Below are 40,589 nucleotides of genomic sequence, written 5' to 3' on the forward strand. Positions count from 1 at the left end.
GGGCGAGAGGCCGTTCTGCTTCACGAACCTCAAGACCGACGAAGGGCTGGACCGCGTCATCGACTGGGTGCGGCGGGACGTCCTGATGCTCGACCTGGCGTCGTGACGGCGATTGTGCGGAGTCCGGCGGCTTCGCCGGATTTGGGGCCGTGCCCGTCCCCAGCCGCTCCCGACTCTCGCAAGCTCGAGTCGGGACCCTCGCGGCAGTGGGCCCCCCGCGGTGCCCGCCACGCCGCGGCCCCAAAATCCGGCCTCGCCGCCTCAGCGGTTAAGTCGCCGATGGGGGAGCTGGAACTCGTCGTCGAAAATCGGGACGGACGTTCTGTTGCCACGCATCAGTTCCATCGGGGGGCTTTGAGGGTTTTGCGGCCGCATTACTTGGATGGCAGCGGGCAGGTTTGTTATGTGCTCGTCAATCCTGGCGGTGCCTATCTGGGCGCTGACCTGTATGTGATTGACGTGGAGGTGGCCGATGAGGCTAAGCTGCTGCTCGCCACGCAGTCGGCCACCAAGATCTACCGGACTCCGGGATCCTTTGCCGAACAGCGGATGCGGCTGCGGCTCGGGGAGGGGGCCCGGCTGGAGCTCGCCCCGGATCAGGTGATCGCCTACCGGGAGGCCAGCTACCGGCAGAATACGCACGTGACGGTGCGGCCGTCGTCGAGCCTCATCATGGCCGAAATTGTGACCCCGGGGTGGTCGCCGGACGGGGCCTCGTTCCGGTACGAGGAGCTGCGGTTGCGGACCGAGATCCGGGTCGAGTCGGAGGCGTCCGTCGGGGAGGCGGGCGGGCTGCTGGCCCTGGACAACGTGCTCATCCGGCCGCCCCTGGGCGATGTGACGGGCCTGGCGTTCATGGAGGGCTTCAGCCATCTGGGGTCGCTGATCGTGGTGGACCCGCGGGTGGACCAAGCCCTTGCCGACGAACTCCACGAGATCACGGCCGGGCTCGGCGCCCATACCGGCATCTCGCTCACCGCCGCCGTGCTGGGAACGGCCGGGCTGGTGCTGAGGTCGCTCTCGAACAGCACGGAGGAACTGAGGTGTGTTCTGGGAGCCGCCACCGCCCTGCTGCGCAAGCGCTGGTACGGCCAGGATCCGCTGGATCTGAGGAAGTACTGATGGCCGGGACCCAGCAGAGGACTGCGCTCCGCCGGCTTCGGGCGCTGACCACCCGGCCGGCGGCCTGATCACAGCCGGCGCGCCCCCTCTGCCGGCAGGACGGCGAAGACATCGGGTGCCTGCAGCCCGCGGGCGGCGAAGCCGGCTTGGACCGCGGACCGGACCTGATCGGCGTCGTCCACTGGAACCAGGGCGATGGCGGAGCCGCCGAACCCGCCGCCGGTCATCCGGGCCCCGATGGCCCCGTTGGCGCGTGCGGTGTCAACGGCCAGGTTCAGTTCCGGGCAGGAGATTTCGAAGTCGTCCCGCATGGAGCGGTGGCTGGCGTCCAGCAGGTCTCCGATTGCCAGCGGCCCATGGGACGTGAGCCATTCCGCGGTCCGGGCGACCCGTTCGTTCTCGGTGACAATGTGCCGGACCCGGCGGAACGTCACGTCGTCGAGGACGCGCCCGGCCCGCGGCAGATCGGCGGCGTCAAGGTCGCGAAGGGCGCCGACGCCCAGGGCCCGGGCGCCGCGGACGCAGGAGGACCGGCGTTCGGCGTACCCGCCGGTGGCGTGGGCGTGCGAGACCTTGGTGTCGATCACCAGGCAGAGAAGCCCGGATTCCTCCAGGCCGAGCGGCACCGGGCGGGAGCTGAGGTCGCGGCAGTCCAGGTAGACCGCGCAGTCCCGGGTGCCGAGCATCGACGCGGACTGATCCATGATCCCGGTGGGGGCGCCGACGACGTTGTTTTCGGCCCGCCGCCCGATGTCCGCCAGTTCGGCCCGGCCCAGGCCCGCTCCGGTGAGGTCGGAGAGGGCCAACGCGACGGCGCATTCCAGGGCGGCGGAGGAGGACAGCCCGGCGCCGACCGGGACATCGGAGGTCACGTACAGGTCAAAGCCCGGCACCGTGATGCCGGCACGTTCCAGCTCCCACGCCACTCCGGCCGGGTACGCGGACCAGCCGGCCGCCTGGTCCGGGGCGAAGGCATCGAGATCGAATTCGACCGGGTCAGCGGCCGCGAACGCCGAGGCCAGCCGCACGGTGCGGTCCGCCCGGGCCGACACGGCCACGGTGGTGGTGCGGTTGATGGCGAACGGCAGGACAAGGCCGTCGTTGTAGTCCGTGTGCTCGCCGATCAGGTTGACCCGTCCCGGAGCCTGCCACACGCCGTCGGCGTCATGGCCGAAGTGGCCGGCAAAGGCGCGGGTCACCGCGTCCGCCAGGGCCGTTCCTGCGGTGTCGGTGGTGGTCATGCCGTTCCTTTCCTGGCGTCCCGGAGCCGGGCCGCAACCTCTTCGGGAGTCGTGTCGTTGATGAAGGCGCCCATGGCGGCCTCGGAGCCGGCCAGGAACTTGAGTTTGTCCGCGGCCCGCCGGGGGGAGGTGAGCTGCAGGTGCAGGTACCCGGACCGGCGCAGCACCGGGTCAAGGGGGGCCTGGTGCCAGGCGCTGATATACGGCGTCGGGCTGCCGTAGAGCCTGTCGAGGCGGCCCAGCAGGTCCGGATACAGGACGGCGAGCTCGTCACGCTCGGCGCCGGTCAGCGCGGCGAGGTCCGGAACCTGGCGGTGCGGGACCAGATGGATTTCCAGCGGCCAGCGCGCCGCGAACGGCACGTAGGCGCTGAAGAATTCGCCCTCGAGCACGATCCGGGCGCCGTCGGCACGTTCGCTCGCCAAAATCGCCCCGGTCAGGGTGGCCGTCCCGCCCGCCGCCTCATGGAACTGCCGGGCGGCCGCGGCCATCACCGCGGTCCTCGGCGTGACGTAGGGGTAGGCGTAGATCTGGCCGTGCGGATGGTGCAGTGTCACGCCGATGTCCTGGCCGCGGTTCTCGAAACAGAACACCTGCGCCACGCCGGGCAGCGCGCTCAGGGCCTCGGTGCGGTGCGCCCAGGCGTCGATCACGGTGCGCACCCGCCGGGTGCTGAGGGCGGCGAACGTCCCGGTGTGCTCGGGCGTGAAGGCTACGACCTCGCACCGGCCGCCGGCGGTCCCGCGGGTACCCCAGCCCGGCGCTGCCGGGGCGGCGGTGAGATCCGGGCCGAGTGAGGGGAAGCGGTTTTCAAACACGGCGACGTCGTAATCCGCCGGGATCTCCGAGGGCCGCGCGTCAGTGCTCGGGCACAGCGGGCACTCGTCCGCCGGCGGAAGATGCGTCCTGTGTTGCCGGTGCGCGGCGACCGCCACCCATTCCCCGGTCAGCGCGTCGTACCGGATTTCCCCGGACGGGCCGCGCTCCGGAAGGTCGCGGCGGTCCCTCGACGGGCGCTGCAGGGGATGGGAAGTGTCGTCGAAATACAGGAGTTCGCGCCCGTCGGCGAGTCGCGTACTGGTCACCGCGGACACCGACGCCGGGGCGTCGCTGCGGCTGATGATGCTGGTCATGGGGTTCCTTCGAAAGTGAGGGGACGTGCGGTGCCCGACCCGGAAGCAGGGGGCGGGACCGGACAGTCAGAGGGCCTGGACGTGGAGGAGCAGGGCGTGCTCCGGGTTCAGGACCGGCAGGGGCAGGCCGACGTGCTGCAGGAAGGCGCCGGTGGCAACGGCCCCGTCTTCCAGCCAGGCCGGCGGCCGGATCTGGGTAAAGGTGTGCGCGTAGTCGCCGTCGAGAAGGGTAGGCAGTTCGGCCCGGACGCGGTAGTTCCGCTTCGGGTCAAGGCCCGGCAGTGAGGCCAGTCCGGGAACCTCAGCCGGGGCGGAGGCCAGGGACACGGCGGCGAACAGGGCCTCGCCGGCGTCGTGCGCAACTACACCGTGGACGCTCAGGGTGGGCTCGGCGGTGTCAGCGTTGACGCGCTTGCCGGAGTGGAGCAGTGCGCGGTGGCGCTTGTAGAGCGCGATGGCGCGGCGCAGCGTGGCCCGTTCCTCGTCCGTGGCTGCGCGGATGTCCCACTCCATGCCGAAATGGCCAAAGAGGGCGGTGATGGCGCGGAAGGAGATGTCGTGGGTGCGGGCCGTGGTGTGCGAGGTGGTGGGGCCGATATGTGATCCGACGAGTTCGGGGGGGAGGACGGCCTGGGTCCAGCGCTGGATGGTCTGGCGCTCCAGGGCATCGTTGCAGTCCGAGGCCCACACCCGGTCGGTTCGCTGCAGGATGCCGAGATCCACGCGGGCCCCGCCGGAGGAGCAGCTTTCAATCTCCACGTCCGGGTGGGATGCCTTGAGCGCGTCGAAGAGACGGTACGCGGCCAGCGTCTGTTCGTGGACGGACGGCCGGCCGCCGCGGCCGTGCTCGGTGAGGTCGCGGTTCTGGTCCCATTTGAGGTAGGCGATGTTGTTCTCGCGCAACAGGGCATCGAGGCGGCCGTATATGTATTGCCAGGCCTCCGGGTTGGCGAGGTCCAGGACGTGCTGATGGCGCCAGGCGTGCGGAAGCCGGCCGCCGTCCTTGTGGGAAAGCAGCGACGGGCCCACGATCCAGTCCGGGTGCTCGCGCGCGACGTCGGAGTCCAGGTTGACCATCTCCGGCTCCACCCACAGCCCGAACTCCATGCCGTGGCCGGTGACCGCGTCGATCAGCGGAGTCAGGCCTTCGGGCCACAGGCCCTCGTCGACGTACCAGTCGCCAAGGCCCGCGTGATCGTCGCGGCGGCCGCGGAACCAGCCGTCATCGAGGACGAAGCGTTCCACGCCGAGCCCGGCGGCTGCTTCGGCGAGTTCGAGCAGCGGCTCGAGGCGGTGGTCGAAGTAGACGGCTTCCCAGGTGTTCAGCACCACCGGGCGGACCCGGCCGGAGGTGGTGTCCACATGCTGCGGCCGGGCACGGAACCAGTGGTAGAAGGCCTCGGTGATGCCGTCCAGGCCGCGGCCGGAGTAGGCGGCATAGAGCGACGGCGTCCGGTAGCTGCCGCCGGGGCGCAGCACCACTTCGGCGGAGCCGAGCAGTTCGGCGGCACCGAGCATGCGCCGGCCGTCCGCGAGGCTGTCGAGGTACTGCTCGTGGTTGCCGCTCCAGCCCAGGTGCGCGGCCCAGACCTGGCCTGTGCGGTTGGCGAAGCTGGCGGTCCCGGCTGCCACCAGCAGGGACGAGTCGTGGCCGGTCCGGCCGTGCCGGCCAGTGCGGACCCAGGTGCCCTGCTGGACGGCGTGCCGCTGCGGGTGGTTTTCGCGGCACCAGCGCCCGGTGAGGTCGAGCAGTTCCGTGGCGTCCCGCGGCACCGGCAGCACCGTGGCGAGTTCGTCGAGCTGGTATTCGGCCGTGCCGCTGTTGGTCAGCGTGTGAGCCAGCTCCAGGAGGCCGCCGGGGTGCAGGGTGAGTTCGGAACTGACCTCAAGTCCGGCCTCGGAGTCCCGGTGGATGATCACCACGGTGCGCCCGCCGTCCTGCATCTGGGCGGCAACGACCCGCAGGGCCGGCGAGAAGTCCAGGCCGGGGCCGCCGTCGGCGTTCCGGTGCCCGCGCAGGCCCGGCCGCCCGGCCCAGCCGGAGGAGGCCTGCGGGAGCAGTCCGGCGGTGACGGGGAGGTCGAGGGCGGAGTGCGGGACGGGCCCGCGGAGGATCGCCAGATCGGGGAGGTGTTCGCCGAGGTCGGCGCCCCAGTGGACGATCTCGGCCTCGCCGGTGTCGAAGGCCAGCAGGACGCTGGTGCCGGCAGAACGCAGGTGCACGGGGTGCATGGGGATTCGCTTTCGGTAGTGCGGAAGTCAGGTGCTGGTGCGCGGGATCCCGGGTTGAGGACCCCGCGCACCGGGCGCCGCCGTGGCGGGCGGCTGTGGCTTCAGGGGCTTACTTGTTGAACAGGCTTACTTGTTGAAAAGTGAGTTGACCTGCTCGTTGGCCTGCGAGAGGGAGCTGGCCGGCTGCTTGCCGGAGAGGACGGCGTCCATAGCCGGCTTCATGATGCCGTCCACCTTGGCCGCCTTGTCCGCGATCGGGAACAGGAACGTGGTTCCTTCCTTGACGTGGGTGGTGAAGGCGGAGACGTCGGTGCCCTTGGCCTTGAACGCTTCGGCTGCCTTCTCGGAGGAGCTGGTGAGAGCCGGGAACACGACGGCCTTGGAAGCTACGACGTCCTGGCAGGCGGTGGAAGCGAGGTATTCAACCCACTTGGTGGCTGCTGCGGGCTTCTTGGTGCCGGCCCAGATGGAGTCGGCCAGGCCGTTGAACATGCTTGCACGCTTGCCGTCCGGTCCTGTCGGGGTGGGTGCGAAGCCGGTCTGGATACCCTTGTATCCGATGTACTGGCCGATCAGCCAGTCGCCCGAGGTGTTGATGGCGGCCTTGCCGGCGCCGAAGTTGTCCGACATGCTGGCGCCTACCGTGGTTTCAAGCTTGGGCATGTAGCCCTTGTCCGCCAGGCCGGCCCACCAGGAAATGGTCTCCTGGAACTTGGGGTCGTCGTAGTTGAACTTGGTGCCCCAGGGGTTGTTGTCGGTGTGGGTCCAGCCGGTGGTGGCGCTGAGGAAGCTCCACTGCGTCTGGCCCTGGCCCGAGCCGGAGGACTCCAGGCCGAGGCCGTAGACGGCCACGTTGTTCTTGTCGAAGCCGGCCTCGTCGCCGCGCTTGCCGCGCTTGTCCACGGTCAGGTGGGCGATGGCTTTTTCGTAGCTGCCGCCGTCCTGCGGGTTCCAGTCCAGGGTAGCCATCTGCTCGGCGGTGAGACCGGCGGAGTCGGTCATGGCCTTGTTGTAGAAGAGGCCTACAGTGTCCCAGTCCTTGGGCAGCCCGTAGCGCTTCCCGTCCTGGCCGACCCAGAGCTCGGCCAGGCCCTTGGTGTAGCTGTCCAGCTTGATGCCGTCCTTGGCCACGGCGTCATCGAGGGCCAGGAGCTGCTTCTTCGCCGCGTACTCGGGGTACTTGGAGAGGTGGTCGGTGAAGACATCCGGCGCCGTGCCGGCAATGAAGCCGTTGGTCAGGGTGGTCCAGTAGTCGTCCCAGCCGCGCTGGGTGATCTTGACCTTGATATCCGGGTTGGCCTTGGTGAAATCGTCGGCGCACTGCTGGTAGGCCGGGAGCTGGTTGGCGTCCCACAGCCAGTAGTTGATCTCCCCCTTGGCTTCGGAGGATGCCGGGGCGGACCCGCCGCAGGCGGAGAGGGAGATGGCGATGGCTGCAGCGGCAGCGACGGCGCCGAGGGTCTTCTTCATGGTGGACCTTTCATGGAAGTGCTTCTTTGAGGGGAATATTTGTTAACGGGGCACTGCGGGTTGGGCCGGGGTTACTTGATGCCGGAGAAGCCGATGGAGTTGACCACCCGCTTGCCGAAGGCGATGAAGAGCAGGAGGACGGGCAGGGCCGCGATCAGGGTGGCGGCCATCAGGCCGGACCAGTCGGGGGCGCCCTGCGGGGACTGGGACTTGAAGACGCCCAGGCCCACGGTGAGGACGCGGACGCTTTCGTCCTGGCCCACCAGCAGCGGCCAGAAGTACTCGTTCCATTGGCCGATGAAGGTCAGCAGCGCAAGGGTGGCCAGGGGGGCCGCGGCGTTCGGGAGCACGATCTGGAAGAAGATCCGCACGTGCTTGGCGCCGTCGAGCATGGCGGCCTCTTCCACCTCGCGGGACATGGAGAGGAAGAACTGGCGCAGGAAGAAGATGGCGAAGGGGGTCATGAACAGGAACGGCAGGGCCAGGCCGGCGAAGGTATTGAGCAGGCCGAGGTTCTTGATCATCAGGAAGTTGGGCAGGGCTGTGAAGATCGGCGGGACCATCATGGTGGCCAGGAACAGGCCGAACACCACGTTCCGGCCCGGCCAGCGGAGCCGGGAGAAGGCGTAGGCGGCCATCGCGCTGAAGAAGACCTGCCCGGCGGTGGTGACGGTGGCGAAGATGACGGAGTTCCGCAGGTACAGCCAGAAGTTGATGGCGGCGCCGGAGCCTCCCTCGGCGATTGCTTCCTCGGGGCTCTGCAGCCCCAGGACCCGCTTGAAGGCGCCGAGGCTGAAATCGGCCGGCAGGAGGTTGCTGGCGTTCGAGGCCAGGGAGGCGTTGCTGGACAGTGCGGTGCGGAGCATCCAGAGGAACGGCGCGATCGTCACGGCGACGGCAATGGCGACGAGGGTCCAGGCGCCGACGCGGCGCCAGTTGACCGGCTTCCTGGGAGCGGGAGCGGAGGTGGCAGGCTTCTTGCGGGAAGGGGCGAGGGTAGTCATGGCTGGGGTTCCTTAGTCCAGATCCGATTCGTTGCCCTTGAGGAACTTCATCTGGACGAAGGCCACGAGAGCGAGAATGACGAAGAGAATGACGGACAGGGCCGAGGCGTAGCCGAAGTCGGATTCACCGAAGGCCTTCTGGTAGATGTACATCTGGATGACGCGGGAGGCATTGATCGGGCCGCCGCCCGTGGTCACTGCCACGGTGTCGAAGACCTGGAAGGAGCCGATGACGGTGACCACCAGGACCAACACCAGCACCGGGCGCAGGAGCGGCATCGTGATGCTCCAGAAGGTCCGGGTCGGGGAGGCGCCGTCGAGCGAGGCGACCTCGTACACGTGGTTGGGGATGGACTGCAGGCCGGCGAAGATCAGCAGGGCGGTGTAGCCCATGTGCCGCCAGACATTGACGCCGGCGATGGTGGGGATGGCCCATTGCTCGCTGCCGAAGAAGGCGATGCGCGGCAGGCCCAGCCAGTTGATGACCTCGTTGACGATTCCCAGCTGGTAGTCGAGCATCCAGAACCAGAGCAGCGCGACGATCACGTTCGCCACCAGGAAGGGCAGCAGCAGGGCGCCGCGGATTAGCGTGGACTTGGCGACGTTGTGCATCAGCAGGGCAAGTCCGAGCGCGATGACGGTCTGGAAGCCGATGTTCAGTGCCACGTACTGGACCGTCACGGCCATGGCGTTCCAGAAGAGATCGTCCGCGAAGATCGCGGTGTAGTTTTTGGTGCCGATCCAGGTGGGATCGCCCAAAACGCTGTACTCGGTGAAGCTGAGGTAGACGCCGCGGATGCTCGGCACCAGGTAGAAGGCAACGAAGCCGAGCAAGGCCGGGGCGATGAAGAAGAGGGCGACCCTCAGGTCGCTCCGGGGTCGGCGCCGGCGGCGGGGGGCAGCGTTGCCCGTTCCCGGGCCGGTCGCCTTGCGGGCCGGGGCGGCTCCGCGGGCAGTTGTGGTGGTCATTCGTGGTTCCTCCGCAGTTACGTGGATGCTGTGACGTGGATTACAACTGAGGCTAGAATCTACACGAGTAACTTTCCAATGCGCAACCGTTTCTTCCATGTTTCCGGCAGGAAACTTCCCGCTCATCATCTGCTATTGACTCGAGTAGAAACTGGTGTAAAACTTGCGTGCATGACTTTCTCACTAGGCATTGTCGGCGCCGGACAGTTCGCAGGCGCCTTCGCCAAACTCTTCGACGCCCATCCCGCGATTTCAGAAGTCCATGTCACGGACGTCCTGCCGGAACGGGCCGAGGCCCTCCGGGAGCGGCTCGGCCTGGCGGGGACCTATCCCAGCTTTGAGGCCATGCTCGACGGCGGCCTCGACGCCGTGGCGATCTTCACCCAGCGCTGGACGCACGGGCCGCTGGTGCTGCAGGCGCTCCGGGCGGGCAAGCATGTGTATTCGGCAGTGCCGATGGCCATCAGCGAGGACGAGATCGCCCGGATCATCGAGGCTGTCCGGGAGACGGGCCTGACCTACATGATGGGCGAGACAAGCTACTACAACCCCGCCACCGTCTATGCCCGCAAGCGCAAGGCTGAAGGCGCCTTTGGCCGCATCTTCTACGCCGAGGGCGACTACGTCCACGACATGGATCTCGGCTTCTACGAGGCCTACCAGTACAGCGGCGGGGAGGACTGGAAGCGCACCGCCAGCTACCCGCCCATGCTGTATCCGACTCACTCCACCGGCGGGGTACTGGGCGCAATCGGCGGCCATGCCGTCAGCGTCAGCTGCATTGGCGTCTCCGACGAGCGCGGCGACGGCGTGTTCGATAAGGATGTCAGCATGTTCGGCAACGACTTCTCCAATGCCACCGCGCTGTTCGAACTCTCAACCGGCGGGTCCATGCGCATCAACGAGATGCGCCGCGTCGGCTACCCCTCCCACCTGCGCGAAAGCCGCTTCCGGTACTTCGGCACGGACGCCAGCTTCGAGCAGCTGGCCACGGTCAGTGTGTGGCAGGACAAGGAGTCCGTGACCGACGTCAGCGCGGAACTGGCCACCGGGGCCACGCTGGCTGCCGACGATCCTTCGCTGGCCAGTGTCGCACCGGCACTGCGGGACGCCTTCAGCTCCGGAATGGCACCCGTGCATGACGCCGGCCGGCTTCCGGCCGAGTTCCGCGGACTTCACAACGGGCACGAGGGCAGCCACCACTTCCTGGTGGACGACTTTGCCACGGCCGTCGACACGGGAACGCTCCCGCCCGTCAACGCCTGGGAAGCCGCCCGCTACACGCTGCCGGGGATCGTGGCGCACGAGTCCGCCCTCCGCGGCGGGGAGCGGTTGCCCGTGCCGGACCACGGCGACGCCCCCGTCCTGCTGCCTGCGCAGGGAACCAACGAGGAAGGCTTAGCCGGGGAACTCCGGCGGTAGCATGGTCACTGTGCCACACTCGCCCGCCTCCGCCAGGCCCACGATCACCCGAAAAGACGTGGCCAGGCTGGCGGGCGTCAGCACCGCCGTCGTCAGCTATGTGGTGAACGGCGGCCCCAAGCGGGTCTCCCCGGTGACCGCTGCGAAAGTCCGCGAGGCCATCAGCGCCCTGGGGTACCGTCCGAACGCCGCGGCGAGGGCACTGAAACTTGGCTCCAGCGAGATGCTCGGCATGGTGGTCCCGGACACCACCAACCCCTTCTTCGCCACTTTGGCCCGCGCCGTGGAGGAAGCCGCGGCGGCGCGCGGCTATGCCCTGCTGCTGGCGAACTCGGGCGGATCGGCGGCCAATGAGCGGCGCCAGGTCAGGAACCTCGCGAGCCGCCGCGTTGACGGGGTCTTCCTCTCCAGCGTGCTGTTCGAACCCGACCTGACCGAGCTGGAGCATTCGGAGATCCCCGCCGTGCTGCTCAACCACAGCACCGAGGTGCCGGGCTTCAACTCGGTCGGCGTGGAGCTGCTGGAAGGCTCCCGGCGTGCCGTCGAGCACCTGGTGGGCCACGGCCACCGCAACATCGCACTGGTCATGGGCATGAACGCCGGCAATGATCTCGATGCCCGCGAGGTCGGGTGGCAGCAGGGGCTCGCGGAGGCCGGCCTCCCGGAAGGACCCATTCTGCGCTGTGACTTCGACCGGCAGGGCGGCTACCGGGCCGGGCAGCGGCTGCTCGCGGCCGCGGACCGACCCACCGCCGTGTTCGTCAGTTCCGACCTGCAGGCCGTCGGCCTGCTGCGCGCCGTGTCCGAGGCCGGGCTGCGGGTCCCCGAGGACCTGGCGGTCTTCTCCTTCGACGGCTCGGCTGAGGCGGAGTTCAGCTGGCCGCCGTTGAGCACGGTCGCGCAGCCCGTCCAGGCCATGGCCGAGGCCGCCGTCGAAGCGCTCATTGGCTTTGACGGCGTGTCTCCCACCCGGAACAGGATCTTCCCCGTGGAGCTGGTCCTGCGCGCGTCCTGCGGCTGCGCGCCGGTACCCGCCGCGCCGGTGCCTGCCGCGCCCGGGCCCGCCGCGCCGGTTGTGGCCGAGCCGGCCGGGTAGGGTCCCCGCCGGGCACGTCGTTGCGGTTCCGGGCGTCGTTCCCTGCGGGCGTCACACCAGGGGCCCTATGGACTATCGTTAGCGCTAACAGGAGCCGGGGGGGCGGGCGACCAGCGGGCGCCCCGTGCCCTCCTATCGTTCGATTTCACACTTTGATTCAGGCCGATGGACGGCATCGGAGCGAAAGGGGCCTCGCATGGGGAACAACAATGACCGGCGGCAGCCGCGGCTCGAAGACGTCGCAGCGCTGGCCAAGGTTTCCCACCAGACCGTCTCACGGGTGATCAACAACCACCCGAATGTCAGCGCGGGAACAAAGTCCCGGGTCGAGGCGGCGATTGCCGAACTCGGCTACCGGCGCAACACGGCCGCCCGGAGCCTGGTGACCCGGCGCACCCAGACCATCGGTGTCCTCGCCTCCGAGCTCGGGCAATACGGCCCGGCGAATACCCTGCTTGGGGTCCAGCAAGCCGCCAGGGAAGCAGGCTATTTCGTGAGCATTGCCGCGATCAAGGGGGCCGCGGCGAACGCCATTTGCGATGCGGTGCGGCACCTGACGGACCAGGGCGCGGACGGATTGATTGTGATCGTGCCGCACGACGGGACACTTCAGGTGCTCGAGGACCTGAACCTGGATCTCCCGGTAATCGTCGTCGGCGGAGCCGGAGAAGGGCGGTTGAGCGGCGCGATGGTCGACCAGAAGCTCGGTGCGCGGCTGGCCGTCGCCCATCTGATCAGCCTTGGCCACGAGCGGATCGGCCATGTCTCCGGACCGCTCGACTGGGTGGACGGCAAAGCCCGGGTTGACGGGTGGCGCGAGGAGTTGGCGGAAGCCGGCCTCTCCGACGAACTTCTGGTCGAGGGGGACTGGAGTGCGGACAGCGGCTACCGGATCGGGCAGCAGCTGGCAGAACAGCGCAGCGCCACCGCGGTGTTCGTCAGCAACGACCAGATGGCGCTCGGACTGCTGCGGGCGTTCGGCGAGAAGGCCATCCGGGTTCCGGAAGACGTCTCCGTGGTTGGCTTTGACGACCAGCCCGAATCCGCCTACTTCATGCCGCCGCTGACCACCGTGCGACAGGACTTCGAGGAACTCGGAAAGCGCTGCATGGACCTGATACGCGCCCAGGTCGAGGGCGATGCCGCCAGCGGCGCCCTGGTGGTCAAACCTGCGCTCGTGGTGCGCGCCAGCACCGCACCCCGCCCCCGTCGCTCCTAAGGGCCGAAGCCCTCCGTTCCGGCAATACGCGCCAGGCTTCTTGACAGCAAGTTTGTTAGCGCTAACAATAAGGGGGTTCGCAATGTTGCGGAACCTATTGGAGGATTTGATGGACTTCTCAGTGGACGGAACCGAAAACTTTGTCATAGGCGTGGACTACGGCACGCTTTCCGGGCGGGCCGTCGTCGTCCGGGTCCGGGACGGCAAGGAACTGGGCAGCGGGGTATTTGAATACCCGCATGCCGTGGTCACCGGCGAGCTTCCGAAGGACACGGCTGGCGTCGCCGGCATCCGGCTTCCGGGCGAATGGGCCCTGCAGGTGCCCAACGACTACCGCGACGTGCTCCGCCGGGCTGTGCCCGCGGCCGTCGCCGACGCCGGGATCGACCCAGCCGCCGTGGTGGGCATCGCCACCGACTTCACGGCCTGCACCATGGTCCCCGTCAAGGGCGACGGCACACCGCTGAACGAGCTTCCCGGATTCGCCAACCGCCCGCACGCCTACGTGAAGCTGTGGCGCCACCATGCCGCCCAGCCGCAGGCGGACCGCATCAACGCCCTGGCCTCGGAAATCGGCGAAAACTGGCTGCCGCGCTACGGCGGACTCATCTCCTCCGAATGGGAGTTCGCCAAGGGCCTGCAGTTGCTGGAGGAGGACCCGGAAAGCTATGCCGCGATGGACCGCTGGGTGGAAGCGGCTGACTGGATCGTCTGGCAGCTGTGCGGCAACTACGTCCGCAACGCCTGCACGGCCGGCTACAAAGGGATCTACCAGGACGGCCGCTACCCGTCCAAGGAATTCCTGTCCGCCCTGAACCCGGACTTCAAGGATTTTGTCAGCGCCAAGCTGGCGCACACCATCGGCCGGCTCGGCGATGCGGCCGGCTATCTGACGGCCGAGGCCGCCGCCTGGACCGGACTGCCGGAAGGCATCGCCGTCGCAGTGGGCAACGTGGACGCCCACGTCACGGCGCCCGCAGCGAAGGCAGTTGAGCCCGGGCAGCTGGTGGCCATCATGGGAACCTCCACCTGCCACGTTATGAACGGTGCCGAACTGCGGGAAGTCCCGGGCATGTGCGGCGTGGTGGACGGCGGAATCGTCGACGGACTGTGGGGCTACGAAGCTGGCCAAAGCGGTGTGGGGGACATCTTCGGCTGGTTCACGAACAACGGCGTCCCGCCCGAGTACCACCAGGCAGCGGAGGCGGCAGGCCTGGGCATCCACGAATACCTCACGGAACTGGCCTCGCGCCAAGCCATCGGCGAACACGGCCTCATTGCCCTGGACTGGCACTCCGGCAACCGTTCCGTGCTGGTGGACCACGAACTCTCCGGCGTCGTGGTGGGCCAGACCCTCGCCACCAGGCCCGAAGACACCTACCGGGCCTTGCTGGAAGCCACGGCCTTCGGCACTCGCACCATCGTGGACGCCTTCCGCGACTCGGGAGTGCCGGTCAGGGAATTCATCGTGGCCGGCGGCCTGCTGAAGAACAAGCTGCTCATGCAGATCTACGCGGATATCACCGGCTTGCCGCTCTCCACCATCGGCTCAACCCAGGGGCCCGCGCTGGGGTCGGCCATCCACGCCGCCGTGGCCGCAGGTGAATACGCGGATATCCGTGCCGCTGCGGCTGCCATGGGATCGGAGCCCGGCAGCATCTATATTCCCATCCCGGAAAATGTTGCCGCCTACGAAAAGCTCTTCCAGGAGTACCGCACGCTGCACGACTACTTCGGCCGCGGCAGCAACAGCGTGATGCACCGCCTCAAGGCGATCCAGCGTGCGGCCAGGCCCTCGTTTGCCGCCGCTGCTGGCGCTCCGCAGCAGAACGCCGTCCCCGCCGGCTCGGTCGCAGAGGAAGTGTCCGCATGAGCAACCTGCTGGAAAGCATCGCGGAGGTCCGTCGCGAGGTCTGCGAACTGCACGCCGAACTCACGCGCTACGAACTGGTGGTGTGGACGGCCGGCAACGTCTCCGCCCGCGTCCCCGGCCATGACCTGATGGTCATCAAGCCGTCCGGAGTCTCCTACGCGGACCTCACGCCCGAGAGCATGGTTGTCACGGACCTCTACGGCACGCCCGCGGAGGGCGACTGGAGCAACCCCGCGCTGTCACCGTCTTCGGACACCGCGGCGCACGCCTACGTTTACCGGCACATGCCGGAGGTCGGGGGAGTGGTGCACACGCATTCGACCTACGCCACGGCCTGGGCTGCACGGGGAGAGGAGATCCCCTGCGTGCTGACCATGATGGGTGACGAGTTCGGCGGGACGATCCCGGTGGGCCCGTTCGCGCTGATCGGGGACGACTCGATCGGCCGCGGCATCGTGGACACCCTGGCCCAATCCAGCTCGCCGGCCGTGCTGATGCAGAACCACGGGCCCTTCACCGTGGGCAAGGATGCCCGTTCGGCGGTCAAAGCCGCCGTCATGTGCGAGGAAGTGGCGCGGACCGTCCATATTTCCCGGCAACTCGGCGAACCCCTGCCGATCGACCCGGTCCAGATCGACTCGCTTTACGCCCGCTACCAGAACGTCTACGGCCGCTAGGCCCAAAACCGGGCCGCTAGGCCGCGAAGCCGTCGTCGCCCCCCACCATCCGCAGGAGAAAACATGTCCAACGCCAACAACACGTCCCTTGAGCAGTTCGAGGTCTGGTTCCTCACCGGCAGCCAGCACCTCTACGGCGAGGACGTCCTCAAGCAGGTCGCCGCCCAGTCCCAAGACATCGCTGACGCGCTGAACGCCTCCGCCGACGTCCCAGTGAAAATCGTCTGGAAGCCCGTGCTCACGGACTCGGACGCCATCCGCCGCACCGCCCTGGATGCCAACTCGGATGACGCCGTGATCGGCGTGACCGCGTGGATGCACACCTTCTCCCCGGCCAAGATGTGGATCCAGGGCCTGGACCTTCTCCGGAAGCCGCTCCTGCACTTGCACACCCAGGCCAACGTCGAACTGCCGTGGGCGGACATCGACTTCGACTTCATGAACCTGAACCAGGCCGCGCACGGCGACCGCGAGTTCGGCTACATCCAGTCCCGCCTCGGCATCCCGCGCAAAACCGTCGTCGGCCACGTGTCCAACCCCGAGGTGTCCCGCCAGGTCGGATCCTGGCAGCGCGCCTCGGCGGGTTGGGCGGCCGTCCGGACCCTCAAGCTGACCCGTTTCGGCGACAACATGCGCAATGTCGCCGTCACCGAAGGGGACAAGACCGAGGCCGAGTTGCGCTTCGGCGTCTCGGTCAACACTTGGTCCGTCAATGAACTCGCCGACGCCGTGCACGGCGCGGCAGAGTCCGACGTCGACTCCCTCGTCGCCGAATACGAGCGGCTCTACGAGGTGGCCCCCGAGCTCCGCGCCGGCGGCCCGCGCCACGAGTCGCTGCGCTACAGCGCCCGGATCGAGCTTGGGCTCCGCAGCTTCCTGGAGGCCAACGGCTCGGCCGCCTTCACCACGTCCTTCGAAGACCTCGGCGCACTGCGCCAGCTGCCGGGCATGGCCGTGCAGCGCCTCATGGCCGACGGTTACGGCTTCGGCGCCGAGGGCGACTGGAAGACTGCCATCCTGGTCCGGGCAGCCAAAGTCATGGGCGCCGGGCTCCCCGGCGGCGCCTCGCTCATGGAGGACTACACCTACCACCTCGTCCCGGGTCAGGAGAAAATCCTGGGCGCGCACATGCTGGAGGTCTGCCCGTCCCTGACTGCCGCGAAGCCGCGCGTGGAAATCCACCCGCTGGGCATCGGCGGCAAGGAAGATCCCGTCCGCCTGGTCTTCGACACCGATGCCGGCCCCGGCGTCGTGGTGGCGCTGTCCGACATGCGCGACCGCTTCCGCCTCGTGGCCAACGCCGTCGACGTCGTGGACCTTGAGCAGCCGCTGCCCAACCTGCCGGTGGCCCGTGCCCTCTGGTCGCCCAAGCCGGACTTTGCCACCTCCGCTGCTGCCTGGCTGACCGCCGGAGCCGCCCACCACACTGTGCTTTCCACCGCCGTCGGCATGGACGTCTTCGAGGACTTCGCCGAGATCGCCCAAACCGAGCTGTTGACCATTGACGATGGCACCACCATCAGGGGCTTCAAGAAGGAACTCGCCTGGAACGCCGCCTACTACAAGCTGGCCGGCGGTCTGTGACCGGGGACGAATACGGGCTCCGGCACGGGGAGTACACCGCCGTCGTCGCCGCCCGCGGTGCCGCGGTGCGGAAGCTGCAGTTCCGCGGGCGGGACCTGATCGTCCCGTTTCCGGCAGGCGGGCCCAACCCGGACTTCCGCGGCGTCATCGTGGCACCCTGGCCGAACCGGATTCCCGACGGGACGTACACCTTTGGCGGTGCGGACTACGAGCTCCCGGTCAACGAACCCGACCGGCAATGCGCCCTGCACGGCTTCACCCCGGAGCTGGAGTGGAGGCTGGAGTCCCGGACGGATTCCGCCGTGGAGCTCTCCTGCACCATCGGGCCGACGCCGGGCTACCCCTTCGCATTGTCGATCACCGCCAGCTACCGGCTGGCCAGCGGGGGCCTGCACACTGCCGTCACGGCAGCCAATGTGGGGCAGCGGTCCGCGCCCTACGGGGTCTGTCCCCACCCGTATCTGCTGGCCGGGCCGGCGCCGCTGGACCAATGGAGCCTGGAGGTGCCGGCGCGGACGTTCCTTGAGGTCACGCCGGACCGGCTGCTGCCGGTCGCCACCCGGTCCGTTGAAGGACACGGATATGACTTCCGCGCGGCCCGCGTCATCGGTTCTACCAAGATCGACCATGCCTTCACCGACATGGTGTTCGACGGCGACGGGGAGGCTCACGTCGTGGTCCTGGACCCGGGCGGGACCGGCGTCGGCATGGCCTGGGACCGCAGCTGCGCCTGGCTGCAGCTCTACACCGGGGATGCGGAACCGCCGCTGCCCGGCCGGCTCGGACTCGCCGTGGAACCCATGACGTGTCCGCCGGATGCCTTCAACACCGGCACGGACCTCGTGCGGCTCGAACCCGGAGACTCGCACCGCGTGGCCTGGCGCATCTTCGCCGCATGAGGGTCCGGCGGCGGTAAGAAGGAGATTGGCGCCGAATGTGCGTTGACTCACATGTTTCAAGAAGCTATCTTTGACCATATTGTTAGCGATAACAATCAGCCGCAGATCCCTTGACGGCTGAATCCCCGTTCCATTCAGACCTCCGCAATCCTCCCGCTGTTACCGCCCCGCAGGGGCACGATGACGTGCAGGACTGCGATCAGGAGCAACTTCGCGGACTATGGGTCCGCGGAAGGAGAAAATTGTGAAGATCAGGAAACTCCTGGGCGCCGTCGCGGTTGTCCTCGCTGTGACCGTAGGGGCCACAGGCTGCGGCAGCCGGGCCGGCACGGCCGCCCCGGCCGACAGCGCCGACGCCGCCGGTTCCCTCGTCGGGATCTCGATGCCGACGCAGACCTCGGAGCGGTGGATCGCCGACGGCAAGAACGTCTCGGAATCCTTGACGAAGCTCGGCTACAAAGCCGACCTGCAGTACGCCAATGATGACATCCCCACCCAGGTGTCCCAGATCGAGAACATGCTTACCAAGGGTGCCAAAGCCCTCATCGTCGCAGCCATCGACGGCACCACGCTGACCGATGTCCTCGCCAAGGCGAAGGAGCAGAACGTCAAGGTCATCGCGTACGACCGGCTCATCAACGGCACGCCGAACGTCGACTTCTACACCACCTTCGACAACTACACGGTGGGCGTCCAGCAGGCCACTTCGTTGCTGACCGGCCTGGGCCTTGTTGACGCCAGCGGCAAGAAGGTCGAAGGCAAGGGCCCGTTCAATGTGGAGCTCTTCGCCGGCAGCCCGGATGACAACAACGCCAACTTCTTCTGGACCGGCGCCATGGACACCCTCAAGCCGTACCTGGACGCCGGAACCCTGAAGGTGCCCAGCGGCCAGACCAAGTTTGAGCAGGCTGCCATCCTGCGCTGGCAGGCCCCCGTGGCCCAGAAGCGCATGGAGGACATCCTCACGGCCGCCTACAGTTCCGGCACCAAGCTCAATGGCGTCCTCTCCCCGTATGACGGCCTCTCCATCGGCATCATCTCGGCCCTGACGAGCACCGGCGGCTACGCCAAGGGAAGCCTGCCGATCGTCACCGGCCAGGACGCCGAAAAGGGTTCGGTGAAGTCCATCACCGCCGGCGAACAGTACTCCACGATCTTCAAGGACACCCGCCAGCTGGGAGCCCAGGCTGTGAAGATGGTCGACGGCCTCCTGAAGGGTCAGGAACCCGAGGTCAACGACACCAAGACCTACAACAACAAGGTCAAGGTCGTCCCTGCGTACCTGCTCAAGTCCGTCATCATCACGAACGAGAACTACAAGAAGGAACTCATCGACTCCGGTTACTACACCGCGGCCGACGTCAAGTAGCCACGTCGAAGGGTGGCGGGCCGCCGTCGAGTCCGGGCCGCCACCCTTTCCCGTAGACCCCTGCAGCCGCAGGACGTCTCAGGTACTACCAGTCAGTGAGAATTGGCGATGAACACACCCATTCTTCAAATGCGAGGAATCACCAAGACCTTCCCGGGCGTGAAGGCCCTCCAGGACGTCACCCTGCAGGTGAACCGCGGCGAAGTCCACGCCATCTGCGGTGAAAACGGCGCAGGGAAATCCACCCTGATGAAGGTCCTGTCCGGCGTCTACCCGCACAGCTCCTTCGACGGCGACATCCTCTTCGAAAACGAACCCTGCAACTTCTCCAGCATCAGCGACAGCGAGAAGCGCGGAATCGTGATCATCCACCAGGAGCTGGCACTTAGCCCTTACCTGTCCATCGCCGAGAACATCTACCTCGGCAATGAACAGGCCAACCGCGGCTGGGTGAACTGGCGCAAGACCAACCTGGAGGCCGCGAAACTCCTGGCCCGGGTGGGCCTGAGCGAAAACCCGGTCACCCCCGTCCAGCACATCAGCGTGGGCAAGCAGCAGCTCGTGGAAATCGCCAAGGCACTCTCGAAGGAGGTCAAGCTCCTTATCCTCGATGAACCGACGGCGGCCCTCAACGACGAGGACTCGAGCCACCTGCTGGACTTGATCCTGCACCTCAAGGGCCAGGGTGTCACCAGCATCATCATCAGCCACAAGCTCAACGAAATCCGCAAGGTTGCGGACGCCGTCACCATCATCCGCGACGGCAAGACGATCGAGACCCTCCGCCTGGGAGACGGCGAGATCACCCAGGAACGCATTATCCGCGGAATGGTGGGCCGGGACCTGGAAAGCCTGTATCCGGACCGGGAACCACGGATTGGCGAGGAAGTCCTGCGGATCGAGGACTGGTCCGTCCGTCACCCGCAGGACTACAGCCGGGTGGTGGTCAACAACGCCAGCCTCAACGTCCGCAAGGGGGAAGTGGTGGGGCTGGCCGGACTGATGGGTGCCGGCAGGACGGAGCTGGCCATGAGCGTCTTTGGACGGAGCTACGGCACCGCCACCTCGGGGAAGGTGTTCAAACACGGCACGGAAATCAACACTTCCACCGTCTCCGACGCCATCAAGCACGGCATCGCCTACGCCACTGAGGACCGCAAGCTCTACGGTTTGAACCTCATCGAGGACATCAAGCGGAACGTATCCATGGCGGCGCTGCGCAAGCTGGTCAAGGGCGGCTGGGTGGACAAGAACCAGGAAACCGTGGTGGCCAACGACTACCGGAAGAGCATGAATATCAAGGCCCCCTCGGTTGCCGCCGTCACGGGCAAGTTGTCCGGCGGCAACCAGCAGAAAGTGGTGCTGAGCAAGTGGATGTACTCCGATCCGGACGTGCTGATCCTCGACGAACCCACCCGCGGCATCGACGTCGGAGCGAAGTTTGAGATCTACACGATCATCGCGAAGCTGGCCGCGGAAGGAAAGGCGGTCATTGTGATCTCCTCCGAACTTCCCGAACTGCTGGGCATCTGCGACAGGATTTACACCCTGTCTGCCGGGCACATCACCGGCGAGGTCCCGATCGCCGAAGCATCACAGGAAACCCTCATGCACTACATGACCAAAGAGAAGGAATAGCGAACATGTCCGCCCTCCGAGAATCCCTGGGCTTCCTGACAAGCCGCCTCCGCCAGGTTGGCATCTTTGTCGCCCTGATCCTGATCGTCCTGCTGTTCCAGATCCTGACGGACGGGATCCTGCTGGAGCCGCAGAACGTCACCAACCTGGTGGTCCAGAACAGCTATATCCTGATCCTGGCCATCGGCATGGTGATGGTGATCATCGCCGGCCACATCGACCTGTCCGTCGGTTCGGTCGCCGGCTTCATCGGCGCCTGTGCCGGTGTCATGATCGTGCACTGGGGCTGGGAGTGGTGGCTTGCAATTCCGGCCTGCCTGCTGATCGGCGCGCTGGTGGGTGCCTGGCAGGGCTACTGGATCGCGTACGTCGGCATTCCCGCCTTCATCGTCACCCTCGCCGGGATGCTGATTTTCCGCGGCCTGACACTGATCGTTCTCAAAAACCAGCAGATCACGCCGTTCCCCGGCGAACTGCGGGCGCTGGGCGGCGGCTTCCTGCCGGACATTTCCGGCGGCACGTCGGTGCTGGAGTGGCTGACGGTCATCCTTGGCGTCGGCGCCACCCTGGCGCTGGTGATCCAGGCGGTCAAGGAACGCCGGATCCGCAAGAAGTTCGAACTCGAGAACGAGCCGATGGCCTGGTTCGCCACCAAGACCGCGTTCATTGCCCTGCTCATGCTGACCATCACCTTCCTGCTCGCCAGCTACCGGGGCACCCCAATCGTCCTGATCGTGCTGGCGGTCCTGGTGATCGTCTACACGGCCCTGATGAACAACAGCGTCTTCGGCCGGCACACCTACGCACTCGGCGGCAACCTGCACGCGGCTGAGCTGTCCGGCATCAAAACCAAGGTCGTCACCTTCCGGCTGTTCGTGAACATGGGCGTCCTTGCCGCACTGGCCGGCCTCGTGTTCACGGCCCGGCTCAACTCCGCCCAGCCGGCCGGCGGCACGGGCTTCGAACTGGACGCCATCGCGGCGGCGTTCATCGGCGGCGCCGCAGTCACAGGCGGCATCGGAACCGTGGCAGGGGCAATGATCGGCGGTCTCATTATGGGTGTCCTCAACAACGGCATGTCGATCCTGGGCCTCGGCACCGACTACCAGCAGCTCATCAAGGGCCTGGTACTGCTCCTCGCCGTCGGCTTCGACATCTTCAACAAGAACCGCAGCGGCAAGGGCGGTGGGATCTCGATCATCGAGCGTCTCAAACTGAAAACCCCGCCCGCGGCTGATGTCGACGCCGGGAAGCCGGCGGCAGAGCATCCTGTCCCGGTAGCGGCCGGAAAGTAGCACGGGATACTTCAGACTGCCGCGACCGGGGCCGGCCTCCAAGAGGCCGGCCCCGGTCGGACGTTTATTGCGGGTCTTTGCTGTGCGGCTACCGGGCAGCCGATGGCGCCGTCTGGTCCTCCGCGGCGGCGGCCGGCTCGCCGGCGATGATGGCGTCCACTTCAGCCTTTTCCTTGGCGCCCCAGGTTTCGCGGGTGTTCAGCCGGCGTGGTCGTTGCCGAGTGCGATTTTCATGGGTCTCCTTCGTGTGGGACTTAGTGCGGGACGTTCAGGCGGGGTGTTGCGGGGTTTGGCGGCTACGCCGGTACTTCATCGCGCCATGGAATCGATTCCATAGCGCCGGGGCGCGTCACGGCGACAGCGGAGGCATGGGTGGCGTGGAGCATCGCCGCAGGCATCTCGCGGTCGCTGCCGGCGAGGGATGCGGCGAGGTAGCCCACGAACGTGTCGCCGGCTCCGGTGGTGTCCCTGGCGTCCACTTTCGTTGCCGGCACGTGCACGGGACTGCCGTCGACGACGGTGAAGGATCCTTCCGCGCCGGTGGTGCACACGATGGCGGGCCCCAGGACGGGCGGGAGCGACACGACCAGGTCCCGGTGGTTTCCTTGGATTCCGGCCAGGCCGGTGAGGGCCGCGAGAACCTGGATTTCCTGTTCGTTCACCACCAGGAGGTCGACGTCGTCGAGCAGCGCCTCGATCTGCCGGGGGGCCGGCGCGGCGTTGAGGATGACGAATGCCCCGCGATTCTTCGCGGTCCGCGCGGCCTGCCGGACCAGCGCCGTCGGGATTTCCAGCTGCAGGACCAGGACGTCGCCGGGCTGGACGGCGGCGAGTCCCGCTTCGACGTCGGCGGCGGTAAGCCCGGCGTTCGCGCCCGGACTCACGATGATCTGGTTTTCGCCCTGGTCATCGACCGCGATGACCGCCGTTCCGGTGGCGGCGGTGCCGCTGACCCGAACGTGGCCGGCATCGATGCCGGCCTCGGCGAGGACCTCAAGAATTCGCCGGCCATGGGCGTCGTCGCCGACGGCGCCGGTGAACTTCACTGCGGCGCCGGCCCGGGCGGCCGCGACGGCCTGGTTGCCGCCCTTGCCCCCGGGGCTGTACGTTGCGTCCGAGCCCCGGACGGTTTCGCCCGCCCGGGGCAGGGCGCTGACACGGATGTTCTGGTCGATATTGAGGCTTCCGACCACAAAAACCGTGCTCATTGGACCTGCTCCTTCGGTGGTGCGGGACGGTGCCCGAAGCCGCAGTACATAGGTGCGGAATTGAGGGGCGCTGCCGTCACGATGACGTTGGTCCCGGTGGAACGGAGCGCGCGCGCCTGGGCGTTGGGGTGGAAGTCCAGCTGGGTGACGGCGGCGGCCACCCTCTGGCGGGACTCGGCGGAGGTCGCCGGGTTTCCGGAGAGCACCCCGGACGCCGTGGCGGGGGAGACGCCGGCCAGTGCCGCCACGTCCTTGATGGTGATGGATGGTCCCGTCACTGCTGACGCCTCCCGCGCTCAAAACGAATCATGGAATCGATTCCATGGAATCGTTCACTCGCCGTGGACGGCGGCCTGGCGCTCCTCGGACCGGTTCAAATAGGCCAGCAGCAGCGCGCCGGCGCGGTCCAGGTCTCCGGCTTCCAGGGCGGTGCAGATTTCCTCGTTGTCCGGCAGGTAGCCCCGGTAGAAGTGCGCGTCCACGGTGGCCTTGTGGAAGAACAGGCGCATCTCGGCCAGCACCTGGGACATGATCGTGTCCAGCCGCCGGCTGCCCGCCAGGGCCACGATCGCGCCATGGAAATGCTGGTTGGCGCTGCCCAGGCCCTCCTCGTCATTGGCGGCGGCGGCGGCTTTGCCCTCTTCAACGGCAGCGCGGACCGCGGCCACGCGCTCCGGGCTCCCGCCGCCGCGGATCGCACTGACTTCAATGGCGCGGCGCACGGTGTAGACGTCGTGGATGTCGCCGGCCTCGAGTCTGGCCACGAAGACGCCGCGGTTGGGGTGCCGGACCACCAGGCGCTCGGCCGCCAGTTCGGCGAAGGCCTCGCGGACCGTGTTGCGGGAGACGCCCAGGTCTTCGGCGATGGTCGACTCCGTGAGCCGGGCTCCCGGCAGGAGCAGGCCCTCCGCCAGTTGCAGGCGCAGCTCGGCCGCCACCCGGTCCGCCACGGAGGGGACGGCCACGCGCAGCCGCGCCGCAGCTGCGCCTAGGGCAGAGCCGGCAGCTGCATCGGGAGTGGTCATAGTGCCGAATCTACACGATTGTCCCAATGTTGAATCGTCGGATTGTTGAACAATCCGAGAAATTGATGCATCCTAGTAGGGGGCTATCATGAGACGAGGATCACAAATGGCAACCATTGACCTGAACAGCGACGTTGGCGAGTCCTTCGGCCGCTGGACCTTGGGCGACGACTCGGCGATGTTTCGCTCGGTCTCCAGCGCCAACGTGGCGTGCGGATTCCATGCGGGCGACCCCAGCGTCATCCGCCGGACCTGCCGCGAGGCGGTTGCCGCCGGCGTCGTGATCGGCGCCCACGTCGGCTACCGCGATCTCGCCGGCTTCGGCCGCCGCTTCCTGGACATCGACCCGATCGAACTGGCCGACGACGTCGTCTACCAGATCGGTGCGCTGCAGGCGCTGGCCGCCGTCGAGGGCGGCACGGTCAAGTACGTCAAGCCGCACGGCGGCCTCTACAACGCGATCGTCTCGCACACCGGCCAGGCGAAGGCCGTCGTCGACGCCGTGAAATCCGTTGACCCGAACCTGCCCATCCTGGGCCTGCCGGGCTCGGAAGTGCTGCGCCTGGCCGAGGCCGCTGGCCTCCGCGCGGTGACCGAAGCCTTCGCGGACCGGGCCTACAACCCGGACGGCACCCTCGTGTCCCGTACGCTTCCCGGAGCCGTGCTGGAGGACCCCGCTCTCGTCACTGAGCATGTCCTCCGGATGGCCACCGATTCCGCCATCCGCACCATCGACGGCTCCATCCTGAAAATCCGCGCCGAAAGCATCTGCGTGCACGGTGACTCCCCGGGGGCCGTCGCCATGGCCGCTGCCGTCCGCGAAGCGCTCAACGCCGCAGACATCACCACCGCCGCCTTCGTCTAGGCCGCAGCTTCACGCTTCACACCCCGGTTCTGCCGGGACCACCCGCACCTAAACCCAAGCAACAGGCAGCACCCCGCACACCTGGAGGAAAACCATGACTGCAGCACCGCATCAGGCCACCCCGGCCGCCGGCAAGAGGAGGATCCCGCCTGGTGCCCTCAAGGCCTATGTCGCGAGCCTCACCGGCACTTCGCTGGAGTACTACGACTTCGCGATCTACTCCGTGGCCTCGGCCCTCGTGTTCCCCAAGGTCTTTTTCCCGGGTAACGACGAATACGTCGGGCTGCTGCTGTCCTTCTCGACCTTTGCGGTTGGCTACCTCGCCCGTCCCATCGGCGGCGTGATCTTCGGCCGGCTCGGTGACAAGATCGGCCGCAAGCAGGTCCTCGTGACCACCCTGCTGCTGATCGGCATCGCTACGGTGGTGATCGGCGCGCTCCCGGGCTACGCCACCATCGGTATAGCCGCACCCATCATCCTCGTGTTGCTGCGCCTGGCGCAGGGCATCGGCGTCGGCGGCGAGTGGGGCGGGGCCGTGCTGCTCTCGAGCGAATTCGGCGACGCGAAGCGGCGCGGCTTCTGGTCTTCCGCCGCGCAGATTGGCCCGCCCGCCGGCAACCTGATGGCCAACGGCGTTCTGGCCGTGCTCGCCGCGACGCTCAGCAACGAAGAGTTCCTCTCCTGGGGCTGGCGCGTGGCCTTCCTCGCCTCGGCGGTGTTGGTGGGCTTCGGCCTGCTGATCCGGCTGAAGCTCGAGGAAACTCCCGTCTTCAAGGCCATCCAGGCCCACGGCGAACAGCCCAAGGCCCCCATCAAGGAGGTCTTCACCAAGGAGCCGCGCGCCCTCGTCTCGGCCGCCCTGTCCCGCATCAGCCCGGACGTGCTGTACTCCCTGCTCACCGTCTTTATGGCCGTGTACGCCACCAAGGAACTGGGCATGAGCACCAGCAACGTACTGACCGCCATCCTGATCGGCTCAGCCTTCCAACTGTTCCTGATCCCGGCGGCGGGCGCCCTCACGGACCGCGTCAACCGCCGACTCGTATACGGCATCGCCGCCGTCGGAACCGCCGTCTACATTCCGCTGTTCTTCCTCATGATTCAGGACAAGTCGGTCCTCACGCTGACCATCGGAATCGTGATCGGGCTGGCCTTCCACGCCTTCATGTATGGCCCGCAGGCGGCTTACATCACCGAACAGTTCCCGGCGCGGCTGCGCTACGCCGGCAGTTCGCTGGCTTACACCCTGGCCGGCGTGGTCGGCGGCGCCATCGCACCGCTGGTCTTCACTGCCCTCTTCGCTGTCAGCGGCAACTGGTTCCTGATCGCCGGCTACCTCGCGGTCGCCTCCATCGTGACCGTGATCGGGCTGGCCATCGGGCGCAACCCGCATACCGACGAGGAGGAGCGGCTCCTGCAGGAAGCCCGCGCCTGAGCGGCGCGGATCTTCTTCGGCGGATCCTGTCCGCCGGCATGATTTCACCGGCACAATGATTGAGGCAACCCGTGATTGAGACAGCAGGGGAACCCCTGAAGGTACAAGCCGCCGCAGCAGGCGAAACCGCAGTTCACAAGGTCCGCTCCGTGCGGGCCGTGGGGACGCGCGCGGTCCTCGCAGAGCTCTCCGGCACCCAGGACGTGCTCGCCCTCCAGGCGCTGCTCCTCGAGAAACCGCTGCCGGGCCAGCAGGACATCCTGGCCGCGGCCGAGACCGTCCTGGTCAAGGCCGAATCCCCGGCCTCGGCCCGGCGCATCGCCACCCGCCTGATGCAGCTCGACCTCACCGCACCCGTGCAACGCGACGGCGAGCTGGTGGTCATTGACACCGTGTACGACGGCGAGGACCTCGCCGAAGTCGGACGGCTCACCGGCCTGGGAACGGACGGCGTGATCGCCGCCCACTCCGGGCAGGTCTGGACCGTGGCCTTCGCCGGCTTCGCCCCCGGATTCGGATACATGATCGGGGAGAACCAGCAGCTGGAAGTGCCGCGCCGCAGCTCGCCCCGCACCGCAGTTCCCGCGGGCTCCGTGGCGCTGGCCGGCAACTACTCGGCCGTGTACCCGCGCCGTTCCCCGGGCGGCTGGCAGCTGATCGGGCGCACCAACGCCAAGATGTGGGACTTGGACCGGGAGCCGCCCGCCCTGGCCGCCCCCGGCCACCGGGTGCAGTTCCGTCCGGTCCGGGATGCACTCGCCCTCGCGGCCGAGCCAGCCACCGAGCCAGCTGTCGAGCCGGCCGCGGCGCCTGCGGCCGAGGGCACCGCGCCGGAACCGGTTGCCGGGCAGGACGTCACGGCCGGGATCCGGATCGTTTCACCGGGCCTTCAGAGCCTGATCCAGGACCTCGGCCGGGACGGCCACTCCGGCCTGGGCGTCTCCGCCGCCGGCGCGCTGGACCGGGCCTCACTGCGCCGGGCCAACCGCCTCGTCGGCAACGCCCCCGGCGCAGCCGGCATCGAGACCGTCGCGGGCGGACTCAAGGTCCAGGCCATGGGGGACCAGGTCCTCGCCGTCGCCGGGGCGCCGTCGGAACTGAGCATCGCGTCCGCACCGGACGACGCCGGCGATACGTGGCAGCGCACCGTGCCGGTGGCCACTGCCTTCGCGCTGCTCGACGGCGAAACGCTCAGCATCGGTGCGCCGCACAGCGGCTTCCGCAGCTACCTTGCGGTCCGCGGCGGGGTGGATGCCGCCCCGGTACTGGGCAGCCGCTCCACGGACACCATGTCCGGGATCGGTCCTCCGCCCCTGGCCGCCGGGCAGCAACTGGGCGCCGGCGGAGAAGCCGAGACCGGCGTCGTCGGAAATCCCGAACTGCAGCCGGACTACCCGGGCACCGGGGTGACCGTCCTCGACGTCGTCCCCGGCCCCCGCGCCGACTGGTTCGATCAGGCGGCACTGGATTCCTTCACCGCCCAGGACTGGGCCGTGCTGCCGCAGTCCAACCGCGTCGGCATGCGGCTGGACGGTACGCCGCTGCAGCGCAGCCGCCAGGGCGAACTGCCCAGCGAAGGCACCGTCGCCGGCGCCCTGCAGGTCCCGCCGGAGGGCCTGCCCGTGCTCTTCCTGGCCGACCATCCGATCACCGGCGGCTACCCGGTGATCGCCGTGGTGGTCGACTCCCAGCTGGACCTCGCCGCCCAGGTCCCGATCGGCGGCAGGATCCGCTTCCGCTGGGCCGAATCCGCCACCACCGAACACCCCACCGAACACGGCACTACTGAACACGCCACCACCACAGAAGAAGCGAGTAACTGATGCGCAAGGTCCTGATCGCCAACCGTGGAGAAATCGCGGTCCGCATAGCCCGGGCCTGCGACGACGCGCAGCTGGCGTCCGTCGCTGTCTACGCCGACATCGACGCCGACGCCCTGCACGTCTCGGCCGCGGATGAGGCCTTCAGCCTGGACGGCAACTCGCCCGCGGACACGTACCTGAACATCCCCAAGCTCCTCGCCGTGGCGGCCCAGTCCGGTGCGGACGCCGTCCACCCCGGCTACGGCTTCCTCTCCGAGAACGCCGACTTTGCCCAGGCCGTCCTCGACGCCGGGCTGACCTGGATCGGTCCGACGCCGGACGCGATCCGGCTGCTCGGGAACAAGATCACGGCCCGCGACGCGGCCGTCCGGGCCGGCGCACCCCTGGTGGCCGGCAGCGACGGTCCCGTCGACACGGCGGCCGAGGCCCGCGCCTTCGCCGAAGAGCATGGCCTGCCGATCGCCATCAAGGCCGCCTTCGGCGGCGGTGGCCGCGGCATGAAAGTGGTCCGGGTCATCGACGAGGTCGAGGAAGCCTTCGACTCCGCCGTCCGGGAAGCCGTTGCCGCCTTCGGGCGGGGCGAGTGCTTCGTGGAGCGCTACCTGGACCGTCCGCGCCACGTCGAGGCGCAGGTCCTGGCGGACGCGCACGGCAACGTCGTGGTCGTCGGAACCCGCGACTGCTCCCTGCAGCGCCGGCACCAGAAGCTCCTCGAAGAGGCCCCCGCGCCGTTCCTGACCGACGAGCAGACCACGCTGATCTACGACGCCGCCAAGGCCGTCTGCCGGGAAGCGGGCTACTCCGGCGCCGGCACGGTGGAATTCCTCGTCGCGGCGGACGGCACCGTGGCCTTCCTGGAGGTCAACACCCGGCTCCAGGTGGAGCACCCCATCACCGAGGAAACCACGGGGATCGACCTCGTCCAGGAACAGTTCAGGATCGCCGCGGGCGAGCCGCTGCGCCTGGCCGAAGACCCGGCACCGCGCGGACACGCCTTCGAATTCCGGCTTAACGCCGAGGACGTGGGCCGCGGCTTCCTGCCCTCGCCCGGCACCATCGGCGAATTCGCCGGTCCCACCGGCCCGGGCATCCGCCTCGACACCGGCGTCCGCTCCGGGTCCTTCGTCGCGCCGCAGTTCGATTCCCTGCTCGCGAAGCTGATCGTCACCGGCGCGGACCGCCAGCAGGCCCTGCGCCGTGCCCGCCGGGCCCTCGCCGAAATGCGGATCACCGGGGTCGCCACCGTGCTGCCCTTCCACCGGGCCGTGCTGGAATCCCCGGACTTCACCTCCGAGGACGGCCTCGGCATCCACACCCGATGGATCGAAACCGACTTCGCGGACAGCATCCCTGCCGATCCGGACTACAGCACCACCGCGCCCGACGGCGAACGCCGCACCATCACTGTCGACGTGGACGGCAGGCGCCTCGCCGTCGGCCTTCCGGCCGATCTGCTCGACGCCTGGGCCCGCTCGGGCAGCTCCGCGCCCGCCGGGGTGTCGGTAGCGTCCGACGGCGGTGCCGCCGCCGCTGGCGACCCTGGGGAGCTGCGCGCGGACATGGCAGGGACAGTCGTGAAATGGCTCGTCGAGCCGGGAGCCGAAGTCTCGGCCGGGGACCCGGTGGTGGTCCTTGAGGCCATGAAGATGGAAACCCAGGTCTCCGCGCACCGGGACGGCACCGTCACCGACGTCCGCACCAAAGCGGGCGGGGTTGTCACGGCCGGCGCGGTGCTCGCGCTGATCGGGTAGCCGCATTCTGCTGATGTTTGGCGCGTGACTGGGCCGTTTCCGCTGGCGGAAGCGGCCCAGTCACGTTCGAGCGGGCGTGGCTATGCCTCCAGCCCGAGTCCGCGCCTGCCGATGGGGTTGAGTTCCTTCTCATGGAACCGGTTATCCCAGTCGGCTTCATAGTGCTCTTCGGGAAAATCCCGGGGTGAGCGTCCGGCTTTGAAGTCCTCTGCCACTCGGTACAGAAGGGCCCCTGGCCGGGGCCTCATTGCACGCCCGTGAAGCGGCAGTGGAAGGGATCTGGTCCGAATACCGCCGGTGATCTCCAGGTGACCTTCAAGTGATCGGCCGGTTGCGAGCCGAACAACCTCTACAACGGGAACGGCCGGGCACGCTGGCGAGCATGCCCGGCCGTGTGTCCGGTGGTTGTGGTTGTTGCCCGGTCAGGTCCGTGACTCTGAGAGGGCCGGAGCGGCCTGGACCTGCTGGGCGGGTGGCTGGGCGCGGCGGTTGAGCCACATTTCGAAGACGTCGCTGGTGTGCCACTCGAAGGAGGCGAGCACCGGGGTGCCGTTGATGTCGTAGTCGACCTCGTCGAAGTAGAGCAGCGGGACGCCTTCTTTGACCTGGAGCTGTGCGGCCTCAGGGGGTCCGGCGAGGACGGGGAGCAGCTTGGCCCGCCCGTTCCGGACGCCGTAGTTGAGGGTCTCGAGCAGGTCGAACAGGGACGGGCCGAGGTTGGACCGGGCCGCTTCGGGCACGAGGGCCAGAGGGACGCGGTCGAGGCTGTAGACGACGGGCCGGGCATCGGCGAACCGGACCCGTTCGACGATGACGACCTCGGCCCCGCGGTCCAGGCGGAGCCGGGCCCGGTCGCCGTCATCGGCGGGTACCACGCGCTGGGAGATGATCCGGATGCTGGGGGTGAACCCGGCGGCCTGAATCATCGCGGTGTAGCTGACGTTCAGGTCCAGCGCGTGGCGCTGCGGCACCCTGGTGACGTAGGTGCCTTTGCCATGGAGGCGGGAAAGGTACCCGGCGTCGATCAATGCCCGGTAGCCTTCGCGGACCGTGGCGCGGCTCACCGCGAACTTCACCGACATTTCGTCCTCGTTGGGGAGCCGGTCGCCGACGTTATACGTGCCGTTGCTGATGAGCTCGGTGAGTTCATCTCGAACCTGTTCTGCAAGATTTGGCCGGCGACCTGACATGGTGTCCTCCCTGGGGCAATAAATCCAGTGTACTGGCGGTGCGGGTTCTGGTTAGACGCGGGCGCCGGCGGCGGCGTCGGCGTAGGACAGGGCGGTGCGGACCTGGGACACGACGTCCTTTTCGCCGGGGAGCTTGCCGTCGAAGATGGCCGCGCCGATGGTGAAGCCCCAGACGCCGGCTTCGGCGAGACCGCGGATCTGGTCCTCGTTGACGACCGAGCCGGCAGCGATGGTGGGCCCATCGACAACGCGGGCGACGGCGGCGGTGAGTTCCAGCGGATCGACGGTGGCGTGGCGGTAGGCGAGCAGGTCCACGCCGTGGACGCCCTCGAGCTTGGAGAGTTCGGCGGCGTGCGCGGTGATCTCCTCGATGGTGCCGAGCAGTGCGCTGGGGTGCCCGGCGACGCGGCCGGGGAAGGGGGCGAACTTGATTCCGGTGCCGGCGAGCTTCTCGACGGCCTCGGCGGCGAACTTGCCGCCCACGATCCAGTCCACGCCGGCGGCGATGGCGGCGTCGATGGAGTCCATCTCATCAGCCTTGTCGACCGAGACCACCTCGAGGTAGACCACCAGGTCCGCGGCGTGCGCGGCGGCGGTCAGCTCACGTGCCTTCTCGGCGGTGGCGCCGACGTCCTTGAAGCCGATGTGGCGCAGCCCGGTGTCCTTGACCTGCTCGAGGACCTCCAGGGCGTTGTCGACGGTGCGGTCGTTGTGGGTGAGCATGAAGATGAATTCAGACATTGTTCTTGTTCTTTCGCTTGTGGTGGGTGGTGCTGGGTGGGTGCTGCTGGTGGGGTGGTGCGTGTGTGGGTCAGGCGGGGAGGAGTCCGCGGACGTCGTCCAGGACGTGGGTCGGCAGGATGCCGGAGGCGGCGAGGTGGTCATCGGTGGTCGCTCCGGACATCACCAGGGCCGAGGCCATGCCGGCATTCAGGCCCATGGCGACGTCGGTCAGGAGCCGGTCCCCGACCATCACGGCCTCGTGGGCCGGGACGCCGAGGCGGTGCAGGAAGGCGTTGGCCATATGGACGCTGGGTTTGCCGACGATCGCTTCGGCGCGTCCGCCGGTGCAGGCCTCGATGGCCGCAAGCATCGCGGCGCAGTCGGGCAGGCCGCCGTCGGGAGTGGGGCAGTACGGGTCGGGATTGGTGGCCACGATCACGGCGCCGGCGTTCACGGCCTGGTAGGCGCGGGTGAGTTTGTCGTAGTCGAAGGTCCGGTCGAAGGAGACCACCACGACGTCGGTCTGGGCCGGGTCCTCGGTCAGGGTGAACCCGGCGCCGCGCAGCGATTCGATCAGGACCGGTTCGCCCACGGCCAGGACACGGGCCCCGGAGTGGCGGCCGGCGAGGTACAGGGTGAGCGCGTCGAGCGCCGAGATTACGTCCTGGGCCTGGGCCGGGATGCCGAGCCGGGTCAGCTTCGCGGCGTAGGCCTCGGCGGTCTCGAGCGGCTTGTTGGTCACGAAGACCACCCGGGCCCCGGACTCGCGCAGCGCCGCCACGACGGTGTCCGCGCCCTCGATCAGGTCATCGCCCAGATACAGCGTGCCGTCCAGGTCGAAGGCGTAGCCCCGGTAGAGCGGGGCCGCTTCGCGGCGGCCGGCTTCTTTGGCCAGTAGTTCAACGGGCATCGTTGCCCTCCTTTCGGCCCCTTGCGGGGCACAATATAAGTCTAACGTTAGACGTCTAACGACTCAAGTCGATGATGGAATCTTTGGAAGAAAGTTTCGCGGTGTGGTGCCGGTGGTGCTGGTGCCGGGCGGGGGCTGCCGGGTCGCGGCGCCCCCGCCGGGCGGTCGGCCAGATCGGCCTGGCGGGCTGGCCGGGCTGTCGGGCTTTTTGGTGGGGCTGGGTTGGTCAGGCGTCTGCGGTGAGGGCCTGGTCGGTGAGGGCGAGTTCTTCTTCGGCGGTGTAGTTGCCGACGCGCTTGCGGCCGACGGCGAAGTAGTAGGCCATGAACAGGGCCACCATGATCACGGCGATGACGAACGCGAGGGGGAAGCTGACCAGGGCTGCGGGGATCAGGATCCCGGCCAGGATCAGTGCGATCCACATCGTGACGCGTCCACCGCGTGCCTTGTAGGGGCGGTGCAGGTCGGGGCGCTTCTTCCGCAGCACCAGGGCTGCGGCCATCATCAGCATGTAGGACACGGCCGCGACGAGCACGGAGAGAGTGACCAGGACCGGGATGGCGTCCGGGAGAATGGTGGCGCCCAGGATGACGAAGACGAAGCCGATGACGCCGGGCACGATCAGCGAGCCGACCGGGGCGTGATGCTTGTTGAGCTTGGACAGTGATGCCGGCAGGTAGCCTGCGCGGGACAGGGCGAAGGTCTGGCGTGAGTAGGCGATCACGATCGCGTGGAACGAGGCGACCAGGGCGGCGAGGCTGAAGATCGCGATCACCGGGACGATCCAGGTCTGGGATCCCACGACGTTGGACAGGGCCACGGTCAGCGGGGCCGCTGCGCCGGGGAAGTCGGACCCGCCGACGCCGGCGGCGACGGTGAGGGTGCCGAGGCCGATCACGGCGAGGGTGATGAAGGCCATGATCAGGGCCTTGGGGATGTCCTTGGCCGGGTTCTTGGTCTCTTCGGCAGCCATGGGGAGGCTTTCGATGGCGAAGAAGAACCATGCGGCGAGCGGCAGGGTGGCCCAGAGGCCGCCGATGCCGTTGGGCAGGATGGCTCCGCCCGAGTAGGCGTTCAGGTTATCCAGTGACATCTTCGGCGCACCGATCACCATGAAGACAATGAGGCCGACGACCGCGACGGCGGTGAACACGAATTCGATCTTCATCGAGTTGCCGGCGCCCAGGAGATGGACCACGGTCGAGCCGATGTAGAGGACTGCGGCGCTGACCAGGACCGGCACGTCGGGGAAGAGGACCTGCACGTAGGCGCCGACGGTCAGCGCCACCGCGACCGGGGCAAACACGAATTCCAGAAGGACGCTGACTCCGGCGAGGTAGCCCCAGACCCGGCCCAGTGCTGTGCGGACGTAGGCGTAGGCTCCACCGGCGTGGGGTACTGCTGCGGACAGTTCGCCGATCACGGTTGAGAGGCCGGCGTAGAGCAGGCCCATGATCGCGATTGCGATCAGGTAACCCCAGTAGCCGGTCAGGCCCAGGCCCGCGTTCCAGCCGTAGTAATCACCGGAGATCACGGCGCCGACGCCGATGCCCCAGAGCAGGACGGGCCCTGCAACCTTGTGAAGATTCTTCTTCTTGTGCTCCGCCTGCACTGGCGAAATTGTGGCTTGTGACACTGACCTGCTCCTTTGCGGGTTGTATCCATCATCGGCGCCACGGGAGGTGGGCCGTCTGATGTTTGACGAGGAAGCCGCGGGATTGCTCCGGTGGCTGGGTGCCGGGCTGAAATCAGCGCTCCGGGACCGGGTGTTTCGAAGGGGTGTTACGAACGGCCGCCGCGGGGCGGCGGGCCTGGCTTTTCTCTGGCGTCATCGGCAGGGAAAGTGTCCGGAAGGGGCTTTCGCGACCTTGTTCATCAAGCATACCAAGTCGTTAGACGTCTGACAAGAGAAAGTTTTTGTTGTTTTCCGGGACGGTTAAGCGTGCAGGCCGGCCGCCGCGCGGGCGGCAGGAACTGCCCTTTTCATGACAGCATCGGCAGAGGCGTCATCGGGTACGGAGATCGCTTCCCGCTGGAGGCGCACGAATTCCTGATAGCGCTCCAGTTCGTCGTCGACGTCTTGCGCAGTCCACTCCAGGGCCGGGGCCACGGCCCTGGCAACCTCGGATGCGGCTTCTTCGCCGAAATCCTTGGATTCAATGGAAATACGCAGGCGGCGCTCAAGGACGTCCTCCAAATGCAGGGCCCCTTCGTGCGTCACTGCGTACAGCGCTTCAGCCAGAAGGGCGCCGCCGCCGCCGCAGATCTCCAGCCCGAGAACCCTGTTCCCGGCCACAGGCTTCAAGACTTCAGTGGCCATGTTTCCGTATCGACCGACCAGGCGTGCTGCGTGGCTGGACGGCAGCCCGAGGGTTTCGAGCATGTAGGCGCAGACGCTTTCAATCTCGGCGGCAACGAAGTTTTCGCCACCGAGGAGGGGCAGGTCCAGTGTTTGCGAGGGGCGGGCAGTGCTTCGCCCCTGTGTCGCGGCGTCCACAGCGTCCTTTGCCATGACCCTGTAGGTGGTGAGTTTGCCGCCGGCGATCACCGCGATGCCCTCGTGGGGCACGTCAACGACGTGTTCCCTGCTCAGCTGCGCGGTCGAGCCTGCCTTGCCTTTCACGAGCGGGCGGAGTCCGGCGTAGACACCGAGGATATCCTCGTGGACGATCGGGACCTCGAGCACCTTGTTGACGTGATCGAGCAGGTACTGGACGTCCGCGGAGGTGGCGGAGGGATTCGTTTTTCCCAGGTCCCATGGCGTGTCGGTGGTGCCGATGATCCAGTAGTTGCCCCAGGGGATGACGAAAAGGACACTTGCCCCTGCCCGCAGGATCAATCCCATGGTGGACGGGAAGCGATCACGGTCAACGAGGATATGAACCCCCTTGGACATGGTGACTTCGACTGCCGAGTCGACGCCGATCATGGTTTGCGATTCTGCGGTCCACACACCCGTTGCGTTGATGATGGAGCGGGCCCGCACCTCGAACCGCTCACCCGTCTCTTCATCCGAGACGAGTACTGTGTGGTCCGCGCTGCCGGTGCCGGGCATGATCTCCACTGCGCCGGCGCGATTCATCGCATGGACGCCCCGCGACACCGCAGTGCGCACGATCGTTGCGACCAGCCTGGCGTCATCGACCTGGGCATCAAAGTAGCTGATGCCCCCACGGCATGCAGCGCGGTTCAGGCCGGGCAGTTCAGCCCTGACGCGCTTGCGGCTGAGGTGGCGGTGCAGGCCGACGCCCGGGTGGCGGCCGCCGGCATAGCTGAACAGGTCATACAGGGCCATCCCGGCCCCCACATAAAACCGCTCGGCCAGCGGCGCGGTGACGGGGTAGAGGAACGAGACAGGCCTGACGAGGTGGGGTGCGATTGTGCGCAGGAGAAGGCCGCGCTCCACAAGAGCCTCCTTGACCAGCTTGAAGTTGAGCTGCTCAAGGTAGCGGATTCCGCCGTGCACCAACTTGGAAGACCGGCTGGAGGTGCCGCTGGCCCAGTCGCTCTTCTCGATAATGCCGACCGTAAGTCCCCGCGATGCCGCATCGAGGGCAGCGCCGGCGCCGACAACGCCGCCGCCAATAACAAGCACGTCGAGTACTTGTGACTTCATCGCAGCGCGGGCTGATTCGCGTTGCGCAGTGTTGAGTCGCCCGGTTCCGGCGGAAGTGGCGGTCTTGCTCATTGTGGCCTCCATGGGTCTGCCTGCCTTTCGTGGCCAGGCTTCATCAGTGTGGGATGTCATTAGACGTCTGACGAATAAAGGTGGGTATTGTTGGTTCGGGAATTGGCTTCGCTTGCGGTGGGGCCCGGCGTTTACAGTCCGGCGCCGATCCGCTCTGCCTCGGCGAGGGCGGCCAGGACGTCGGTCTTGGTCCAGGCTCCGGTGAGGTAGGCGAGATCGGCGATGTTGAAGCGGTTGCGCATGAGGTGGCAGTTCGTGAGCGCCCAGATGACGTCGTCTTCCTTGCTGGGGTTTTCCAGTTCGGAGAAACGGGTCGGCGCGCCGGCGGCGCGGAGCGCCGCGACGATGGCTTCCGGTTCGCCCAGCAGGCCCGAGAGCACCTCGGCGTGGGCCGGCCAGGCTGCGGCGGCGTCGCGGATTTTGGCCCCGGCATCGACAGCGCGGAGGTGTTCGAGTTTCTTGGAGTAGTCGGACCAGCACTCGTTGCTCGTGGAGCCGGCCTCGTCCATCCAGTCGAAGGCCTCCCGGACGGTGCGTTCGGCGTCGTCCGGCTCGGGGAGCCGGAGGGCGCCGAGGCTTCCGGTGCGGAGCTTCTCGTTCATGTTCCGCCAGAGGATCGCGACGATGACGGTCGCGACGCCCACCTGGGCGCCGTGGTGGGCGGTGTCTGTGCCGCGGGCCGTGCTGGCCATGTCCAGGAGGTGGCTGATGACATGTTCCATGCCGGAGGACGGCGAGGTTTGTCCCGCGACGCCCATTGAAATGCCCGACAGGGTCACGAACTTGGCCAGCGTCGACAAGGACTCCGGGTCAGAGGTCCCCACGCCGGGGGCAAGGCCCAGGAGTTCGGCGCCGTGGCGGCGGGTCATGGTCGCGGCCTCGGCGGAGTAGCCGCGGTCCATCTCGACGAGGGAGGACAGGTACCAGTCCGCGGGGGCGGTGAACATCGAGATCATGTCGCCGAGTCCGGAGCGGTTCAGCAGTGCCGGCGCCCCTTCCAGGACGTTGCTGTCGACCACCAGTGCGTTGGGCCAGCCGGAGTGGGCGGTGCGCTTGACGCCGTTGATCAGCAGCACGGACTGGTCATCGGCGAAGCCGTTGACGGAGGCGGCGCTTTGCACGACGACGTGCGGCCGGGTCCCGGCGGCGACCTTGCCGATGTCGCACAGGGTGCCGGAGCCGATGGTGACGATGACGTCCGCGCCGGCACAGCCGGCGGTCGCAGCGCTCACGGTGGTCTCGTCGGCGTGGACGTGGCCCGGGAGGGCCACGGTGGTGACCGTGCCCAGGGTTTCCAGGAGGGCCGTGACGGCGGGCTTGAGGTGGGTACCCGAGCCGGTGGTGTAGACGTCCTCGTCGGTGAGGACGGCGATGCTGTTATGGGCCGGGAGGGCGGCGACGATGTCGTGGACGGAGTCCAGCACGTCGGCGCCGATGACGACCTGGTCGAGGCCGACCAGGGGGTGGGAGAGGTAGCGGTCGAGGTCAGACGAGAGCGTCATGGCGTGTTTCTTTCTGCGGGATGGATTCGACGGCGTCGAAGAGGGAGCGGTAGTCCTGGTAGGCCATTTCAAGGGCCTCGGCATGGGCAGGGTCGGGGTCGATGCTGACCGGGTCGAGTTCGACCACGGCGTCGACGGCGGATTCGAGGCTGGCGAAGGTGCCGGCGGCGACGGCGGCGAGCAGGGCCCCGCCGGTGGCGCTGGTCTCCTCGGTGAGCACCTTCTGGATCGGGGTGTTGCAGAGGGTGGCCTTCGCCGAGAGCCACAGCGCGGAGCGGGCCCCGCCGCCGACGACCCGGACTGACCGGGCCAGGCCCATGGCGTCGATCCGGTCGTAGATGTCGCGGAACGCGAAGCAGTTCGCCTCGATGATCGCCCGGGCCATGTCGGTGGAGTCGTGGTTCATCGACAGCCCGGCGAACGTCCCGCGCAGGGAGTCGTTCCACCGGGGCGCCATGGAGCCGGTCAGTGCCGGGATGAAGCGGACCCCGCGGGCGCCGGGTTCTGAGCGGGCGGCGCGGTCGAAGAACTCCTGCTGGCTGACGCCGAGGACGTTCTGGGCAAACCACAGCGTGTTGCCGCCCGAGACAAACCCGGGGTTCTCGATCAGGTAGGTGCCGTCCACGGCGTGCGCGTGGGTCTCGACGAGTTTGGTCTCGTCGAAGACCGGGAAGGCGCTGGAGACCCCGACCGGTTCGGCCGTGCCGAGGATATCGACGACCACCCCGGGCCGGACTCCGCCGGCGCCCAGGCATGCGGCGTGGTCGTCGCCGGTGCTGACCACGACGGCGCAGCCCGTGGTCAGCCCCAGCGCCGCAGCCGCCTCCGCGGTCAGGGTCCCGGCGACGTCGGTGGCGCGGCCGATCTCCGGGAGCTTGGCCCGGTCCAGCCCGGCGGCGTCGATGAGTTCATCGCTCCAGTCCCGGGCCACCACGTCATAGAGCAGCGAGGACGAGGAATTCGCGTGGTCCTGGATCGAACGGCCGGTCATCCACGCGACGGCGTAGCCCCCGACCGAGGGCAGCGATGCGGCCCTCCGGTACACCTCGGGCTCGTTGTCGGCCAGCCACATGAGCTTTGGTCCGGTGTGGCTGGCGTCCAGGTTCAGCCCCGTCCGGGCGAACAGCCAGTCCGGATCGATCGCGTTCCCGAGCCGGGCAACCTGCTCGGTAGCGCGCCGGTCCAGCCAGATAATGGCCGGCCGCAGCGGACGCATGTCGGCGTCCACCGGCACGACGCCGTCCACCTGGCTCGAGAGCCCGATATGGGTCACCTCGGCCGGCTTTACACCGGTCCGGGCCAGCACGGCCCGGACGCTGGAGGCAATCCCGTGCCGGTAGTGCGCCGGATCCTGCTCTGCCCAGCCGCTGTGCGGGTGCGCCATCGCATACCCGCTGCTTGCGGTCGCGACGATCACGCCCTCCGGCGACATCAGCACCGCCTTCGCGCTCTGCGAGCCAAGATCACAGCCAATTACATATCCCAATGAAATACTCCTTTGTATCCCAGCGGCCTTCCCCCGAAGCCATCACCATCTGCGTAAGTCGTCAGACGTCTAATAACTAAGATACGGGGGCTGCTGCCGGCCGTCAACCCCTTCCCGCGGCGGACGGGTCCTGGGTGAACCTTGACCGCTCGCGCAGGTGTGGTAGTTTCGCCAGAAGTATCCGAGGTCTGCTGTCCCGGGGCCATGTTTTGGGGGAATCATGGCTACTTTGAGTGCGCAATTTCGGCGACGGACCGCTCGTCTGGCTGCCGCGTTGGGTGTCTTGCTTGCAGCATCAGCGGTGGCCGCGCCAGCGGCGAAGGCAAACGACGTGCTGACGTCCCCTGTCGCGGTGGCCGAGACGTACGCGAAGCCGACCGTGCCGGGTGCTTTGGTCCCGGTCACGCCCTTCCGGGCACTGGACACGCGGACTTCTGCCGCAGTGCGCCCGGACGGGACCGTGTCCTTCCAGGCCGGCGGGGCCCACGGGATTCCGGCGAAGGTTTCCGCCGTGACCTTCAACCTCACCGTCACCGAGCCACGGTTGATCGGGTTTATCACCGCCTACGCCTCCGGGACACAGCGGCCCGGTTCGTCCAACGTGAACTTCCTCGCCGGCCAGACAGTCGCGAACTCCGTCACCGTACCCGTCGGCGCCGACGGCAAGGTCACCTTGTTCAACCGCTCCTACGGCACCACCCATCTCATTGCCGACGTCTCCGGCTACTACCTGCCCGGGG

The 40,589-nt window shown here is 67.7% G+C and carries 33 protein-coding genes (1 of these 33 running past the window's edge); 17 read left to right on the forward strand and 16 right to left on the reverse strand.

Going from position 1 to position 40,589, the window contains the following annotated elements; genetic code table 11:
• A protein-coding gene (ureG, locus tag AC1DFR_RS16105; protein ID WP_476859662.1) for an urease accessory protein UreG crosses the window boundary here: on the forward strand, positions 1-106 show its end. Its footprint begins 512 nt before the window's first position; 106 of the gene's 618 nt are visible here — the last part of the coding sequence; the start codon falls outside the window, past its left edge; the stop codon is at positions 104-106.
• Between the two features lie 299 nt (positions 107-405).
• Positions 406-1,122, forward strand: a complete 717-nt coding sequence (locus AC1DFR_RS16110) for an urease accessory protein UreD (RefSeq protein WP_476859663.1) — start codon at positions 406-408, stop codon at positions 1,120-1,122.
• A 68-nt stretch (positions 1,123-1,190) separates the two neighbouring features.
• Here the strand turns inward: AC1DFR_RS16110 and galK are convergent, their stop codons facing one another.
• From galK to AC1DFR_RS16140, 6 genes are all read right to left on the reverse strand, one after another.
• Complete coding sequence (gene galK, locus AC1DFR_RS16115; RefSeq protein ID WP_476873869.1) at positions 1,191-2,363, reverse strand: galactokinase; 1,173 nt, start codon at positions 2,361-2,363, stop codon at positions 1,191-1,193.
• A complete protein-coding gene (galT, locus tag AC1DFR_RS16120) occupies positions 2,360-3,496 on the reverse strand; it encodes a galactose-1-phosphate uridylyltransferase (protein ID WP_476873870.1) in 1,137 nt (378 codons plus the stop codon). Before galT ends, galK begins: the two co-directional genes overlap by 4 nt.
• A 66-nt stretch (positions 3,497-3,562) precedes the next feature.
• Positions 3,563-5,728 carry an alpha-galactosidase gene (locus AC1DFR_RS16125; RefSeq protein WP_476873871.1) on the reverse strand — a complete coding sequence of 722 codons (2,166 nt, stop codon included), beginning with the start codon at positions 5,726-5,728 and terminating at the stop codon, positions 3,563-3,565.
• Between the two features lie 126 nt (positions 5,729-5,854).
• Positions 5,855-7,198 carry an ABC transporter substrate-binding protein gene (locus tag AC1DFR_RS16130; protein WP_476873872.1) on the reverse strand — a complete coding sequence of 448 codons (1,344 nt, stop codon included), beginning with the start codon at positions 7,196-7,198 and terminating at the stop codon, positions 5,855-5,857.
• Positions 7,199-7,269: 71 nt separating this feature from the next.
• Positions 7,270-8,202 carry a carbohydrate ABC transporter permease gene (locus tag AC1DFR_RS16135; RefSeq protein WP_476856739.1) on the reverse strand — a complete coding sequence of 311 codons (933 nt, stop codon included), beginning with the start codon at positions 8,200-8,202 and terminating at the stop codon, positions 7,270-7,272.
• Positions 8,203-8,214: 12 nt separating this feature from the next.
• Positions 8,215-9,171 (reverse strand): carbohydrate ABC transporter permease, encoded by a 957-nt coding sequence (locus tag AC1DFR_RS16140; protein ID WP_476873873.1) that lies wholly within the window; start codon positions 9,169-9,171, stop codon positions 8,215-8,217.
• A gap of 171 nt (positions 9,172-9,342) precedes the next feature.
• Between AC1DFR_RS16140 and AC1DFR_RS16145 the strand changes: the two genes are divergently transcribed.
• The 10 genes from AC1DFR_RS16145 (at position 9,343) to mmsB (ending at position 22,243) form a co-directional block, all read left to right on the forward strand.
• Positions 9,343-10,593, forward strand: coding sequence for a Gfo/Idh/MocA family protein (locus AC1DFR_RS16145; protein ID WP_230006160.1), 1,251 nt, complete (start codon positions 9,343-9,345; stop codon positions 10,591-10,593).
• Position 10,594: 1 nt separating this feature from the next.
• Entirely contained in the window at positions 10,595-11,689 is a 1,095-nt protein-coding gene (locus AC1DFR_RS16150) for a LacI family DNA-binding transcriptional regulator (RefSeq protein ID WP_476873874.1), read from the forward strand.
• Positions 11,690-11,885: 196 nt separating this feature from the next.
• Positions 11,886-12,908 (forward strand): LacI family DNA-binding transcriptional regulator, encoded by a 1,023-nt coding sequence (locus tag AC1DFR_RS16155; protein ID WP_476873875.1) that lies wholly within the window; start codon positions 11,886-11,888, stop codon positions 12,906-12,908.
• A 109-nt stretch (positions 12,909-13,017) separates the two neighbouring features.
• Complete coding sequence (gene araB / locus AC1DFR_RS16160) at positions 13,018-14,781, forward strand: ribulokinase (RefSeq protein ID WP_476873876.1); 1,764 nt, start codon at positions 13,018-13,020, stop codon at positions 14,779-14,781.
• Positions 14,778-15,458 carry an L-ribulose-5-phosphate 4-epimerase gene (locus tag AC1DFR_RS16165; protein WP_476873877.1) on the forward strand — a complete coding sequence of 227 codons (681 nt, stop codon included), beginning with the start codon at positions 14,778-14,780 and terminating at the stop codon, positions 15,456-15,458. Before araB ends, AC1DFR_RS16165 begins: the two co-directional genes overlap by 4 nt.
• Positions 15,459-15,521: 63 nt before the next feature.
• A complete protein-coding gene (araA, locus tag AC1DFR_RS16170) occupies positions 15,522-17,042 on the forward strand; it encodes an L-arabinose isomerase (RefSeq protein WP_476873878.1) in 1,521 nt (506 codons plus the stop codon).
• Positions 17,039-17,941, forward strand: coding sequence for an aldose 1-epimerase family protein (locus AC1DFR_RS16175; RefSeq protein WP_476873879.1), 903 nt, complete (start codon positions 17,039-17,041; stop codon positions 17,939-17,941). Before araA ends, AC1DFR_RS16175 begins: the two co-directional genes overlap by 4 nt.
• Positions 17,942-18,161: 220 nt before the next feature.
• Positions 18,162-19,310, forward strand: coding sequence for a multiple monosaccharide ABC transporter substrate-binding protein (chvE, locus tag AC1DFR_RS16180; protein WP_476873880.1), 1,149 nt, complete (start codon positions 18,162-18,164; stop codon positions 19,308-19,310).
• A 108-nt stretch (positions 19,311-19,418) separates the two neighbouring features.
• The gene (mmsA, locus tag AC1DFR_RS16185) at positions 19,419-20,948 is read left to right on the forward strand and encodes a multiple monosaccharide ABC transporter ATP-binding protein (protein ID WP_230007792.1); all 1,530 of its coding nucleotides are present in this window, start codon (positions 19,419-19,421) and stop codon (positions 20,946-20,948) included.
• Between the two features lie 5 nt (positions 20,949-20,953).
• A complete protein-coding gene (gene mmsB / locus AC1DFR_RS16190; protein ID WP_028278178.1) occupies positions 20,954-22,243 on the forward strand; it encodes a multiple monosaccharide ABC transporter permease in 1,290 nt (429 codons plus the stop codon).
• A 296-nt stretch (positions 22,244-22,539) separates the two neighbouring features.
• Here mmsB and AC1DFR_RS16195 read toward each other — a convergent pair whose 3' ends face one another.
• From AC1DFR_RS16195 to AC1DFR_RS16205, 3 genes are read right to left on the reverse strand one after another with little or no spacing between them, the layout of a single operon-like run.
• A complete protein-coding gene (locus AC1DFR_RS16195; RefSeq protein WP_476873881.1) occupies positions 22,540-23,451 on the reverse strand; it encodes a ribokinase in 912 nt (303 codons plus the stop codon).
• A complete protein-coding gene (locus AC1DFR_RS16200; RefSeq protein ID WP_476859678.1) occupies positions 23,448-23,729 on the reverse strand; it encodes a LacI family DNA-binding transcriptional regulator in 282 nt (93 codons plus the stop codon). The genes AC1DFR_RS16195 and AC1DFR_RS16200 overlap by 4 nt, the downstream gene beginning before the upstream one ends.
• A gap of 54 nt (positions 23,730-23,783) precedes the next feature.
• The gene (locus AC1DFR_RS16205; protein ID WP_459383518.1) at positions 23,784-24,476 is read right to left on the reverse strand and encodes a GntR family transcriptional regulator; all 693 of its coding nucleotides are present in this window, start codon (positions 24,474-24,476) and stop codon (positions 23,784-23,786) included.
• A 106-nt stretch (positions 24,477-24,582) separates the two neighbouring features.
• On the opposite strand from AC1DFR_RS16205, the gene AC1DFR_RS16210 reads away from it, so the two are divergent.
• From AC1DFR_RS16210 to AC1DFR_RS16225, 4 genes are all read left to right on the forward strand, one after another.
• A complete protein-coding gene (locus AC1DFR_RS16210) occupies positions 24,583-25,341 on the forward strand; it encodes a LamB/YcsF family protein (protein WP_223914816.1) in 759 nt (252 codons plus the stop codon).
• A 94-nt stretch (positions 25,342-25,435) separates the two neighbouring features.
• On the forward strand, positions 25,436-26,776 hold the full coding sequence (locus AC1DFR_RS16215) for an MFS transporter (RefSeq protein ID WP_476859679.1): 1,341 nt from the start codon (positions 25,436-25,438) through the stop codon (positions 26,774-26,776).
• 74 nt (positions 26,777-26,850) lie between these two features.
• Entirely contained in the window at positions 26,851-28,599 is a 1,749-nt protein-coding gene (locus AC1DFR_RS16220) for a 5-oxoprolinase subunit B/C family protein (protein WP_476873887.1), read from the forward strand.
• Complete coding sequence (locus AC1DFR_RS16225; RefSeq protein WP_476859680.1) at positions 28,599-30,350, forward strand: acetyl/propionyl/methylcrotonyl-CoA carboxylase subunit alpha; 1,752 nt, start codon at positions 28,599-28,601, stop codon at positions 30,348-30,350. The genes AC1DFR_RS16220 and AC1DFR_RS16225 overlap by 1 nt, the downstream gene beginning before the upstream one ends.
• Positions 30,351-30,772: 422 nt before the next feature.
• Here the strand turns inward: AC1DFR_RS16225 and AC1DFR_RS16230 are convergent, their stop codons facing one another.
• From AC1DFR_RS16230 to AC1DFR_RS16260, 7 genes are all read right to left on the reverse strand, one after another.
• Complete coding sequence (locus AC1DFR_RS16230; RefSeq protein WP_476873882.1) at positions 30,773-31,540, reverse strand: GntR family transcriptional regulator; 768 nt, start codon at positions 31,538-31,540, stop codon at positions 30,773-30,775.
• Positions 31,541-31,591: 51 nt separating this feature from the next.
• The gene (locus tag AC1DFR_RS16235) at positions 31,592-32,281 is read right to left on the reverse strand and encodes a hypothetical protein (protein WP_230012466.1); all 690 of its coding nucleotides are present in this window, start codon (positions 32,279-32,281) and stop codon (positions 31,592-31,594) included.
• A 70-nt stretch (positions 32,282-32,351) separates the two neighbouring features.
• Complete coding sequence (locus AC1DFR_RS16240; protein WP_476873883.1) at positions 32,352-33,173, reverse strand: HAD-IIA family hydrolase; 822 nt, start codon at positions 33,171-33,173, stop codon at positions 32,352-32,354.
• Between the two features lie 226 nt (positions 33,174-33,399).
• The gene (eat, locus tag AC1DFR_RS16245; protein WP_028278167.1) at positions 33,400-34,809 is read right to left on the reverse strand and encodes an ethanolamine permease; all 1,410 of its coding nucleotides are present in this window, start codon (positions 34,807-34,809) and stop codon (positions 33,400-33,402) included.
• Positions 34,810-35,109: 300 nt separating this feature from the next.
• Positions 35,110-36,861 carry a glycerol-3-phosphate dehydrogenase/oxidase gene (locus AC1DFR_RS16250; protein WP_476873884.1) on the reverse strand — a complete coding sequence of 584 codons (1,752 nt, stop codon included), beginning with the start codon at positions 36,859-36,861 and terminating at the stop codon, positions 35,110-35,112.
• A 131-nt stretch (positions 36,862-36,992) separates the two neighbouring features.
• Positions 36,993-38,363, reverse strand: a complete 1,371-nt coding sequence (locus tag AC1DFR_RS16255; protein WP_476870273.1) for an iron-containing alcohol dehydrogenase — start codon at positions 38,361-38,363, stop codon at positions 36,993-36,995.
• On the reverse strand, positions 38,347-39,849 hold the full coding sequence (locus AC1DFR_RS16260; RefSeq protein ID WP_476873885.1) for a xylulokinase: 1,503 nt from the start codon (positions 39,847-39,849) through the stop codon (positions 38,347-38,349). Before AC1DFR_RS16260 ends, AC1DFR_RS16255 begins: the two co-directional genes overlap by 17 nt.
• Before the next feature lie 331 nt (positions 39,850-40,180).
• Here AC1DFR_RS16260 and AC1DFR_RS16265 point away from each other — a divergent pair.
• Positions 40,181-40,589, forward strand: a 409-nt coding sequence (locus AC1DFR_RS16265; protein WP_476873886.1) for a hypothetical protein, incomplete at its 3' end; no start/stop codon positions are given.

It is taken from the genome of Arthrobacter sp. 05T410, from assembly GCF_056396505.1.

What these genes read in the sequence shown, in the direction of transcription:
- galK (WP_476873869.1), bottom strand. Translation starts at nt 2,363, where the DNA reads ATGACCACCACCGACACCGCAGGAACGGCCCTGGCGGACGCGGTGACC.
- galT (WP_476873870.1), bottom strand. Translation starts at nt 3,496, where the DNA reads ATGACCAGCATCATCAGCCGCAGCGACGCCCCGGCGTCGGTGTCCGCG.
- AC1DFR_RS16125 (WP_476873871.1), bottom strand. Translation starts at nt 5,728, where the DNA reads ATGCACCCCGTGCACCTGCGTTCTGCCGGCACCAGCGTCCTGCTGGCC.
- AC1DFR_RS16130 (WP_476873872.1), bottom strand. Translation starts at nt 7,198, where the DNA reads ATGAAGAAGACCCTCGGCGCCGTCGCTGCCGCTGCAGCCATCGCCATC.
- AC1DFR_RS16135 (WP_476856739.1), bottom strand. Translation starts at nt 8,202, where the DNA reads ATGACTACCCTCGCCCCTTCCCGCAAGAAGCCTGCCACCTCCGCTCCC.
- AC1DFR_RS16140 (WP_476873873.1), bottom strand. Translation starts at nt 9,171, where the DNA reads ATGACCACCACAACTGCCCGCGGAGCCGCCCCGGCCCGCAAGGCGACC.
- AC1DFR_RS16145 (WP_230006160.1), top strand. Translation starts at nt 9,343, where the DNA reads ATGACTTTCTCACTAGGCATTGTCGGCGCCGGACAGTTCGCAGGCGCC.
- AC1DFR_RS16150 (WP_476873874.1), top strand. Translation starts at nt 10,595, where the DNA reads ATGGTCACTGTGCCACACTCGCCCGCCTCCGCCAGGCCCACGATCACC.
- AC1DFR_RS16155 (WP_476873875.1), top strand. Translation starts at nt 11,886, where the DNA reads ATGGGGAACAACAATGACCGGCGGCAGCCGCGGCTCGAAGACGTCGCA.
- araB (WP_476873876.1), top strand. Translation starts at nt 13,018, where the DNA reads ATGGACTTCTCAGTGGACGGAACCGAAAACTTTGTCATAGGCGTGGAC.
- AC1DFR_RS16165 (WP_476873877.1), top strand. Translation starts at nt 14,778, where the DNA reads ATGAGCAACCTGCTGGAAAGCATCGCGGAGGTCCGTCGCGAGGTCTGC.
- araA (WP_476873878.1), top strand. Translation starts at nt 15,522, where the DNA reads ATGTCCAACGCCAACAACACGTCCCTTGAGCAGTTCGAGGTCTGGTTC.
- chvE (WP_476873880.1), top strand. Translation starts at nt 18,162, where the DNA reads ATGGGTCCGCGGAAGGAGAAAATTGTGAAGATCAGGAAACTCCTGGGC.
- mmsA (WP_230007792.1), top strand. Translation starts at nt 19,419, where the DNA reads ATGAACACACCCATTCTTCAAATGCGAGGAATCACCAAGACCTTCCCG.
- mmsB (WP_028278178.1), top strand. Translation starts at nt 20,954, where the DNA reads ATGTCCGCCCTCCGAGAATCCCTGGGCTTCCTGACAAGCCGCCTCCGC.
- AC1DFR_RS16195 (WP_476873881.1), bottom strand. Translation starts at nt 23,451, where the DNA reads ATGAGCACGGTTTTTGTGGTCGGAAGCCTCAATATCGACCAGAACATC.
- AC1DFR_RS16205 (WP_459383518.1), bottom strand. Translation starts at nt 24,476, where the DNA reads ATGACCACTCCCGATGCAGCTGCCGGCTCTGCCCTAGGCGCAGCTGCG.
- AC1DFR_RS16210 (WP_223914816.1), top strand. Translation starts at nt 24,583, where the DNA reads ATGGCAACCATTGACCTGAACAGCGACGTTGGCGAGTCCTTCGGCCGC.
- AC1DFR_RS16215 (WP_476859679.1), top strand. Translation starts at nt 25,436, where the DNA reads ATGACTGCAGCACCGCATCAGGCCACCCCGGCCGCCGGCAAGAGGAGG.
- AC1DFR_RS16225 (WP_476859680.1), top strand. Translation starts at nt 28,599, where the DNA reads ATGCGCAAGGTCCTGATCGCCAACCGTGGAGAAATCGCGGTCCGCATA.
- AC1DFR_RS16230 (WP_476873882.1), bottom strand. Translation starts at nt 31,540, where the DNA reads ATGTCAGGTCGCCGGCCAAATCTTGCAGAACAGGTTCGAGATGAACTC.
- AC1DFR_RS16235 (WP_230012466.1), bottom strand. Translation starts at nt 32,281, where the DNA reads ATGTCTGAATTCATCTTCATGCTCACCCACAACGACCGCACCGTCGAC.
- AC1DFR_RS16240 (WP_476873883.1), bottom strand. Translation starts at nt 33,173, where the DNA reads ATGCCCGTTGAACTACTGGCCAAAGAAGCCGGCCGCCGCGAAGCGGCC.
- AC1DFR_RS16250 (WP_476873884.1), bottom strand. Translation starts at nt 36,861, where the DNA reads ATGAGCAAGACCGCCACTTCCGCCGGAACCGGGCGACTCAACACTGCG.
- AC1DFR_RS16255 (WP_476870273.1), bottom strand. Translation starts at nt 38,363, where the DNA reads ATGACGCTCTCGTCTGACCTCGACCGCTACCTCTCCCACCCCCTGGTC.